Below are 46,977 nucleotides of genomic sequence, written 5' to 3' on the forward strand. Positions count from 1 at the left end.
ATCACACTAAGTAACAGATCTATTTTACTTGTTAAAAGAACTTATTTCTTTGTTGTAATTTTTGCAAATAGAATAACTATTAAAGAATTAACATCTTTTGGTTAATTCTCCGATAGACTATTAACGAAGTTAATCGTCGAAAGGCTTAAATTACGCCTTGAACTAAGTCATTTTCTTTCGAAAAATTTAGAACACTTATTTAATGCAATCGGTATAACCCTTATCAAAATAACGGAAATAGTACGTTTTGTTATGGTGCAAAATTTATTTTTATGTACTTTTTTAGTGCATGCATTTTTATTGAGAGAGTCATTATGCAGAGCAAAATAAATCGCTTAGAGATAAATAAAAATATCCTTAATGCGGCGATAACTGAGTTTAGTCAACATGGCTATATTGGCGCATCAACTCAGGCTATAGCCCGTCGTGCGGGGCTTGCTAAGTCACAATTACATTATTATATCGGTAGTAAAGAAGCGCTTTATCAACGAGTGTTAGGGACTTTATTTGAAGCTTGGGGAGAGATATTTGAGTTTGATAGCCAAAAATCGTCATCGCCTGCAGATATCATTTCTCATTACATTGATTTGAAGCTTAATTTTGCTCTTCAGAATAAAGAATTATCTCGTATTTTTACTGTTGAAATTATTAGTGGTGGTAAAAGTTTGTCGCAATTTTGGCCCGATGCCATGGTTCGTATGTCGAGTAATATAGAAGTGATTAATGGTTGGATTAAAGAGGAAAAAATTCGCGCTTTAGATGGTCGCCTGTTAATGATGAATATATGGGCATTAACCCAGTACTACGCTGATTATGCGCTACAAGCTGAAGTGATACTAGAGGGATCTTTAGAGGATCCTGTGTTACAAGAAAAAGTAAGAAAAGAGCTTAATGATCTCATTTTATTAGGCTGCGGTTTAACACCTCCATAACATTATTTTTCGATATTAAAATCCCTTTTTATTGGCTTATTTGTTAAGCCAAGACTTGCTGCTGTTTGTCTGTTTATTTCCTTCATTATTTTATTGTTAATACACTGTTATTCAATTGTTGGCATTAAACATGCAATTAATTTGTCCAATCGGACAAATTAATTGGTTGGTGTATGACTGAAGATAAAAAGATACAAGTGCGCATATCAGAAGTGGAAGTATTAACAGGCTCAATATGCCGTTATCGCTTTGTGTCACTTCACGGAGATGCTTTACCAAGCTTTTCAGCTGGCGCACACATTGAAGTTGTTATAAACGATGATTTCACTCGCGCCTACTCTTTATGCAGTGACCCAAGTGATGCAGCAGCGTATTACGATATTGCGGTTAAAAGAGAAGATCATGGACGTGGTGGTTCGAAAGCATTTCATCAACTAGCTGAAATTGGCTCTGTTTTTACTATTAGCTCGCTTAATAATTATTTCCCATTATCAGAAACGGCGGAACACCATCTATTAATCGGAGCTGGTATTGGCTTAACCCCTATGCTCGCGATGGCACATACTTTAACTGCTCAGCATAAAGCCTTTACCTTGGTTGCTTGTGCCAGTGGAGAAGCTAATTTGCCTTTTTCAGCACAGTTATCGTCTCAACCTTGGTCTGTTCAACTGTGCCTATCTGGCCGAGCTGAATTTAATTTTGCTGCTTTGTTAGCTAATTTGCCGAAAAAGGTTGATGTGTATTGTTGTGGTCCAAATGGATTTATTGAATTAGTAAAAGATCAGTGTGTAGTTTCATCTCATGATCCATTACCACTTGAACAGTGGCATGAAGAGCGATTTACACCGATTAGCACGCCTGCTGATAGCGATAGTTTTGAATTATATCTACGTCAAAGTGAACAGCGTATTTCTGTTGTTACGGGAGAAAGCATGGTTGATGCATTACATAAAGCTGGAATAAAAGTGGATACCGTATGTGAGCAGGGTATTTGTGGAAGTTGCTTAGTAGAGTGGAGTGATGGGGAGCCTATTCACCGAGATCAATGCTTAGAAGATACCGAACGAGATGAGTATATCGCCTTATGCTGTGGGGGTTGCCACTCTCAAAGCCTAACCTTGGAGCTGTAATGATGTCTTCTTCTATAACAACGCCTGTGCCTCAATGGTTAACTAATTTACGTTTACCTGAATGGCTATTACCAACAGATTGGCCATTGTTAAATGGGTTACCGCAGCTCGCTCATGTTGAAGTGAGTGCTGGAGCTGTTGCTAAACTAACGCCAATACTGCCAAGTGATGTGATTGAGTCTATCAATATTGATGGCGCTTTATGCTTGCCAAGTTTAGTAGAGGCGCATGCTCATCTCGATAAAACTTTTACCCGTCATCGTATAGGTGATGTCACCCCGGGTTTATTAGGTGCTATTGAAGCAATGCAGCAAGATAAATCTAAATGGAGTCATGATGATCTATGGCAACGTGTTGAGCAGGCATTGCAACAAGCCTATGCAAATGGGGTAGCGTACCTGCGCACACATGTTGATTGGGATAATGAGCAAGCACCTGCGGCTTGGCATGTATTGCAAGCATTAGCGAAAAGTTGGCAACATAAAATTCACCTTGAGCAGGTTGCATTAGTTCCCTTAACACTGCTCGCTGATAGCAACAATACTGACACTATACTTCAGCAAGTAAGCGCTACAGGTAATGGCATTATGGGCTGTTTTATACATAGCGTTAACTTTGATGCAGATGCCTTTGAATATTTAATTAAACAAGCTGCAAAGTTACATATAGATTTAGATTTACATATTGATGAAGAGCTTGCTGACCAGCCTCAGGGGCTAATTTGCTTATTGGATTGTTTAGAAACAGTTTCTTTCCGTGGACGTATCGTGTGTGGGCATGTCTGCGCACTGAGTTCATGTGAAACCTCATTAGCAACCTCATTATTAGATCGTATTCAGCAACAACCTATTACCTTGATCTCTTTACCAACAACCAATCTATTGCTGCAGGACGCAGAAGTTGATCGTACCCCTAAATTACTTGGTTTAACGCTCCTTAAGGAAGCAAAAAGTCGAGATATTCCAACCATGATAGCCACAGATAATGTACAAGATGCCTTTTGTAGTTTTGGAGAATATGACCCGATTGAAGCATTGCGTTTAGCAACTTATGGCGCGCAATTAAGCCATGTGTTTGACCGTTGGTCTCAGTCTATTTGTAATGCTAACTACTTATCTAGCGAACTTAACGCCTTTAACTTAATAGGTAAAAGTGCTGATTTTGTGGTGTTTGATAATAAAGATGTTTGGAGCTGGCCAAGTGGTGAAGAGCGTTTACTTATTCGCGGTGGTTATGTGATCAAACCAAATAAACAAGCTGTGGTTCCACTTTTTAATGACCATAAGGATATCTCATGAAACAACCTATAGTAGATCAACAAAGCACCGGGAAAGGTGCGCCATTAGCGCGCTATGCAGCAACTAAACGTGTAGGTGATTTTATCTTTTTCTCTGGAGTGATCGCCGTTGATCCGAAGAAAAGAATAATAGTGCAAGGGTTTGATGATATTCCAGTGGAAGCAGCCAATGCAATAGGTCGTACTGGGCAGTTCTCAGCTGACTTTAAACAGCAGGCTATCTTGTCTCAAAGCTGGTATGTGCTAGATAGCATTCGCCAACACATTGAACAACAGGGTGGGCAAATGAGCGATGTATTTAAGCTCGTTCAATATTTTAAAAACCTGGATCATTTTCCACTTTTTAGTCAGGTCAGAGATCAATTTTTCCCTGATCAGCCACCTATCTCAACCATAGTGGAAGTGAGTGCCATGCTACCAAGTGAAGATATTTTAATTGAAGTGGAAGCAACTGCTTACTTACCTTTAACATCATTATAGAGAGATTATTATGCTACATGCTTATACGCCATCAGAACGTTTTCTTCCTTACCTGACATGGCCTGAAATTGATCAAATGGAAGACAAAGACAATGTGGTTATCGTATTGCCAGTTGGGGCAATAGAACAACATGGTCCTCACCTTCCTTGCTCGGTTGATGCCACTGTTTCAGCGGGTGTTGTTGGTCATGCCTTAGCTTTATTGCCCGACGATATTTCTGCTTACGGTATTCCTGCTATTAGTTATGGTAAGTCCGATGAACATTTGCACTTTCCTGGCACCCTAACGCTGACCGGAGAGTTGCTGCTACATACGATTCAGGAACTGGGGGAGTCATTATATCGCTCAGGGTTTAGAAAGTTGTTGATGGTTAATGCTCATGGTGGTCAACCACAGCCCTTAGAGATGGCGGCACGCGAACTACGTTTACGTCATGGAGACTTTATGGTGATTGCGCGTGACGTGTGGAGTTTACCGCATAACGATGACTTTATTTCTGAGAAAGAGAAGCAATTATCAATGCATGCCGGACACGGTGAAACATCAATCATGATGGCGCTATTACCTGATTCAGTGCATATGGATCGCACTGAAGCACATTACCCTGAACCTTTTCCCTGCCCAACATTAACCAGTGGCCGTCCGGCTGCAGCCTGGGCAAGTATCGATTTTGGGCCATCTGGTGTCATTGGTGACCCGAGTGCCGCAACTTTAGCACAAGGTGAACAGTTATTAAGTGATCTAGCAACGCAATGGGCGACAGCGATAACTGAAATCCATAATGCGCAATGGGTAAAACGAGAGTATCAATCTTGGGGTAAAAGCCAATTCAACGGTTATGTCCATAGTCAAAAATAGCTTTCATTGAGAACCGGCTATTCAAATATTACTTAAACATTATTTTAGTCAATAAAGAGGGAACGATATGAACCAAAGTAAGCAACAGTCAGTACGTAATCGAGTTATTGGACTCACTGCGTTAGCCGCGTCAATGGCTTTATCAACCAATGCAACGGCTGATCAAACTCCATTTAACTTTGTCACCAATTGGTACGCACAGGCGGAACACGGCGGTTTCTATCAAGCTTTAGGGGCTGATTTATATAAAGATAATGGATTAGATGTCAGCATAAAAATGGGTGGACCACAGGTTAATACCGTGCAGTTACTGGCCGCAGGGCGAGCTCAATGTGCCTTAGTGGATGATATCGGGGCGATCAACGCAGTGAAAAAAGGTGTACCGATTAAAATAGTAGCGACTAGCTTCCAATTTGATCCTACTGTGATCATTACCCATAGCAATATCGAACAACTATCTGATTTAAAAGATAACACCATCTTAATTTCTAGTAGTGCTTATGCCAGCTGGTGGCCTTGGGCTAAAAAACAATATGGTTTCACGGATGCCATGACTCGTCCTTATACCTTTAATATTCAACCTTTTGTGTTGGATAACAAGATTGCTCAGCAAGGTTTTTTAACCTCTGAACCGTTTGCCATGACGCAAGCAGGTGCTGACCATAAAGTATTTATGATTGGTCAAGATGGTTTTCCGCCATATGGTAATTCGATCGCTTGTCGTAATGATGCTATTGCTAATAATGGTGAACAAATCACTGCATTCTTAGCTGCAACGATGGAAGGTTGGAAGCAATACCTAACGGATCCAATCGAAGGCAATAAATTAATTGTTAAAAACAACCCTAACATGAGCGCAGAGCAGCTTAGCTATTCAGTGAAAGAGTTAAACAGTTCAGGCATCGTGAGTGGTGGAGATGCAAAGACAAAAGGCATCGGTATTATCACTGATGAGAGAATGGGTAAAACATGGCAGATGGGTGTTGATAATGGCTTATTTAACGCATCGGAAGTGAGTTTAGAGAGTATTTATACCACGCAATTTATCGATAAGATTAAGGTGACTCTATGAGCCAATCGAACCTAAAAGTGGTTGATACTGAGCCTGTATCAACCCTTGATGCACCGACGGCAGTTGAATTACTGTCCACGGAGAAAACTTATCCCAATGGTACTCAAGCTCTATTGCCTGTTGATTTAAAAATTAAACAGGGAGAGTTTGTAACCTTATTGGGACCATCGGGTTGCGGTAAAAGTACCTTATTAAAAATGGTTGCTGGGTTGGAATCCCCGTCCGATGGTCGTTTATTGTTATGGCGAAAACCAGTAGATAAACTGCAGGACGGTAAGCGAACTTTATCTTTTGTATTCCAAGAAGCTTCTTTAATGGTTTGGCATTCAGTGCGTAAAAATATCAGCTTAGCCTTGGAGCTAGAGGGCATTAAAGGTAAAGAAGCGCAGCAACGAGTTGACCAAGTGTTAAAGTTAGTGGGACTTGAAAAGTTTGCCGATTCACTACCGAAAGAGTTATCAGGTGGCATGCAAATGCGCGTTTCTATTGCACGTGGATTGGTCATTAAACCTGACCTGTTACTCATGGATGAACCCTTTGGCGCATTGGATGAAATCACTCGCTTTAAGCTGGATAGTGATTTGTTACAACTTTGGCAGGAAAACGGTTTAACGGTTATTTTTGTTACGCATTCCATCCATGAAGCAGTATTCCTATCCCAAAGAGTGATAGTGATGGCCGCACGTCCAGGAAGGGTGATTGCCAATATTGAAATTGATGAACCTTTCCCCCGTACTCAACAGTTCCGTTTACAACCTAAGTTTTCTCAATACGCGATGGAATTACATCAGTATTTAGAAAATGCATCTGTTGAGGAGATTAGCTCATGAATAGTAAAACAGAAAAGCAGCCTTTATTAGCGAACCCAAAATATAAAAAGGTCATTATTCCTAGCTTGATTGCTATGTTAATTCTCTTTATTTGGCAATTTATTGTGGTCACTGCGGATATACCTGAGTATATTTTTCCTTCTCCTTTTGTCACGGCTAAAACCTTATATGCCGATTGGGGGTTATTAGGGCCTGCATTACTTTATACTTTAAAAGTCACCTTGTTCTCTTTTTTATTGGCGATTGTTGTTGGTGTGTGTGTGGCTTTTGTATTTGTTCAGAATAGAAGCATTGAAACCGCCTTATTTCCTTATGCTGTGCTTTTACAAGTTACACCTATTGTTGCGATTGCACCGTTAATTATTATTTGGATTCAAAATACAACGTTAGCTTTAGTGGTGTGCTCTACATTGGTTGCATTGTTTCCAATTATCTCTAATACCACGCTTGGTTTACGTAGTGTTTCTCCTAATTTATTGGCTTATTTTAAGTTACGCCGTGCAAGTCGTTTGCAAATCCTTTTTCGCTTACGTGTTCCCTCTGCAATGCCTTATTTCTTTGCTGCATTACAAATCGCCAGCGGTTTGTCATTAGTGGGTGCCGTTGTGGCTGAGTTTGTGGCAGGTACTGGTGGCGCAAACACAGGTTTAGCATATCAAATTTTGCAATCAGGTTATCAGTTGAATATTCCTCGTATGTTTGCCGCACTTACCTTGATATCTCTAACCGGTGTGGTGCTGTTTGCCGCGATGTCCATGATATCTAAGTTAGTGATAGGGCATTGGCATGAAAGCGAAGTGTAGTGAAAAATTTAGTCAGTAGTAAGGAAAAATTATGGCAGTAAGTGAAGCAACTCAAACATTACAAACAAGGTTACCTTTATTAGATTGGGTAACATCGCCGATTCAAGTAAAGCGGTTATCAAAGGATTTTCATTGGTTTAGCCCTATCTTGTTTGCACAATTAAGCACCAAAAAATCCGATATAGTGGTTCGTCCTAAAAATGAGAAAGAATTAAAAGAGGTTGTTGCTCAATGTGCCGCACTGAAATTACCTATGACGGTAAGAGGTGGTGGGACAGGGAATTATGGTCAGTCAGTGCCTTTACAGGGGGGAGTGACGATTGATACTTCTCATTATAACCAGATAAATTGGTTATCGCCGGATGATGGCATTATTTCTGTACAATCTGGTATCAAGTTAGGGGTAATAGAAGAAGCTGCAAGAGAACAAGGCTGGGAGCTTCGTTGTATGCCTTCTACCTATAAAATGGCGTCGATAGGTGGGCTATTCTCTGGCGGTTTTGGAGGCGTTGGTTCGATAAACTATGGGCCGGTTGCTACTGAAGGAACTATTTTATCTGTCAGAGTGATGACCATTTCTGAAACGCCGGAAGTGTTTGAGGTGAGCGGAGATGATTTAGTGAGTTTCCATCACACTTATGGCACCAATGGTGTGATTTTAGATATCGAATTAGCGTTAGCGCCTGCAAGAGTATGGGATGAGTATTTACTCTCTTTCAAACAGCTTAATCAGGCGATTCAGTTTTCAAAGCAAGTTGCTAATAGTACGGGGATAGATAAACGTAATATTGCTGTTTTTGATGCATATAGTGCGAGTCATTTTGAGCAAACACCACAAGATTTAGCGGCCTCTGACTATGTTGTTATAGCGGTGATTGCATCGAATGCAAAACAACCTATGCTGAAATTAATGGAAAGGGCACAGGGTAAGATCGAATGGAGCCAAACCTTTGCTGAAGCACAGCAAAGTAAGACAACATTAGTAGAGTGCTGCTGGAATCATTCAACTTTACATGCATTAAAAAATAATAAAGCCCTCACTTACCTACAAACTAATTATGATGTTGATAATGTTATTGAACAATTAATGCAAATTGAAAAAAACAGTCATGGTCAAGTTCAGGTACATCTCGAAGTGATCAGAATGGCTGAAAGTGAATTGGCCATTGTTGGGTTACCGCTTATTCATTTCAAGAGTGCAGAGCAATTACAAAACATTGTGGATATACATACACAATTTGGGGTGAGCATTAATGACCCGCATGTCTATACACTTGAAGATGGTAAGCATAAAGGTTGTTTTAGCCATTCTATTTTAGATAGTAAGCGTAAGAATGACCCATTAAATCTGCTTAATGTAGGTAAGTTAAGAAGTCTTTAATAGGTTGTTAGTGCATAAAGCCAATCTATTTATAGGCTGTTTTGGTTGGGGGGCCATATCGAAGCGCTGAGCGAAATAGGTTTATTGTTGGCGAATATTCTGACTATTTAGACACTGTATCCAATATGCTAAGTGAAGGATTGTCTATTTAAAATTGATAATCTTTCAATAAAGCGTGTGTTTATCTTTTATTTATTGACGATTACTATTACTGCATTAAATAATTTACCCTCTCTTATTAGGAAGATACCATGTCTGAATTAACTATTATTGCGAATATTGTTGTAAAACCTGAGCACCTAGCATTTGTTACGTCTGAGCTATTAAAGTTAGTTGAAATCACCAAAAAAGAAGCGGGGTGTATTAACTACGATTTACATCAAGATAAAGAAAAACCTACCCATTTCATGATGTTTGAAAAGTGGGCAAGTCGAGAGTTATGGTCGCAACATGGTGCTGCTGCTCACCTCTCTGATTATGTGCAGGCAACGGAAGGTAAAGTTGAGCGTTTTTCGGTTAGTGAAATGAATTTTTTAACTGCTTAATTTTATTAGTAATTATCAAACTATTAAAGCCTCATATTATGAGGCTTTATATTACACATTTAATGTGTTTTGATTATTTTATATATCCACGGACCAATCTGTTCGGCAGCTTCTAAAATAATCGAAAAGTGATTTGCTTGTTGCATTATTTCGATTGTATTTTGTTGTGACTGCTTAGCATATAGCTTTGCAAACTCGGTGACTTTTATTGGGTCAAATGCTTCATCTTGGCTGCCTATCCATAAACCAAAGGGGCTGGCGTGAATTAATTGCTTATTGGGCTGAGAAGGGGTGATTGCTTTAGACATGTTGACAGTATTGAAAGGGACTATTTTCGGATTATCAGTTAACACTGTATTTGGGTAATTAAACGTGACTGCCTTTGAGTGACCAAATAATAAACCTCCACTGACACTATTCGCTATAAACTTACTAACTTTTACCTGTGCAAATTGAAAAGCCTGTTGATCTTCTTGGTAATTAGTATCAGATCGATATCCAAAGTAGGGCGCGATAAAAGTATAGCCGGCTATTGCTAAAGGGGCTGTTTGTTGGGTAGCCCATTCTGCATAATTAAGTAATAAACCCGCACCGGCAGAATGCCCACCTAAAAAAATAGGGCTGTTAGGAAATTGCTGTTGGGCTAGACTGATCAAAGTATTAATGTCTTGCCATACTTGCTGTTCATTAGGTGTATCTCCACGGGTTCCTTGTGAATAACCGTGACCTCTTAAATCTGGTGTATAAACAGCAATATTAAACTTATCACGTAGTGTGACGCCTATGTGAGAGTAACTTAAGCCACTGTGCGCGCCCGCCCCATGGTAAAAGATAAGCACCGCATGTGGGCTCATAGGAAGGTAGGCGCGGTAAGCGAGTAGGGTTTGATCACTGGCTGCTATATATTGTAAATCCGCGGTAGCTTGTTTATCGGCGGCTTGAAGTTCAGTGAGTGAGAAGAAAGCTTGCTCTTTATGATGTGGTAGGCCATGAGAAGATTGTTGAGCATGAGAAAAGAGAACAGATGTGCTAAACAGTGTGAGCAATACTTTTATCAGTTTCATTTTTCATCCTTACAGCCAGTATATATGCCCTGAGGTGGTATGTTTACTGCCAAAAAAAGTGCGTTGTGACTCTTGAACCAAGCCATGCTAATTCATCCAATGACTTGTTCCATTTTACTAATCACAAGCACTTACTTCTGTGTGGTAAGTTTCATTAAAGAAATAAATATACTTCCACACTGATATATTCTGTATGTCAGTGTGGAAAGGCGTTAACTTACAGTGCCCAAGCAAGACCAATCCTCATGTCTCGACCAGGTGCCATATCGCCAGATGCACCATAGATGGTCGGACCAAAAGTTGATTGATCTCGGTATTGCTTATCAAATAGGTTACTAACCGTTAATGTTAGCTTTAATGAGTCGTTTTTCAGTGGTTGCCACTGCCCATAAAGATCGTGAACACCGTAACCTGCTTTTTCTAATACATCGTCATGTGTATCAGTAAGGCGTGCAACAAACTGTCCTGACCAACCAAACTCTAACGAATCTGAAAATTGGTAACTGATGCTAGTGTTGACATGATCACCAGTGGAGATACCAAGGTCAGTATCATAATAACCGCCTATGGGTTCACCGTTTAACTCTGAGACACTGTGGTTGTACGCCACACTAGCCTGTAATGCAGACCAATTATAACTTACACCCAGTGTAACCCCTTTATTGACTAATTCTCCGTCATTATTAAATTCTGTATAGTTAGTTTCTCCCCATTCGCCGTAGGTAATAACATCATCAATGGTGGCGTAATAGACATTAGCAGATAGCGCTACCCCTGCGAGATTATAATCAATGGAGAAACTTAGGTTTTCAGCCCTCTCTTCTTTCAAATCAGCGGCATTAGTATAACCACCTGTATAGATGAGGTAACTTTCTCTCACTTCAACACCACGCATCGCCTGTGCAAAGCCAAGCTCTAATTGCAGGTCATCATTTGGAGAAAACAATACACTGACATTAGGGCTAAAACCTTTGCTTTCAAACTTTTGTTGGTCTGCATCGGTTGTTTTATAAATATCGTAGCGACTTCCTAAGTTTAACAATAATGCTTGTGCTAGCTGAAACTCTGCTTGCAAGTAGATACCATAAACATCGCCTTTTTCGTCACGTGCATCTTCGCTGGTGGATTGATAAGATGATTTATCACGACGGTAATCTAATCCATAAGTAATTGAACCGTCTGAGAAGTGATTGGAGTTACGTATATCAACACCATAAGTGCTAATTTTACCCTCTGCGTCATCGTCTACACGAGTAATATTGTTTTCTGTATAATAAGCATTTGTGTCTAACGCTAGCCATTGATTGTTTTCAGGAGCGATTGAGTACTCTAGCTTACTCGTTGTACGGTGAGCTTCCATTTCTACACTAGGGTTGTTACCTGCTAAAGCCCAGTTCGGTCTAAGCAATTTTTCACCATCATCAATGCGATGATCGAAGCTGATACCCACCCGTTGATTATTGTCAAATCGACCAACAACCTTCACTAACCCATTTTGTTGTTCATATTCTGTATATGCAATTTCGTTTCCATTGCCATCTTCATAATTATCAGATTCAGTTTGAACCACAGTGGCCATTGCACTCCAATGATTATTTATTTTTCCATATAAACTAAGGCTGGTTTTATATGCACTAGCATTGGTGTTATAACTGCCTTTGATTAACGCACCAAAACGCTCATCTTCTTTTAATAAGTCTTCAGGATCTTTTGTTGTAAAGTTAATTGCACCGCCTAGTGCACCAGCACCACTTAGCGCATCACCAGCTCCTGCTTGTACTTCAACTTGTTTAAGTAATTCGGGTTCAATAGAGATACTGCCTTGGTGGTGAAATGTACTGGCAGATTGTTTCGCACCATCTATGGTGACGTTGAGCATATTACTCTCTAGATCACGTACATATACTTTTTGCGATACTGTTGAGGTACCACCTACCGAAATATCAGCCTCATTTTTCAAGACATCTTTAAGGTCAGAGGCTTGAGACTTTTCTAAATGTTCTTGGTTGATATTGGTTTCAGATAAGGAGATGCGTTCACCTGTTACTGTGATCGTGTCAAACTGTTGGTCTGCGCTTAATTTTGGACTAATAAGCGCAGATGTAACAGCTAGTGCTAGAACACTATGTTTTAGCTTTATATTCTTATTCATTTAAAAACTCCATTTAATAATGATAATTATTACTAAATGAAATTATAAAGATTTAGACTCGTTTAAAAAGCATTGTTACAAATATTACAAATGATATTTAATATCAACTAAGTGGAATGTCTATTTGCATTTGTAGTCCAGGGTACAAGTTTTGTGCATTTAATTTTCCTGAATTAGCCTCAATATGACGTCTTGCTAATGCTAATCCTAAACCAACCCCATCAGTATTTTTATCTCGAGACTGATCCACTCGAAAGAAGGGCTGAAATATACTTTCTATAAGGTGATCTGGTACGCCATTTCCTTGGTCACTAATCGAGATGGCAACATTTTTATGGTGCTCTGTGACAGTAACTACCACTGCTTTATTGTTTGGGCTGTATTTTAAGGCGTTGCGAATCAAGTTTTCCAGTGCTTGGCTAAGTGAACGTTGACTGCATTTAATAAGTTGTAAACACTGCGGAGATGTTAATGTTATCTTTGCATTAGGAAATTCAAATTTAGCATCTTCAACAATGACCTCCAATAATTCAATTAGGTCGAAAGGTTCCCCTGTTAAAATGGGTTTTTCATTTTCAAGCCAAGCGAGTGTTAAGGTATCCTCTATTAAAGAGCGAATTTCTGATGTTTCTTTTTCTAATCGAGGTAATAGGTCTAATTGTGATATACCTTGTTTAGCACTACCTATCACTAGTTCCATGCGCGTGATAGGTGTCCTTAATTCATGTGATAAATCAGCGATGAGCTGTCTTTGTTGAATAATAAGCGCACCGGTATTTTCTGCCATTTGATCAAAAGCATCGGCCAAGTCTGTCAGTTCATCATTACGCTTGCCTAAGTTAGGTCTGACTCGAACATTAAAGTTGCCTTTACTAAATTTTTTGGTCGCGACTCTTAAGCGTTGCAATGGCGACATTAGGTACCGATAGAGTAATGACGTCAGTAATAATAAAGGCAATAAAGGCAGCGCGACTTGTTGAAATAGGTGTATTTGTTTTAGGTAAGTACCTGGCCTCATTCGCTCTGGTAGGCGTATTAAAAAATGTGTTCGCTTATCTAAGAATGGTAATTCGATTACTGGGTTTTGATCAAAATAAAGGTGCACTTTCCAGTCAACACCACGACCTAATCTAAATTCTTCATTAAACTTTTTATCTACATAACTGCCGAATTCAGGTGTCAATTGTGAGGTTATAATAGCAACCCATGTTTTTTCTGTTTGTTGTAGAGAGGTTATCCAATCTTGTAAAGCCTGTTGATCACCTTGTAAATATAGTTTTTCTGCTTGTTTGGCATAGTTTATTAATTGTTGTTGGTCTTCTGTTTTAATAAAACTCATTTCTAGCTGTGTTTTGTCTGTAAGGTAATTAATAAATGCAAACAGCCCCACAGTAACAAAAAATATAGAAGCTAATAAACGCCAAAATAGAGTATTCTTCATGATAAGCGATAGCCTTTTCCGTGTACGGTTTTTAGACCATCAGAGAACATACCTGTGCCTATTAATTTTCGACGAATACGGCTTATATGCATATCGAGACTACGATCATAAGCACTAAATTCACGCTCTAATACGATTTGATAAAGGTAAGGTTTACTAAGTATTTCATTTTTATTTTCTAATAAAACCCAAAGTAAATTAAATTCAATATTAGTCAATGTGAGCGGTTTCTTGTTATAACTGGCTTGTAATAAATGTTTATTCAAAGAAAATAAACCAATATTTAATTCTGCTCTGTTAATGCTATTTTTCTTGTTATTCATCGTACGCCTTAATAAGGCATTAATACGTAACATTAACTCTTCAATATTAAATGGTTTTGGCAGGTAATCATCTGCACCACGACTGAAGCCTTTAATACGCTCTTCTTCCGCACCGCAAGCAGTTATCATTATGACAGGAGTATCACGACACGAGCGTAAACGCTTTAAGACAGAAAAACCATCAAGTTTGGGTAATAAAACATCGAGTAAGATGAGGTCGTATTTGTTGTTAATTGCTTTTTCTAGTCCTGCTTCTCCATCAAAACATTGTTCCACTAAAAAGTTATTATTGATTAGTATTTCGCTAACCTGATCATTTAATAACTGGTCATCTTCAATGATGAGTACGTTAGCTGTTTTAAACAAGGTTCATCACTCCATCGATGATAATTAATCTCATTTAGAATGATACTGTTTTTCGTCATGAATAACAAATCACGGCTTGAGAGTGTTGCTGTGAGGGCATATTTAATTGAAAACGACATCATTATCATTGATGGTGGCAGGTAACTTTATTGAAGGGAAACCCAAATAAAGGTAATGGAGTATGCACTGATATATACTCCATGAAATAAGTTAGTCACTGAACGTGACTTGTTGAGTGAGAATACTTGGTTGACGGCAAGTCAATACCTTACCTTCACGAATCGACCACAGCACTTCACCTTGGCGTTGTATTACATTGGCGTCATCGTAACCTTCAAGAATGATAAAGTTAGCCGGTTTATCTACTTCAATACCATAGCGATCGGTGATATTAAGTGTCTTGGCGCCATTATCGGTAATAAGGTCTAAGGCAGTTGATAAGTCTTCATAACCCATCATATGACAAGCATGAATCCCTGCATCTAATACGCGTAATAGTTTACCGTTACCTAATGTGTACCAAGGATCTTGTATTGAATCTTCGGCAAAACAAATATTCATGCCGGCATCGCGAATTTCCTTAACACGGGTAATGCCACGAATTTTGGGATAAGAATCAAACCTTCCATTAAGGTGTAGGCTTTCAGTAGGGCATGAGACAAAGTTTATTTTGGACTTTTTAAGTAACCGGAACAGCTTACTACAGTAAGCATTATTATAAGAGTGCATTGCTGTAGTATGACTCGCAGTCACTCGTGAACCAATATCCTTCTCTAGAGCTTCTGTTGCTAATACTTCTAAAAACCTTGATGCGCCGTCATCAATTTCATCACAGTGAACATCGACTAATTTATTATGTTTTTCTGCAAGTTCGATAACCCATTTCATCGATTCTACACCATATTCTCGGGTATATTCGAAGTGAGGGATTCCACCAATAACATCAGCGTATTGCATAGATTTTTCCATTAATGCTTTTCCATTTGGAAAAGACATTATCCCTTCTTGCGGGAAAGCGACAATTTGGAGTTCGAGGTAAGGTGATAATTTTTCGCGTAAATCATGGATAGCTTTTAAAGCCACTAAATCTGGGTCGGTTACATCGACATGAGTACGAATATATTGCACGCCATTAGCCAGTAATAATTCGACTGCTTTTAAAACACGAGTTTGAACATCTTCATGGCTCAACATAGATTTACGCTCACCCCAACGTTCAATGCCTTCGAATAATGTACCACTCATATTCCAATTGGGTTGACCAGCAGTTAATACGGCATCTAGGTGAATATGAGGCTCAACGAAGGGTGCACATAACAGGTTACCTTGGGCATTAATATCTGCATTATCTGTATCTAGTGTCTGATCTTGGGCTTTAATTTCTGAAAAAAAACCATTTTCACAAATAATGGTATGAAGTGCCGGTTGTCCTCTTAAACGCGCGTTAATTATTTTCATATTGTTTCCTAATCTCTTTTATTTAGGTTAGTTAGGCTTGATCAAAATCAGCCGTTCCATTGCTAAGGCATTTTGTAAGCATAGACGTTGTTGTGAGTCACTTAAGTTGTTCTTGGTGAGCAACTCAATACGTTTTAATCTGTGAGTTAACGTGTTGCGGTGAATATTGAGTGCAGAGGCTGTTTGTCTTGCGGATCCTAAGTGTTTAAAGTAGCAACTGAGTGTACTTTTTAAGAGTTCTGATTGTTTATCAAAACGATTATAGAGTTCGCCTAAATTATTTCGGCAAAAAAGGTTTAATTGGGCATAGTCTTCTATCCCTGAAAAGAGTTGAAGAATGCCTAGATATTGATAATGAAAAACATGATTAGTTTCTTGGTAGCGAGCAAAATCCACTGTTTGTATTGCTTGTTGTGTTGCTCTGCGTAATTGCTGTATCCCTTGGCCTTCACTTACTCCTATATTACAACTGACCCCGTGTTGATTAAGCGTTTTGTATAATGTGTTCCACTTCGAGAGGCTTTGCTCTTGCTGGTCTAGCTGTAACGGAAATGATAATAACCAACCTTGATGGTATTCTAATAATGGAAATTCACTTTGGTGGTCGGATAAAAATTGATTTAATAAAAACTGACAGTGGCTGAGATCTCCTTTTTCAAGGCGTTTAGGCACCACCATTGCAATAGAGAAAGCACCAGTAGTATTAATACCAAACTCACCGGCTTTTATGAGCGTCATTTCAGCAGGGCTAGAGCTAGTTAATAGGTGCTCCATTAAAGCGCGGGTAGATTGATGTGCTAAATCTGACTTAATGATTGAGTTTGATAGCAATTCAGTTACTTTAACCATAGGTAATGAGTACGGTTGCTCAAAGATAGGAAAACCTATTTCTTCTGCGACTGTTAATACTTGTGCTGGTATATTTTTTATATAAGGTGAATTGGTTAAAATGACTAATCCACTAGCTTGTTTTTGTTTACCAAGGTGAATTAACTTAATAAAGTCTTCAGTTTGCCATTGCCAGTTTAAACCGGTTACAAAAATCAGTTCACCACCACTTATCCAGTCTCCGATATCGTTATTTTCAGCAACGTAAGGCCAACGAATGACATTCTCAGCGCCTTGCTGTCCTGCTCGTAACGTTATCTCTTCAAGTCCTGGTATAAGTGAAAGTGACTGAACTTTGATCATCTATTAGGCGCCTTGTACTGTTTTTGATTTTGTAGAGTTTATATACAATAAAATACAGTAGGCTAATGAAGCAACAACGATACCGACTAATGGTGCAATCCATGGAGAGAAATAAGCTGCAGCTGAACCAATAATATAGGCAAAGATACCTTGCATATTATATTGCGGTAAGTCGATTTCTGAGAGGGCTGGCATATTTCCACGAAAGCGAACCCAAAAGTCGGTCATGATGATAGCGCCGATAGGTGGAATAAAGGTGCCTAATAAGATAAGGAATGGGATCAGCATATTATACATTCCCATAATCGCCATCACTGTACCTATAGCCGCACCAACAATGGTAATTAGTTTACGCTTCTCTGTTCGTAATAAATTACAACCAGCCGCTGCAAAGTTATAAATAGTGTTATCTTGAGTAGTCCATATATTAGTAAATAACATAATAACTGCGGCTATCATGAAACCTTGTGAGACAAGCACATCTACGATATCTGATTGTTGGTAAACTAATGCGCCAAATGCACCAACAAATACCATTAAACCATTACCAATGAAGAAAGCGGCTAATGTAGCAGTGATGGCAATCTTTCCTGATTTAGCAAAACGACTCCAGTTTGTGGCTTGTGTCCCACCACTAACAAAGGTACCAAATACAACAGTGATTGCAGCGCCTATTGACATACTTTCTGTGGGTTGTTTGGCCACTAACTCTCCAATCCCACCTACGTCAATTAAACCTTTGTAGAAGCATAAGCCAATTAGAAATAGCATCAGAGGAACTGAAATTTTAGATAGTATTTCAAGTGCCTTATAGCCAATTGATGCACTAATGCAGAAACCAAAACCAAATAGAATCATTAAAGGTGTTGACCATGCACTAGGTAAATCCAGTAGTTTAACTAAAATAATAGCGATGGTTGCTGTACCCCATGCATACCAACCAATTTGTGTAAATCCGAGTACAAAATCAGATAATTTACTGCCCTGAAGCCCAAAGCTATATCGTCCTAACAAAACGGTATTTAAACCCGTTTTAAAGGCTACATATGCCAAACCAGCAGCGTAACTGCCTAATAAAAGATTACCAATGAAAACAATGCCTAAAATTTCATTAAAATTAAATGCCGTACCTAGGCTACCTCCCGCCCACATTGTTGCGGTAAAAAAAGTGAAACCAAGTAATACTGACATCATTGACCATAATCCTTTGCGTTGGTCAGCTGGCACAGCACTGAGTGGGAAGTCGTTTTTACTATCCATAGTCTTGTTCCTTTCGTTGAAGTAGATTAATTCAGATGTTTACAACATTTGTGCCAATCTAAAAAAGGAATTGTTGGAATAAATTAACTGTGCGGAAAGTGCACAAATTAACCTTTTAATTGTACCAGGTGCACTTTTTTGATTTCTGTGATGTTATTGATAAAAAGGTGCAACAACTGCAATTGCACCAAGCAAGCGCTTAATGCAATGTTATTGTGCATTATTGGAAGTACTAAAGATGGATTGTAGTTGTTTTTTATGGCGTTAATCCACAAGCATATTCGCACCAACTGTGTCGCAAATGGTTGTAAAGTTTTCGCGATTATTATTAATGGTTTCTCTTACTATATTTTGTTCTTGTTCAGATAAATTAGTGCGCCATTTATCGGCTGAAGATTTATTTAACTGCTCTGGTAAGCTCTCTAATCCTGGGGCATCGTACCCCGCAAAGGTTAGCATCTTACTCACCACCCCTTTGGTGTCATCAACTAAGTGATTATAAGCGATGGTCATCCAACGAGAATTATCTAACTCTTTAAGCTGGTTGATTGCATTAATGTTTAGGGTTATCCAAGATTCAGGTAATCTCTTAAAACCTTCACCTGGGTAATACCGTGTTTTATCGGGGTGAGAATGATAAAAATCACTGAGTTTTTGATGAGGTAGCGCTTTGCCTGGTTCATTAAATGATCTATTTTTTAAATTAACCATCACTCGTTTAATCATTGCCTTGATGGTAACTAGAAGGCTTGGTTTGGCAGCTGGCTCTTGTTGATTATCACATTGTACATAACTCCAACAAGGTAACTTAGTATCTGGCCAGTAGTGTACATATGGAGGAGAGTCTTCATCTCCTTTATAGGCATCATTAAAGCCTACTTTTTCACTGGCAATAACGCCCATAATGTCACGTACAATTAAGATAAATTTTGCATCAGGTAACACATTGGCGACATAACTAATTTTATTTAATAGATGCGGGTTTTTAGTGATTATTCCGCCTTTCGCGTGGCGAGAAGAAACATAGTTATTAATAGCTTCTTTTGAAGCAGGGTCAATATTCTCTTTAGTGGCACACTCACATAAAGTTCCCGTTCTTCGTGAACCTATGGTTAAACCGAAAGCCTGCCAAAACTTACGACATTCAAAATCATCATCTGAGGTTAAATCTACCGCTTCAGGGCATGCTTTCATCACCATGTCATGTGATATTGTGGTCCCTGAGCGAGTAATGCCGATAATAAATAATGGTGACTTTTTACTTTCCATATAAAGATGAAACCTCTTTTTTAGTGAAGTGATTACACTAGAGTAAACCTTGAATTGTCTGGATTATAAACTTGCGTTTCTTTGAATGATACCCGATTAAAAATGCATAATTAAATAATAATAAAAAATCAAAATTTATGTTTGTCCTAGGCATCTGATTTATGACGTTCATCACCAATAACAGGTAAGCCATTATTAATCGCAGTTAGGTGTTTAAAAAAATAAGGGAGTGAGCGAGCTCAGTGAGTTTCAAGCTTTATGGTTTCATTACCTTAATGATCGGTCATGTTAGAGGCCTTAGTTGTTTAGCTTGATTTGTGGTGGTATGGCACTCGCTTTTTAGGGGCCCATCCTCTCAATGCTAGTGGAACTTACACGCGATCACTTCTGTTATCGCTTGCTAGTTGCATTTTATGACCTTGCTGCTGATTACCTGTGATAGCGTATTTTATTATGGTTATGTTTTGTATTAAAAGAAGCATACTTGACCCAGTCTTATCTGTGACACACCTCGAAAAACGTTTGAAAATCACACAAAAATAGTCCTAATTAGCAATAAAAAGAACTTAATCACAAAAATGTAACCGCTTTCTGTAACCGGTTACACAAAGGTATTACATTAAGATATGAACACAAGGATCCAATGGATTTTTAATTGATCAACCCAATAAGAGGTAAATGTTATGACTAAAATTCTACTTTGCTGTGCTGCTGGTATGTCAACCAGCATGGTTGTTAAAAAGATGCGTGAATCTTCTATCAATAAAGGTATTCAAGTACAGATTGATGCTGTCGGACTGGAAGAGTTTGATTCACATCTTGCGGAATACGATTGTTTTTTACTGGGTCCTCAAATCAAATATAAATTAAATGATTTTAAGGTTAAGGCTGATCAAGCAGGTAAGCCGATCGCGGTCATCAATCAAATGGATTACGGCATGATGAAAGGCGAGAAAATCTTAGCTGACGCATTGGCGATGATTAATTAAAGAGGGCTATACAATGTCTAACAAATTTTTTGAATTTTTAGAAAATACGTTAACGCCGATTGCCGGTAAGTTCGCTGCTCAAAGGCATATTTGTGCTATCCGTGACGGGTTTATTGGTGCGATGCCTTTTATGATTGTAGGTTCATTTCTCCTTGTATTTGCTTTTCCGCCATTTTCTCCGGAAACCACTTTTAGCTTTGGCCAATGGTGGTTAGGGATATCAAAGCAATACTTCGGCGAGATCATGACGCCTTTCCATATGACGATGGGTATTATGTCTTGTTATATCTGTACCTGTATCGCCTATAACTTAGCAAAAACATACAAATTAGATGGGTTATCCATAGGTATGTTAGCGTTAATGACGTTTTTATTAATTTCTGCACCGATGGAAGAAGGGGCACTACCAGCCTCATATCTAGGAGGAACAGGGATATTTACAGCGATTATCATCTCTATTTTAGTGACCGAATTAGCTTACTTTCTTAACCGAAAAAATATTGGTTTTAAAATGCCAGAACAGGTGCCGGATAAGATTCGTGAATCATTTAATTTATTGATTCCTGCACTCGTTATTATTTTAACTATCTACCCAATTAATTTATTAGTGCAGCATGAATTCAACTTGATTATCCCAGGCGCAATCATGGCATTATTCCAGCCTTTAATATCAGCGTCTGACACACTTCCTGCTATTTTATTAGCGGTATTAGTCGCACACGTGCTTTGGTTTGCTGGTATTCACGGTGCCGCGATTGTTGGCGGTATTATGGCGCCTTTCTTCCTATCTAACCTAGGGGTGAATCAAGAAGCATTAGCTGCTGGCGTAGAGTTGCCGCATATCTTTATTGAATCATTTTGGTCTTTCTTTGTGACATTGGGAGGGTCTGGTGCAACATTTGCTTTGGTATTAATGTATTTACGCAGTAAATCTGCTCATCTCAAAGCAATTGGTAAATTAAGCTTAGTGCCTTCTATATTCAACATTAATGAGCCGATTATATTTGGTACGCCTTTTGTCATGAATCCAACCATGTTTATTCCCTTTGTATGTATTCCTATGGTGAATGCGACTATCGCTTATTGCGCAGCAAGTTGGGATTTAATTGGTAAATCAATTTCATTAGTGCCTTGGACGGCCCCTGCGCCAATTGGTGCAGCATGGGGAGCAGGTTGGCAAATCAATAATGCGATACTGGTGTTCATTCTTATCGGTATCAATATGGTCCTTTACTACCCATTCTTCAAAATTTACGAGAAACAGCTTGTGGCTGAAGAAATCAAAGAAAGTGAAGTCAACGCATAAGTATTAATCGTACATCTCAATTTTACATTTATTAGGCGCTTTTGCTGTAGCGCCCAATAAGTCGCGGGGTTTTATTATGGATTTAGAAATGACGGTGATGGAGTTAATCATCAATGCTGGCGAAGCAAAAAGTTTGGCAATGCAGGCGCTGAGCTCAGCGAAAAAAGGCGAATGGGCTGAAGTTGATAGTTTACTAGCGGAATCAACAGAAGCATCAAAGCGCGCACATAAAGTACAAACAGAGCTGATTGGTTTGGATGAAGGGGAAGGTAAAGTACCGGTTAATTTAATCATGGTACATGCTCAAGACCATATTATGACAGCGATGTTAGCACGAGAGTTAATTGAAGAAATTATAGATATTCATCGAAAATTAAAATGATTACCAATGTTGGCCTTAGCAGCATTGTAATGCATTAAATAATGAGGAGTGAACATGCAAAATAAATATTCTAACGGTTTTCCAAATGACTTTTTTTGGGGAGGCTCTACTTCAGCTTATCAGGTCGAAGGCGCATGGGACGAAGATGGAAAAGGCCCATCCGTGATCGATATGGGAAAAGTGGTGGAAGGGACAACTGACTTTAAAGTCGCCAGTGATCATTACCACCGTTATAAAGAAGATATTGCCCTGTTTGCAAAGTTAGGGTTGAAAGCGTATCGATTTTCTATCGCTTGGACGAGAATATTTCCGACAGGTGAGGGAGAAGTTAATCTAAAAGGGATTGAGTTTTATAATCACTTGATCGACGAGTTAATCGCTAAAGGTATAGAGCCTATTGCCACTATGTATCATTTTGATTTGCCACATGCGTTGCAAGAAAAAGGAGGATGGTCAAACCGAGCGACGGTAGAGGCCTTTACAACCTATAGTAAAACCTTGTTTGAAGCCTTTGGTGATCGCGTTAAATACTGGCTAACTATTAATGAACAAAACATGATGATTTTGCATGGTGATGCATTAGGAACCAAGCATGTTGATGCGAATAACCCGATGAAAGACCTATACCAACAAAATCATCACATGCTGGTGGCTCAAGCTAAAGCGATGTCGCTTTGTCATACGTTGTTACCTGAAGCCAAAATTGGACCTGCACCTAACATTTCGGTCATCTATCCAGCGTCATGTAAACCGGAAGACGTATTAGCAGCTAATACTTTTTCAGCACTTCGTAACTGGTTGTATTTAGATATGGCTGTGTATGGGCGTTACAACGTCACGGCATGGCACTTCCTCGAAGAACGTGACGCAACGCCCTCTATTGCTGCTGGTGACATGGAGATACTTGCAAAGGCAAAACCTGATTTTATTGCGTTTAATTTCTATAACTCGCAAACCGTTGCGCAAAGCGCTGGCGATAAAAGTGACATTAACTCTACCGGCGATCAACAAATTACGATCGGTGAGGTTGGCGCTTATAAAGGCGTGGAGAATCCAAATTTAGTTAAGAATGAGTTTGGGTGGGAAATCGACCCTGTAGGCTTTCGTACCACGATGCGTGAAATTTACGAACGTTACGCATTACCATTGATCGTCACTGAAAATGGTTTAGGTGCTTTCGATAAAGTAGAAGCAAATGGAGAAATTAATGACGATTATCGTATTGCTTATTTACAACAACATATTGAGCAAATGCAGTTAGCGATTAATGATGGGGTTGAGGTTTTTGGTTATAGCCCTTGGTCAGCCATTGATTTAATCAGCACCCATCAAGGCTGTTCAAAACGCTACGGTTTTATTCATGTTGACCGAGATGAATTCGATTTAAAAGCTTTAAAGCGCAGCAAGAAAAAGAGTTTTTATTGGTATCAATCGCTGATTACGAAAAATGGATTATAGATAAAAACGATAATTAAGCAGAGGCGTGCCTTTCATATACATAGCCTCTGAACATTTACTGAATAGTTAACTAGGAATACTCTATGAAATTTGCGCATGATTTTTTGTTTGGTGCAGCCACCGCCTCTTATCAGATTGAGGGAGCGTGGGATCAAGATGGTAAAGGCCCAACTAATTGGGACGAGTTTACTAAAATACCAGGTAAAACGTTTGAAGGCACGAATGGCGATGTCGCTATTGATCATTATAACCGCTATCAAGAAGATATCGCTTTAATGGCTGAAATGGGATTGGAATCATATCGATTTTCTATCTCTTGGGCACGTATTTTACCTACGGGTACTGGTGAGGTAAATCAAAAGGGCATTGATTTTTATAACAATATTATTGATGAATGTTTAAAATATGGAATCGTTCCTTTTGTGACGCTTTATCACTGGGACTTACCGTTGCCGCTAGAGAAAAAGGGCGCATGGTTAAACAGAGAGACCGGAGAAGCCTACCTTAATTTTGCTAACATTTGCTTTGACGCTTTTGGAGACCGTGTAAAACACTTTATTACTTTTAATGAAACCTTCGTATTTTGTAATTTAGGTTATTTAGCGGGGGCACACCCCCCTGGTATTCAGAATGATCCTAAAAAGTATTTTCAAGCTATACATAATGTATTTTATACCCATGCACAGACGGTGATTGCCTATAAAAATCTGAATCAGTTTGGTGAAATAGGGTTAAGTCATGTTTTCAGCCCTGCTTTTAGTGTGGATGATAGTGAAGAAAATCAATTTGCTACAGAGCATGCTAATCAATTTAATTTAAATTGGTTTTATGATCCGATTTTATTAGGTAAGTACCCTGAATATGTTGTTAAGCAACTGAAAGCGGAAGGTAATGAGCCTGATTGGACTGAAGCTGAATTGGCTGTAATAGCCGAAGCAGCACCACTCAATGATTTTATGGGACTAAATTATTATCAGCCAATGCGCGTTGAAAAAATCCAAGGTGAAGTTAAAAATCATGTAATGACGCGTGAGAACTCAACGGGATCGCCGGGGAACCCAAGTTATGATGGTGTGTATCGCACGGTAAAAATGGCAGACAAAAAATACACTAAATGGAATTGGGAAATCTCATCTCAGGGGTTCATTGATGGTTTAGTGACACTGAAAGCGCTTTATGGCGATGTTAAATTGTATATCACTGAAAATGGTTTAGGGGATGATGACCCGATTATTGAAGGTGAAGTCTGTGATATCGCACGTATTCACTACATCGAAGAGCATTTAAGTGCTGTGAAAGAAGCGATAAATCAAGGTATTCATATTAAAGGTTATTATGCCTGGTCAGCGATTGATTTATTAAGCTGGTTAAATGGATATAAAAAACAATATGGCTTTATTTATGTGGACCATAAAAATGATTTGAAACGTGAGAAAAAAGCGTCATTTCATTGGTATAAGAGCGTAATTGCTCATCGTGGTGAAAATCTATAAAAAATCAGTTTAATGTTATTTAACAGCCTATTCTCAAGAATGAGAGTAGGCTTTTTTGTTTAATCTCTTGTCGTAACATTCACAGGCATCACCGACTCTCTTTCAATGAGTAGGCCTTTATATTGGTAAGAATGCGTTGCTTTGGTTTCTTCACACAGCGTAATAGCGAGTTCGACAGCTTGTTTAGTCATATCTACAATCGGTAATTCAACCGTGGTTAACCTTGGCGTGAAAAACTCTGAGACGGGATCGTTGTCTATGCCAATAATAGAGACTTGTTCGGGTACTTTGATGCCTGATTCAGTTAAGGCTCGTAATGACCCTAGGGCCATACAATCATTAAAAGCAACAATGGCAGTGAATTTGATACCGTCACTGAGCAACTCTTTACAGGCTTGATAGCCGCTTTTCATATCATAAGCGCCGTGTTTAATTAATTTCTCATCCACGTTGATATCGAGTTGTTGCAATGAATGTTTGTAACCATTGAGCCGAGCTACCCCTGTTGGATTCATCATGTGGCCAGTAATACAGGCAATCTTGCGATGGCCATTGTCTAATAAGTGACTCATCATAAGCTTAACGGCATCTTCCTGTTGGAAGGAAACAGAATGAAATAGCTGTTCTGGTAAGTCTCGATTAATGACGACAATAGGGATGGTCAGTTGTTGATGTAAATGCTGAATATGGTCATCTGTTAAGGTTCGACTATAAAGTATGACCGCATCGCATTGCGCTTCTAGCTGCATAATCACTTCATATTCATAATCTGGATCATTATGGCCATCAGTAACTATTAATTGCTTATTAGCAAATTCAGCGCTTGCAGCAGCTTGCTTTAGTAACAAACCGAAATGAATACCGTCAAAATCAGACACAACGAGTCCAATGGTGTGGGTTTTATTAGTTGCTAAGGCTTGTGCTAAACGGTTAGGTCTATAGCCTAAAGATTGCATGGCAGAAAACACTTTTTCTCGAGTCGATTCTTTAACTTGTCCAGTGCCGTTAATCACTCTCGAGACTGTTGCTTTAGACACATTTGCTAATTTACATACGTCCAGAATAGTACTCATTCATTTTCCTACTTAAAGCCGTTAACAATAGTTATTTCCTAGGTTTCAATGAGAATAATACAGTATAAGTATTACCAATGTAACCGGTTACTTTTTTGTGATTGAAATATGATTTAATGTCACAAAGATACAAAAAAGAGGGGGGAAGGGGAGATAAAAGTAAACGTATGGAACCTATATTTACGGTTAGGCTAACGAGACTATAATTGACATAGTGTCATGTATTCTTAGCGTAAGAATTGACCGGTATCGTTTTGTATTAAATGAAATAAGCCCCATGATTGAGGCTTTATATTATGTTATCACTGAACGACAGATAAATTGAATGAGGGCTAGCGTAACCAATTGGTTTTACTGAGCTCTATGATTTCATTACCTTTACCATTAATTAAGGCTTTCATCATATATAAACTAAAGCCTTTGGCTTGCTCTAGCTTGATTTGTGGTGGCATAGCGAGCTCTTGTTTTGCGGTTTCTACTTCCAATACCACCGGGCCTTTGCATGCCATCATGTCTGCCATCGCTTGTGGTAGTTTTTCTGGATCGCTCACGTTAATACCTTTTAAGCCACAGGCTTCAGCTATATTTGCAAAGCTTGGGTTATCTAAATCCGTATCATCTGATAGGTAGCCACTGGCTTTCATTTCCATTGCAACAAAGCCTAATGAGCGGTTGTTATAAACAATGATTTTGATTGGTAAGTTGAGTTGTTTCAGTGAGAGTAAATCACCCATTAACATAGAGAAACCACCATCCCCACACATCGCAATGATTTGACGTTCTCGATCTAAGGATTGTGCGCCCATTGCTTGTGATAAAGCGTTAGCCATTGAGCCATGGTTAAACGACCCAATGATACGGCGCTTGCCATTCATGGTGAGATAACGAGCAGCCCAGACGGTAGGCGTACCAACATCACAGGTAAAGATTGTATCATCACTGGCTTGCTCATCGAGCAGGCGGGTTAAGTACTGTGGATGAATCAAACCGTGAGAGGTTTTGCCATTAGCGAGCAAGTCTAAGTCCGCACGGGATGTTTTATAATGTTTGACGCATTTTTCGAGATGCTGGCTACTTCGGCCACCTTTTAATTGTGTTAACAGAGCACTCATCGTATGTTTAGCATCGCCTAAAACACTATGGTCAACTTGCACATGCCTACCTAATGAAGCAGGCTGATTATCGATTTGTAAAATGGTACTGTTTTTAGGGTAAAAAGCTTTATAGGGAAAGCTGGTCCCAATCATTAATAATGTATCCGCTTCTTCCATGGCATGATAACCAGAGGAGAAACCGATTAAACCAGTCATGCCAACATCATAAGGGTTGTTGTACTCAAGAAATTCTTTACCGCGCATGGCATGCACTATTGGAGCTTGTAGTTTTTCAGCGAGTGCGACCACCTCATCATGCGCTCCTTTACAACCAGCGCCACATAATAATGTGATGTTTTTACTCTTATTTAGTTGGTCTGCCATCGTATCAATATCTGACTTTTCTGGCATATAAGTCGCAGGCTTTGGATGACTCCATTTAGCCGAGATGCCTTCAGGCATCGCTTTTAGGGCGACGTCACCAGGAAGCACTAATACGCTGACATCGTTATGTAAAATAGCTTGGCGCATGGCGGTTTCTAATAGATAGGGCATTTGCTCTGGATTAGAAACCATCTCACAAAATACACTACATTCTTTAAACAGTTCTTGCGGGTGTGTTTCTTGGAAGTATTGGCTGCCTATTTCTGAAGAGGGGATATGCGCGGCAATGGCTAATACTGGGACTTTGTTGCGATGACAGTCAAATAAGCCATTGATTAAATGAAGGTTTCCTGGGCCACAAGAACCTGCGCAAACGGCTAATTGTCCTGATATATGGGCTTCAGCGCCTGCTGCAAAAGCAGCGGCTTCTTCATGGCGAGTTCCTAACCATTCAATTTTACCCATTTTTCGTAAACTATCACTTATTCCATTGAGTGAATCGCCAGTTACTCCCCATATCCGTTCTATTCCTGCTTGGTCTAGGGTTTGAGTTATAAAACTTGCGATACTTTGGCTCATATTAAGATACTCCTCAGTATTAGATGTGAAGGTGTAAAACCTTTATTGATAGCCGTATCGTTTTTATAAAAAATGATACGTAAAATTATCATCCTCTTGATACATTGATTTTTCAAGACATAGATCACATTTTTATTTTTGTATCAGTTGCTTGTTTGATGAATCCATTGAGCTTTTTGATTAACGCTAGCGAGTTTGGTAGGTAGGGGGTTAAGAAGAAAATGATCACCATATTTTACTATGTTGCTTGGTCGAACAATGCTTTTGCATTTTATTTTAATTAATCGTACTACATGATGTAACGTTTACCTTTTTTATAATGGGCTTTTCCTTTATATTCAACCTTTCGCTTATTAAATACTGAATAGGCATTATGTATTACCCATCCTTGATGAGCTCTCTTTGTTTATTTAGGTTTTAACTACAACAGATAGAGAGTGGCTCTGTGATAACGACTATTAAACCTCTTTTTTTACTGCTAATGAGCTGTTTTTTATTAATGACAGGTTATGGGTTAAGTAATATTTTATTGCCTGTTCGTATGCAAAATGACGGCATTAGTATTGATAATATCGGTATGGTCTTGTCGATGTTATCTGTTGGTTTTTTGGTGGGGTCTTATTACAGCCGTAAACTACTTCAGCGCGTTGGCCATATTCGTATCTTTGCTATGTGTGGTAGTTTAACCTCTGTGGCTATCCTCCTATCGGGCCTTTTTCCTGACCCTATTTTATTAGCGATTATGCGAGTAGTGACTGGGTTCTGTATGGCTTGTACTAATGCGACTTTAGATAGCTGGTTGAGTTTTAGTGCCACCGAAAAAAATCGAGGAAGAATACTCTCCATCAATCAAATGGTGATCATGAGTGCACAATTTTTAGGCCAATTTTTATTAAATGTAGCGCCCATTGAAACCATGACGTTATTCGTCATTTCTGGCATTTTACTGAGCTTAGCTATAACGCCGATTGTCGTCAGTAAACAAAAAGGGCCTATTATCGAAGACAGTGAATCCATGTCGTTAATGATGATTATTAAATTGTCACCTCTTGGTGTTGTCAGTTGTTTTTACTGTGGTGTGTTTTATTCTGCGTTATTAAACATGCTACCTATTGTTGCCAATGATAATGGTATTAAAGGGTTTAACCTGTCTATCTTCATGGGCTCTGCGATTATTGGCGCGATTTTATTGCAATTTCCTGTTGCGTATTTATCTGATAATTTTGACCGCCGAAAAATCATGTTAGGTATGGTATTAACCATCATTACAGCAGCCGTCTTAATTCCTATTTTAATTTCGCTTAATCTGTTTTATTTAAGCTTGTTATCGATAGCCTTAATCACTGGGGTTGTCGCTTGCCTGTATCCAATGAGTATGTCTGAAACATTTGATAAAGTGGTAAAAGAACAAATTTTATCGGCAATGGCGTCGTTGTTATTTATCTATGCGTTAGGCAGTATTACAGGTCCTTTTTTAGCCTCCAAGGCGATGAAATGGTTTGGTAATGATGCCTTATTTAGCTTTATTGTTGTCTTTGCGATCAGTTTGTTAGCCTTTATTTTATTACGTATGAAACAACGCCCCGCACTGCCGCAAGAAGATCAAGACCATTTCGTCATGCAAACCCCTTCTGGTGTTATATCTGAACTTGATCCTCGAACGGATTACGTTGAACCTGCTTTTGAGCAAAGTGCAGAAGTGGATGTGGCTGTTAGCTTAGCGACTAAAAATCCTGGTATTGCGGTTAATATGGCAAAAGCAATTGCAGCGAAAGACCCACAAAATGCCACCCATTTGGCAGCAGCATTAAGTACCATTGAAGAGATTAATATTGCTAAGCTATATGCTGCTATTACCACTGCTGCCCCTGAAATGTCTGTACATATCGCGGAAGCGTTGACTACGGCATCTCCCGAGCAAGCTGAAGAGCTGGTGGATTGGATAACCAATGACCATCCCGATCAACTTGCAAATATCATTGTTGCTATCGCCAATGCAATGCCTGATAACGGTATTAGTGTGATGGAGCATGCTGCTGAAAATATGTTTGATGAAGACCCATCGGTGTTGTTAGAAATGACTGAACAATACATGACAGAGTTTTCTGACTCTTTAGATGAAATGCGCCCGGTTGATAGAAGTGCGGCTGCATCAGAACAAACGGCTGCGGATCTTTACACGCGTTTAAGTGATATCTCCCCGGAACATTCTGCTGAGCTTGCCCTAACAGTCTCAGAAGCATTACCTGAATCTTCGAATGCAGTGGCAGAAGCTTACATCAATAACTTGGTAGAATCTGATAATGAACAAGAAGTAGATGCAGAAGCGACTGAAAATATTGAGGAAGCCGTCAGTGACTACCTAACTCATGTTGTAGAGAATATGCCTGAATATGCGGTTGATGTAGCGAGTACTATTATTGACTCTGTACCTGATGTTGCCTCTGAGATGGTAGAACTACTGCAAGAGTCGGATGCGCTTGATAGCGATGAATTAACCGCCTCTATTGATGATAAACCAGAAGAAAATACCATCGAAGAACAGTTGTTCGATGCCGTTCAAACACAAACGACAGAGTCTACCAGTAATAAATAATCGTCTATTGTTGAAAGCTAAGTCGAGCAGGGCAAACTGATACAAAAAAGCCAACTTAATTAAGTTGGCTTTGCGTTAAAGGTATTAATGATCTGTTAACGTTTAAGCATCATTAATGCATGTTTTTATTGACCATTTAATTTAAGTGCAGAGAAGGTCACGCTATTGTAGTCACCATTCTTTTTATCGACAGCAAAGTCTCCTGTGCCCGCACAACCTGGACCCCAAACAGGGTGTGTATCATTCACGCTACATTGTCCGTATGCGCCTGCTTTAAAGTAGAAAGCATCTTGTGCATAACCCATTGGTGAATCCTTATCGTCGATACCTTTACTCAGGTCGATATCATAAGTCACTTCTTTATGGCGTGCTGTTGTAAAGGTCAGGTGCATAATGTCGCCCTTAACATCAACAACATAGCTGAATTCTTCACCCATTTTGATACCGGCTTCACCTGGCTCTTCTAAATTCTCCCATGTGTTACCCCATACTGGATAAGCAATATCAGCACGATTTGGATCTTTTTTAGCTAGATTACGTTCATAGTTCCAAAATACTGAACCGTACTCATGCCCAGGAAACTTTTTAAAGAATATTTTTAATGGTTCGTTACCATGTCCAAAGCCAGTTTTTGCTTTGATTTGATCGTCGTACTTTTTAGCATGAATTTGGCCAACCACCACTGAGTGTGCTGCTGGTCTTTCAGGAAATTTAGCATGTTCAGAAACATGATTTACTTTTAACGTTGCTTCTAGAGTCCCGCCTACCTTACTGTAATCTGCTGCATTTTTATTACTTTCAAGCGCGAAATTATTTAATGGTGCAGCAGTATCAATATGGAACATTGCTCCACGTGGCATTTGGCGTAATTCAGAACGCGCATTTTTAGAGTTCTTGGTGGTGACGGCTTTGTTTTGCACTTCAAACACCAAGTTGCCATCTTTATCTAAGAAGAAAAAATCTTCATGGGAGTAGCTCATCATAGCTACTCCTTCAATCTCATCAACTCGACCATCTTTATTGATATCGGCTGGAATGGTTATTTTCCAGTTTGTCATATCAAATTTATCAGCAGGAACTGGGTACGATACGCCATTACCAGCGACATCAGCGAGAGCTAACGTAGGTAAAGATAGTAACAGTGAGCCAGCAATCATTAGGTTGGTTTTCATTTTTATCACCTCATTATGTAATATTGTCACACATAATAGCGGGGTAAAAAGTGAACAAAAGCTCATTGCCTTGGATGTGTTTAGTTGATCACATAGCAATAAGCAGATCTTATGATGGGATCAAATATTTTAACCTAGACGGTCAATATTGTGAGAGTTTGATCTCATTCTAATGTTATACCAATCATGCTAATTAATAGATGTTAGTCATACATTAATTTCTGTGCTTTTTCTTGGTCGAACTCTTTTAGAGATTTTCTAGCGAGTTGTCTAAAAGGCAATGCTTTTACGATTTCTTCAAAAGGTTGTATTGCAAAGGCCCAAAATATAGAAGCATCTAATCCTAAAATAAGAAAAGCACACAAAGGGATTGATATAACCCATTGACCTGTAAAGTTTATTTTAAAAACAGCCGTGGTTTGTCCTACTGCACGTAGAATGTTGCCATGTACCGTATTGTAACCTCGTACTATCGGTAAAAAGATATAAAGCGGTGCAATAATCGTGAGAGCTTGGTAGGTTGCCTGGTCTAACTCTGGATAAATTTGATCTATAAATAAACTTAATATCGCAAACAACACGGCACATAATACTGAAATCACTACAGCGATATCGATACTGGTATCCACATTCTTGACTAAATCATCCATCTTTTTCGAACCAATTGCTTGGCTAACTGTGATTGCTGAAGAGTGTGACCAAGCTGCGATAAACTGAGTACCAGCACGGATCCATGGCATTACCAAGGTGATCGCTACATAGGCATTAATTGCCAATTGCGAGTACAGTAATTGATAGATCGTGGCGCCAATAAGCAGGATCGTCACATTGGCAGCAACAGGGAATATTTCGATAAAATGCGCACGTATATTTGCTAGCATATTGCTATCATTTGATGGGGGAGTAAAGGTGAAATCAGAGTCAAGGTGTATATATAAACCCAAATATATCATACGCACAGTGATAGCAATGACACTACCTATTGCAGCACCCTGAACTCCTAAACCCACGCTGTTTATTTCAGCTGATAGGTGATAACCATGTATTAATAAGTAAGAGAGAATGGCATTAATCGGTAGCTCAATGAGGTAACCTTTAAAGGGAACTTTGGTTTTACCTAAGCCATTAAACAGTGCAATCATCACCTGCGTAATTGCCGTGAACAGGATGATATATTTAGAGATATTAAGGTACTCTGCAATCTCTCGATGCAAGTTCATATCATCGGTTAACAAAGCAATTAAAGGGCGGTCAAACAGGGTTAATATTGCCCAAAAAATGACTGCGATAGCGCCATTAATGAAAAATCCAGAGCATAATCCTTTATTGAGCGATACTTGATTATTAGCACCCACAGCTCGACTTAATACTAACTGTGTACCATTTGCTAAGGCCATTTGAATCCCTAAAACAGCCGCTACAATGGTGGTGGCAATACCGATTGCAGCCAGTGGTATTTCACCTAAAGGCGATACAAGTAAGGTATCTATCATTAACATAGATTGCATTAATAGACCGTTTAGCGCGAGAGGCCAAGCAAGTGAAAAGTTCTTTTTTACATAGGATTGGGAAGACACTGATAAACCTTAACTTAACTCTTACATTGCTGACATGAGTTAATGTAATCGATGAAAATAGACGGTGAATGGCATATATTTCAATTATTACGGGTATGATTTTATGTTGATAAAGAAAGTGAGACAATCAAAATAGATGCTAATTAAGTAGTATTGTACTATTTTATATCTGGATCGATCAATTTCATTATCTGGAGATTGTGAAGCAAATGCTTATTTATCGATTAATTTGAACGATCGTTCTTAACTAGTTATAGTGTGTTAGTATAAACCATATACAGTCGTTGTATGTTCAGTTTATTGACTGCAAAAGAGGTAATGATGAGTAAGAAAATTCAATTAGATATCGTATCAGATGTTGTTTGTCCGTGGTGCATTATTGGCTACAAAAATTTACAAAAAGCAATTGATGAATTAGGTGTTGAAGAGCAAATTGAGTTGCAATGGCAACCTTTTGAATTAAACCCTAACATGCCAGCGGAAGGACAAAATTTACGAGAGCATGTTGCTGAAAAATACGGCTCGTCATTAGAAGAAAGTAATCAAGCTCGAATTAATATCGGTCAACGTGGTGCAGAAGTTGGTTTTAATTTTAACTTTTTTGAAGAGATGAAAATTGTTAATACCCGTGATGCGCATATTTTATTAGAGTATGCCTATGAAAAAGGTAAACAAACGGAATTGAAATTGGCGCTATTTAGTGCCGCGTTTACTGACCAAAAAGATGTCTCTAACAGAGAAACACTATTAGCTGAAGTCGTGAACATAGGTTTAGATGGTGAGGAAGCATCTGCTCGTTTAACAACACAAGCTTACCTGGATCAAGTCGTTGACAATGAAAGATATTGGCAAGGGTTAGGTATTTCAGCCGTGCCTACAGTTGTATTCAACCGTCAAAGTGCGTTATCTGGTGCACAACCTGTAGAAGCTTATAAACAGGTGATCACTGAGTTATTGGCGGAAGCTTAAATTGACTAGGTTAGGTTAAGTATTATCATCGCTTAACCTAACTTTTAGTCGTTTATTAAGGCTTGTAATGCAGTTTGGTTTTTTAATAAAGCTTCAAATTGTGCAGCCGGTAAGGGTTTACTGAACAAGTAACCTTGGGCAAACTCACAATCTATACTTTTAAGAAATTGCATTTGCTCCTTGTCTTCAACCCCTTCACCTACTACTTTCAAATTCAACGCTTTTGCCATTGCAACAATCGCCATTACCAGTGATTTATCTGATTCGTTTTCAGCTAAATTCATGATAAAACCACGATCTATTTTTAATTTAGAAAAGGCATATTTTTGTAGGTAACTTAAGGCAGAATAACCGGTACCAAAGTCATCAATACTGAGTTCGACTCCCATGTTACGTAATGTTTGCAACATTTCAAATAACTCTCCTTCTTGATTAATAATGAGGCTTTCAGTGACTTCGACATCTAAGCGTTCAGGTGGTAAATCAGCGGTTTTCAGTACATTTTTGATATCAGAAAGTAGTTGTTTGCAGTTTCTAAATTGCACACTAGAAAAGTTAACGGCAATTTGTAACGGTGTAATACTTTGCCATTGTGCCGCTTGGTTGACTGCTGTCTGTAAAGCAAAGTTGCCTAACTGATCTATTAAGTTATTTTTTTCTGCGACGGCAATAAATTCATCAGGTGGTACAAAGCCGAGTTCACTATCGGTCCAACGCATTAAGGCTTCAGCGCCTATTATCTTGTTGGTTGTAAGGTCAATCAGCGGCTGATAATACATTTCAAGGTTATTTTCCTTGAGCGCTGCGTGCAAGCGTAAGTTGATGGCTACTTTGCGGTTCACCTCGTCATTCATCTTAGGTTCAAAGAAATTAAAGTTATTACGGCCATTGCCTTTTACTTTATACAAAGCCATATCCGCACATTTTAATAGTGTTTCGGCATCGTCTGCGTCATCAGGGTAAATTGCTAATCCTATACTACTGGATGTATGGAAGAGATGTTTTTCTATTTGAAAAGGTTGTTCAAAAAGGTGGTGCATTTTAACCGCTATTTGAGTCGCTTCCTCGAGTCCTTCTAGGTCATTAATCACTACCATGAATTCATCGCCACTTAATCGCGCAACGGTATCTGTTTTGCGTAACGCTCCACGTAAACGTAGGCTGGTTTCTATTAATATTTTATCGCCGGCCGCATGTCCTAAGGTATCGTTAACTTGTTTAAAGTTATCGAGATCTATATACATGAGTAATACTTTTTTATGATTACGTTGTGAACGAGCGATAGCATAATTGAGTTTTTCTAAGCTGTAACTTCTATTTGGAATGCCCGTTAGCGAATCATGAGTGGCTTGATAGGCTAATTTTTTCTCAGAAAGCTCACGCTTTTTAATTTCATTTTCAAGCTCAGAGTTATGCTTTGATAGTTGTTGACGACGCTTTTTTGAGTCACTAATTTGATGGTGAAGTTGGGCATTTTTGTGCTCAATATAAAATAGGTAATATAAAGTTAAAAATACTGGGAAGCCTAATAAAGAGATCACCACCACAAACCATTTCGAAGTAAATAGGTCATTGTGACTAATATCTTCAAACCAGGCTTCAATAATAAAAGGTGCACCTATTATCTGTTCTTTTAAATGAAAGCTATGAATTAAGTCATTGTGATGATGTAGGTCTGTGTCTTCGGCATGTGAAGTGGCGGCTAAGGAATCCCATATAAAGAGATCGCCTTTAGTGCTTCGTAGTGTGATATGGCTGCCACTGCCTTCATATTCTAAGGTCGTAAGCAGGGATGTCATTTGCGCTTTATTAAATTCAGCCACTAGTAAAGCAATGGGATGATTATGAAAGTAAACAGTCGTTGATAAACGGATTATTAAGGTATCGTTGATTTCATTAACCAGTAATGTTTGTTTTGATTTCTGTAATTCAGAAATATTGAGGTCTTGATAGTTAAATGGGAGCGTACTGTTACTATCAGCGATGATATTTTTATTTAATTCAACTAGAGTCACGCGAGAGAACACTGGGGTGAGTTTGTCTTGTGGGGAAATTAATTGTCTTTCGATCATTTCTCGCAAGTTAAATAGGCTTGCACCTAATCCATAGGTCATCGACATACCCGCGCTTTTATTCGCGAAGAAAGTGATTACTACTTTATCTTCAGATGCAATTAATAGATTATGCTTGGCAAGTTTAAAATAATTACTTAGTAACTCCCCGTAATGACTGATTCGTAAGTGAAGCTCATTGTCTCTTGATTCTTCAAGTTTATTTTGACCTAGGTTGGTTACTGTTAAAATAAGTAATAGATATCCGGCAAGGGTTACACTTGCAATCACGAGAGTCTTTTTTTGAGTAAACCAACGAGGCATAGATGTCCTTACTGTGATTTTGTGTTAAAAAAATCAGGATAAAAATAGAACACAGAAGGGTAATATTTCTTAACTAATAAATTATATTCACCACTGTTTTGAATCTCTTTAAGATATAGATTAAATGCATTTCGTAGATTTGGCGAGTCTTTACGGAAGACAACGCCCATCTCTTGGTTTTCTGAAATCGGGCCAATCACCTTAGTTTTACCCGGCCACTTCTCTAATGCGATTAAAATGTCAGGCACATCCAGTAAGGTTAGTTCAGCATCATTGTTTAAGATAGCAGGGATCATCTCACTTAATTTTCGTTCTGTTACCGGCAGGATAATTTTAGCGTCTGTATTGTATAAGTTATATAGATCAGGGTCTAAACAGGTTTGTTTCATTGCTAAGACTTCACGGCCTTTTAATAAGCCTTTTACCGTTTTGATGTCTTGTTTAATTGAATCTGATGGCGTAATAGGCTTAAGTGTTGAGTCTGCTCTTGCCATTAACCAAACGGCAGAAGGGAAATAAGGGGTAGAAAAATCAACGACTTCTTTTCTCCAAGGCAATATAGTTGCCCCTGTGGCCAGTATATCTCCTTTTATCTCATGCTGAATGTGTCCTTTGACGACGACATCATTGACATAGCTTGCATTACGTCCGGTGAGTAGCGTGATTGAGTTATGCCAAGTTGCTTCAACAAATTGGTATCGTAAACCTAAATGTTCAGCAAATCTTTGCATTAATTCAACATCCAAACCACTTACTAGCGTCTTGTCACTCTCTTTATAAATATTAATGAAGTTTGCATAGGGAATGCCAATATGTCGTAACACACCGTCTGCTTTGATTTCTGCTAAGTCGCGAGCATGACTCACTTGACTATAAAAGCCTAAAGTGAGCAGAAACATTGCCAGCCACTTAAATTTAGTATTTACCATAAAAAGGACCTTGGAAGAGAGAGAATTATTTTACGTTTTCTTTATTATACCTCTTAAGGGTAGGTTGTAAAAGCCACGATTGTGAAGTGGCTTAATGATTTAGACCATGCTGTTAAATACATTTTTCATGGCTGTTATTAAGTTATCTACATCATCTTCGTCATGGAAAAGGTGAGTGGATATCCTTAAGGCATGAGTATCCAAGGTATCACTCTGTTGCACCTTAAAATCAGTGGTGCGGATAATAAAACCAGTTTGTTCACGCAATGCATCTCTAAATGCAGTGAGCGTATCTGAATCATTCACATCTGCAAATGGATTAAAGCTGGTGATGGCACTAGCTAGTTCATCAATATCTGGAGAGTAGATGACAGCATCCGGAAAAGCAGACTTAATCTGTTGTTTACAACGTTTACTAAGCGCAAGTACACGCTCTTCAATTACATCTCGCCCAATCTCATCCCACATTGCACAAGCATCAGCCAATGCTTGTTTAGCTGGATAGTTATCATTACCTATATATTGTAATTGTAATTGCGCACCAAGGTAGTCTGCATGGCCTAAGGAGGAGTTAATAAACCATAATGAGGTATCACGGTCAGACCAATATTGATCTAGGCGTTGTGCACCGTTTAAGACAAATAAAATGCCTGTTGCGCCTGGTCCACATTGCCATTTATGTCCTGAACCAGCATAAAAATCACAGCCAATATCATGCAGATCAAGGTCCAACATACCAATTGCATGCGCACCATCAATTAAGGTGGGGATTTCGTTCGGTATGGCGACTTCTTGGCAAATTCGCTTAGCAGGTAAACGAGTCCCAGTTTTGTAAGTAATATGTGAGAAAGTAATTAAGCGGACTCGACCTGAATACTCGCTTACGGCATGGGTAAAGAGATCAACAAATTCTTGCTCAGTAATGTTTTCATCTCCAGTATCTACTGGAATATCTAAATAGATAACCTCTACACCATAGCGTTCGGAAACAACATGTAATGGCGATTCTGCAGCAACATGCTCATGGTGAGTTGTTAATATTATATCGCCTGATTCAAATTGCAGACCGTTTAAAATAGAACACATGCCATCCGTTGTATTGCGACTAAGAATGATTTCATCTGCATTTGCACCTAAACCAGCCGCGATACTCGTACTCATTTCTGTGGTATAAGGCCACTCTCCAAATTTGTCTTGCATATCCCATGGATTTTCAGCCACACTGAGGTTATTGGCATAATAATTCTTTAACACACTACTTGGCATCGAGCCGGTGGTACCCACATTCATGTAGGTGGTGTTTTTGTCCAATACAAACTGTTTTTTTACTTTATTCCAGATCGATTTATTGTGGCGAGCGTTGTAAGACTGGTGGTTATTTTTGGCGTTTGCTGTGCTGGGTAATAAGCCTGCAGTGATACCTGCTGCGGCGATGCCTGAGGTTACTTTTAAGAAATGTCGTCGTTCGTTAGACACTGCTTTATCTTCAATCATATAAAATCCCTTCAGTTAGATGAAAATATAAGCATAAAGGAATTAATAAGAAAAGCGATGATGCTTTTATGAATTTGACTGTAACATACTGAAAGTTATGGTTAGACCTCAGCTCTTTACCTTGGTCATCATTAACGGACAACTGCTGATTTAGTGGCTTCTGTTTGCGAGATTTAATTTAAATGATTTGTAAAATATCGAAATCATGAACTTTATTATTTATGGTCATGCTGACTTCTGCATCAATTTTTTGACCGAGTAACATTGCCCCAATCGGTGATTCTGGTGTGACGACTAACACAGTATGTTGTTGCCATTTGAGTTTTACACCGCCTGCTACAGGACAAATAAACAAGTACTTAGCTTGAGCATCTTGATCAACTAAAACCACTAAGGAGCCTAATGCTCCTTTTAATGAACTTCCTAATGGCAAGCTAATACAAGCATCGATATCTGCTTGGCATTTTAACGCTCTTTGAGATTGTCCATGGGCGAGATAAGCTGCTTCAAGGGCTAATGTATCATATTGGTTTTCAGCAATATTTTCTTCATTAGTGGCCGTTTCATGTGCGCTTTTTGCTGCAGCTTGTGCGTTATTTAGTTGCTGCTGCAAATGGGTCATGAGTTGCTGGTGTAGCTGAATTTTGTTCATTTTAAAATCATTAAATAGGGCTAGGTTTACAATGCTCGGATTATACCTAGCCTATTTAAGAATTGATTGTGAAAATCTTATTTTCCAGCTTTATTTAGTCTTTATCTTTCAAGTATTGCTCAATATTGACGCTATCGATTTGCGATGCATGCAAATATTGTTGAGCATATTGTAAGTAGGTACCGCTGCTTAAGAATAACCTAAATATCGCTAAATTGAGATGTTTATCCATGGTGATTTGATATAACACATCGATAGCTTGGCTTAATGATAAGGTCGCTTTAACGGGTGACTTAATGGTTGTTAAAGCGATAAAAATATCACTGAGAAACATAATATGCTCAGCTATACTCAAATCAACCTGTGTAGAACTTTTAGGGTAAGCAATGGCCGTCAATCGACTATGATACATAGATAAGTCAATAACAGTGCTTTGACTTTCTGCATTAGACAGTGCATTCAGCATGTTTTTAATTGAGCTAAGTTGTTGTTTTGCTTCCTGAGCTTGCTCTACTGTTGCAGTGCCTTGTTGAATCGATAGTTGATAAAATTCATTACCATGAGTTAGTGCGTTGTTAGTCGTGCTAGGTTGCTCTAGTTGACTGGTTAATTCATGGTTTATTAAATACTCGGTCGCCGGTAACTTCTGCTTTTTCATGGCAAGGTTAATGGCTTCAACCGCTGATAGTCCGAGACTGTTATCAAAGTAACGTAACCATGTTTTTTCGCTCATCTGTTGTAAACGTTGGTGATCTTGGGGACTTAATGAGGTGTGTCCTTGGTTTAGTTTAGCCACAAACTCAAAGTCTCTCATCAGTTGCAGTTGTTGCTTAATGAGTTTTTCTTTTAGCGGTTTATTCTGCTCTGGATTCGCTCTACTTTCCTGATAATAATGTATTTCTGCATCTCTCCAAAGCACCTCAAAACGCATGCGGATCTCATGTATACGATTATAAGGAGTATCTAACTTCGTCCCTTTATTAACTAAGTCATCGGCATTTAAGTGTTGATATAAATGTGTCCAAGCCATTGCTTGAAAATGATTAAAAGCTGTTTCATTAGATAAAGTGAATGTTGAAAATTCAGGAGAGTGTGATTTACTCGCGGCGATTCCTAACAGGCCAGTTAATGTAGGATAACGATTAATTTGGTTATTGTTATTAAGTGCTTTGTTATCAATAATTTTAGCATTGAGCGAAGCAAATAATGACGCTCTTTCTTGGTGTTTTATATTTTGCTCTGCAATTATCTCACTCATCTCTGCGATTGTTATATTTAACGAATTTAACTCACGGAAACGGCTTGTTTTAGGCGTAAATTTCTTGTAATTATTTGACTTAGCAGCCTCTAACGAATGTATTAAACGCGTTAATGCTTTACTGATAGGTACAGTAAATAACCAGGATAAAAGGATTGATAAGGCTAAACAGGCTAACAATATCTCAAGAGATGTTTTTATACTAGGTAATAATAAAGCTTGTTTAGGTGTCAAAAATGCTAGGTAACTAGGGGCGTTTGTTTCTCCCTCTAGAGGCGTTAAATAAGCATAATAGTGCTGCTTCTCGATTTCGATTTGAGTTAATTGGTCAGTTGTTTTTGAATCAATTAAATCCATTAATAATGGGTAAGGGGAGTACAGTGGACTTTGCCATTTTTCTGCGTTTGAGGTGGCTAAGAGATGCCCTTTATTAGTGAATAGGTAAAGTTCATTATGTAAGTCAGGTGAGCTTATATCTTTTAACGCTTCACTGTAGTCAGCTAGTTTAGTTTCAATAGCAATAACCGCATTTATCTTGTTGACTTTTTTAGAGTAGGTTAGGGTTTTTTCTGTCTGCGAGGTAATTGCTAGTGGCACTTGCTGCGCAGCCTTGTACCATTCACTGGTCGTGATGTCGCCGGTAGTTATCTCTTGAAACTTGCTGAGGAAATGGAACTTGTTATCGAAATACAGCTCTTCACGAATCGTTTCTGTTGCGTTTTTCTGAATCGAGACAAGCAACCACTTTGCCTGTTTTACTTGATGAATATATTGTGCACTTTGTGGTTTGTCTAAAGCCACCAGTTTTTGCAAATTGCCGTTTTTAAAGCCTACAGAAAGTGATTGATAACGTGTTTGTTGGTTCAGTATTTGTGCAAAACGGGTAATGGCACTAGGTGTGAGTCGATTATTAACACTGATCATCTGTGAATTAGATAAAGCGGTGAGTTGCTCATCCATTTGCAGTTTATTTTGTTCTGTACGCTGAGCTATTTGAGCCGCGGTATATTGATAACTTCGTAAACTGCTGTCTTTAGCTAACTTTTGACTATGATAAAAGTGTAAACCCACTGCAACGACGCTAATTAATAAACAGGAAAATAAAAAGGCACTAAATAACCGAACACCGATCGACAGAGTTGCTTTTGTAGCAGATTTAGACATGACTTTTCCTGATATTAATACGATTATTCCTAACAAAAGTTCAAGGTGCTAGGTACTGGTTAATAGGTGAAATACACCCAAATAAGGTGGTTCGATTTAACTCTGTATCAGACCATTAATATCTATTTTTGTTCGCATTGTTTTTACTAATTTTTGCTATTAGTAATCACCTTAGGAACGGGGGAATATAAGGGAGGAGAAGTGTATGGAAGTTGGCAAATAAAGAAAACACTATTACCCAGTAGCAGATGGATAATAGTGCTTATAGATCAGTTATTTATTCTTGTTTACTTTGCCACTCTTTGGCTTTGTTAATCAGTGGCACGATACTAGAGCCTTGAATTAAGATTGAAAACAGTACAACACCGTAAGTCATTACTAGGATAATCTCACGAACATCGATATTCTTTTCAGGGATCACCCAAATACCAGCAGGCACAGCCATTGCCATAGCTAGGGCTAAACCACCACGTAACCCACCCCAAGTTAAAATACGCACAGAGTAGGGGTTATAATGACGGAAACGGTTAAAGCCAACATAAGATAAGCGAATACTCAGATAGCGTGCCAACAATACAACCGGAATAGCGATTAACATGATGATCCAGTCTTCTTGATAGAAGCTGAATTGCAGCATGCTTAAACCGATTAACAGGAAGAGTAGACCATTTAAAAATTCATCCACCAGTTCCCAGAAATGATCTAGTTGCGCCTTGCTCTCCTCTGAGAATCCGGTTTTTCTGGTCCAGTTACCAATCATGATACCTGCTACAACCATTGCTAAAGGAGCTGAAACGCCAATTAATTCACCGAATACATAACCAGCTGTTGGTACGCCAATAGTAAATAATAGTTCCATTGCATGGTCGTTGGTTGCACTTATTAAGTAGTGGAACAATAGCCCTAATGCAAAGCCATATACAATACCGCCAATCGCTTCATGCAAGAACAACATAGAGACATTGCCTACCGTCAATGGCTCACCAGAGAAAGCGATATTGAATATAGTGACAAAAATGACCAGACCAAAACCATCATTAAACAGTGACTCGCCCTCTATTTGAGTAGAAATACGTTTAGGAGCATTTAACTTTTTAACAATAGCAAGTACGGCGATGGGATCTGTAGGTGAAATCAGGGCGCCAAACAATAAACAGTATATAAGGTCAAGAGGTAGTCCAATTAACTGGCAAATATAGTAGAGCACAAAACCTACAAAGAAAGTGGAGAATAGTGTAGCGCCTAAAGCGAGCACAGTAATCTCCCATTTTTGATCTTTTAAGCTTTCTAATTTAATGCCTAAACCGCCAGCAAATAATAGAAAACCTAATAAACCATTTAATAGAAAGTGTTCAAAATCTATCTCTGTTAATTGAGTAACGGCAACTTCTCTTAATTGAGTAAAACCATTTTTACCCGCGATGATAATAATCAGAGATAACAACAAGGATCCTGCTGTAATGGCAATGGTACTTTGCCATTTTCCTAACTTACTATTAATTAGAGTGATCAGCATTGCAGCTGCAGCGAGGAAGCATAAAGTGGCGTAAACGGACATAGTGATAACCTGAGGTGTAAAGGAAATGTAAATATAATGCTAATTAGTCGTAAATACTATGGCTTGTTGATTATTACACTGCTTGTTTGACTGTTTTTTAAACAAAAAGAGTGTGAATAATGAATATAAATCATTTCATTATTAATTGTAGATAGAGAGTTAAATGTGATCATGGTCACTAAATATATTGAACTTATCTTGAAACGATCCTATGTGCCGTTTTTTGCTTGTGAGAGATCGACCATTGCCTACGTGCTAGATCCTTACTTTAAATAAAGATTTTTAGGTGTTACATAAATGTAATTTAAGTATAACTGATTGAAAATAAAGTATTAGTTTTTTTTCGTTCAATGAGTTATGTATTTATTTTATTTCGGATTGGTCTTATTCACTCAATGCATCGTACTATTTCTCCCGCAAACAAGGACGTAGACGATTAACAGGATGTTAATCAGCAACGGAAAGCAGGAAACAACAGGATGTTGTTACTTAGGTAAATAAGGATTATTTATCTAGTCAGGATGACCAAAGGACACTTCAGGATGAAGTTAGATAAGCAGGAAGTTTATCGTTAAGGAAAAGCAAGGACGAATTACAGGATGTAAAAGGACACCTTCCAAGGATAGGGAGCAGTTAATAAGCAGGATGTTTATTAAATAAGGATGTGTCACGGAAGAAACCAGCAGGATGTTGGCTTGATAAGCAGGATGTTTATCGTATAAGGATGTAAACAGGGAAGACGCCCAAAGGATTTGGGAAGAGGATGCCTAGTATGGCAATAGTCAAAAGGATGTTTTGCATGGAGCAACTTCTATCACGGACTTGATAGTGAGACTAAATTAGGGCAGCTTCGGCTGCCCTTTCCTGTTTCTGGGCTTAAATATTTTAAATACCTACCATTTCAATAATACCAATTGCTACTTTCAACATTGATTATTGTTCAGTCAAAACGTACCCTAAACTCTTTTTTATAGGTGTATCAATATGGCTACTTTCTATGCAGTCGAAATTCCTTTCAATTATCGTAGCACCTGTTGGTTTTGTGGTGAACCTAGTGATAAGAAAATAAAATTTCCTCAGTATGATTACGAAATCAATATTTTAGATCATTTACCCCTCACTATACCTAGCTGTAAAGAGTGCTCAAGTATTGTTAACCGCTCAGCGTTTACGTCTATTTATCATTACCGTGATGCGATTAAAAAAGCATTAACCAAAAAGCATCAAAAAGTATTAAGTATCGGATCTAATTGGACTAAAAAAGAGTTAGAAGAGTCTGAGTTAGAGGGAAGTGCTTTTGAAGGATTTAAACGCAGTGCTTGGCCTATGTTCGAAATGATGCAAGGTCGTATCAATTATCAAGGGTGGCCTTTAGTGGTTAACAATCAGTTATTGGTTGTTGATAGTGATAATGATAGTTTTGAGTTTGATGGTGTTATCTATGTTTCATTGGATGATGCTGTTACGCATGCGGTAAAAACCTTTTTCCTAGATGAAGCCTTATTTACTAGGGTGTTGAGTGTGTTAGGTAAAAATAAATTTAGCCAGGCGATACGTTTATGTCGTTTATACCCTAACTTAACAGCAAGCAACCGAGAAGATGTGTTTTTAGAGATTCTAGATAGTATTGGATTGTAATCTCAATTATTCTTATTAAGAGCTCTATTTTTACGAAAAGTCGGATCCGTTATTTAATATACTTGGCATAAGCTGGTTGGTAGATATTAAGGAAATTACATGAGTACAACTAAAGATAAACAAGATCCAACGAAAAAAGAGTCCGAAGAAGAGTTACAGGCTTGGTTAGATGCTGTGCATTTTGGTAGTTGTTGTAGTGACCCTTTACCAAGTAATGAAGAGTCTAAGCAAACTAAGACCTGTTCTACAAATGCTAAGAAAAATGAACAAGATAATGATTAAATTTTATTGTATTAAAAAGCCTAATAATGCGGTGATTATTAGGCTTTAACTGACTTTTTAATCGAATTATTATTTAACTTGCTTATTACGACGAGCCAACCCAAAACCTAACAGACATAAGCCTAATAACGCGGCTCCTGCTGGTGCTGGAACTGATGATAATGCTGTTGAAGAGAACGAAACATATGTCTCTGATCCATTTGCAGTGATTATCCATTCAGCAGCTGTATCATCAAACCCTACTGCACTAATAATACCCGTTCCCATCAATGTTACATCGATGAATGTACCAGCAAGGTCTACAGTATTGAGTAGAACACTTGTAATTTCAAAGGTAAAGTCACCAACTGTCCATAAAACTGTAGGCAAAGCATCAGAAATGTCGAAGTCTGTAAATGCTGCTGTTGTGCCATCTAAACCAGAAAAATCTCCGGTTTGAAGGAACGAATCGTCGCTAACTGTAATCGTATTAAACGTCACGGTTTCAACTGCTAGACCAGAACTGTCTACAGTAACAACACCTCCACCAGTAAAGTTAATTGTACCGTCGATTGATATCGCTGATGCAGTGCTTGTCGCTAATAAAAGTAAAAACAAGCTAGTTATTCGTATTATTATTTTCTTCATGTCTCCCTTCCTTATTTAATGGATTATTCCATGTATACAAATAAAGCATAATTAGTACCAAAAAGATCAAATTTA

At 38.5% G+C, this 46,977-nt stretch carries 38 protein-coding genes; 19 read left to right on the top strand and 19 right to left on the bottom strand.

Features of this window, described 5'->3' with window-relative positions:
* Window positions 1–314 precede the first annotated feature (314 nt).
* The 10 genes from DS885_RS13110 (at window position 315) to DS885_RS13155 (ending at window position 9,329) form a co-directional block, all read left to right on the top strand.
* The gene (locus DS885_RS13110) at window positions 315–932 is read left to right on the top strand and encodes a TetR family transcriptional regulator C-terminal domain-containing protein (RefSeq protein WP_113819877.1); all 618 of its coding nucleotides are present in this window, start codon (window positions 315–317) and stop codon (window positions 930–932) included.
* Between the two features lie 173 nt (window positions 933–1,105).
* Window positions 1,106–2,062: a PDR/VanB family oxidoreductase gene (locus tag DS885_RS13115; protein ID WP_113819878.1), complete on the top strand. Its 957-nt coding sequence runs from the start codon at window positions 1,106–1,108 to the stop codon at window positions 2,060–2,062.
* 2 nt (window positions 2,063–2,064) lie between these two features.
* The gene (locus tag DS885_RS13120; protein WP_147232359.1) at window positions 2,065–3,360 is read left to right on the top strand and encodes an amidohydrolase; all 1,296 of its coding nucleotides are present in this window, start codon (window positions 2,065–2,067) and stop codon (window positions 3,358–3,360) included.
* Entirely contained in the window at window positions 3,357–3,839 is a 483-nt protein-coding gene (locus tag DS885_RS13125) for a RidA family protein (RefSeq protein WP_113819880.1), read from the top strand. Before DS885_RS13120 ends, DS885_RS13125 begins: the two co-directional genes overlap by 4 nt.
* A gap of 10 nt (window positions 3,840–3,849) precedes the next feature.
* Window positions 3,850–4,698, top strand: coding sequence for a creatininase family protein (locus DS885_RS13130; RefSeq protein ID WP_113819881.1), 849 nt, complete (start codon window positions 3,850–3,852; stop codon window positions 4,696–4,698).
* Between the two features lie 67 nt (window positions 4,699–4,765).
* Window positions 4,766–5,770: an ABC transporter substrate-binding protein gene (locus DS885_RS13135; RefSeq protein WP_113819882.1), complete on the top strand. Its 1,005-nt coding sequence runs from the start codon at window positions 4,766–4,768 to the stop codon at window positions 5,768–5,770.
* On the top strand, window positions 5,767–6,600 hold the full coding sequence (locus tag DS885_RS13140) for an ABC transporter ATP-binding protein (protein ID WP_113819883.1): 834 nt from the start codon (window positions 5,767–5,769) through the stop codon (window positions 6,598–6,600). The genes DS885_RS13135 and DS885_RS13140 overlap by 4 nt, the downstream gene beginning before the upstream one ends.
* Window positions 6,597–7,403, top strand: a complete 807-nt coding sequence (locus DS885_RS13145; protein ID WP_113819884.1) for an ABC transporter permease — start codon at window positions 6,597–6,599, stop codon at window positions 7,401–7,403. The genes DS885_RS13140 and DS885_RS13145 overlap by 4 nt, the downstream gene beginning before the upstream one ends.
* A gap of 31 nt (window positions 7,404–7,434) precedes the next feature.
* Complete coding sequence (locus DS885_RS13150; RefSeq protein ID WP_113819885.1) at window positions 7,435–8,784, top strand: FAD-binding oxidoreductase; 1,350 nt, start codon at window positions 7,435–7,437, stop codon at window positions 8,782–8,784.
* Window positions 8,785–9,035: 251 nt separating this feature from the next.
* Window positions 9,036–9,329 (top strand): putative quinol monooxygenase, encoded by a 294-nt coding sequence (locus DS885_RS13155; RefSeq protein WP_113819886.1) that lies wholly within the window; start codon window positions 9,036–9,038, stop codon window positions 9,327–9,329.
* A 59-nt stretch (window positions 9,330–9,388) separates the two neighbouring features.
* Here DS885_RS13155 and DS885_RS13160 read toward each other — a convergent pair whose 3' ends face one another.
* The 8 genes from DS885_RS13160 to DS885_RS13195 form a co-directional block, all read right to left on the bottom strand.
* Complete coding sequence (locus DS885_RS13160; RefSeq protein ID WP_113819887.1) at window positions 9,389–10,393, bottom strand: alpha/beta hydrolase; 1,005 nt, start codon at window positions 10,391–10,393, stop codon at window positions 9,389–9,391.
* 217 nt (window positions 10,394–10,610) lie between these two features.
* Window positions 10,611–12,545 carry a TonB-dependent receptor domain-containing protein gene (locus DS885_RS13165; RefSeq protein WP_113819888.1) on the bottom strand — a complete coding sequence of 645 codons (1,935 nt, stop codon included), beginning with the start codon at window positions 12,543–12,545 and terminating at the stop codon, window positions 10,611–10,613.
* A 103-nt stretch (window positions 12,546–12,648) separates the two neighbouring features.
* A complete protein-coding gene (locus DS885_RS13170; RefSeq protein ID WP_113819889.1) occupies window positions 12,649–13,986 on the bottom strand; it encodes a histidine kinase sensor domain-containing protein in 1,338 nt (445 codons plus the stop codon).
* Window positions 13,983–14,675, bottom strand: a complete 693-nt coding sequence (locus DS885_RS13175; RefSeq protein ID WP_113819890.1) for a response regulator transcription factor — start codon at window positions 14,673–14,675, stop codon at window positions 13,983–13,985. Before DS885_RS13175 ends, DS885_RS13170 begins: the two co-directional genes overlap by 4 nt.
* Window positions 14,676–14,885: 210 nt before the next feature.
* Window positions 14,886–16,133: a cytosine deaminase gene (gene codA / locus DS885_RS13180; RefSeq protein ID WP_113819891.1), complete on the bottom strand. Its 1,248-nt coding sequence runs from the start codon at window positions 16,131–16,133 to the stop codon at window positions 14,886–14,888.
* A gap of 27 nt (window positions 16,134–16,160) precedes the next feature.
* The gene (locus DS885_RS13185) at window positions 16,161–17,324 is read right to left on the bottom strand and encodes a PucR family transcriptional regulator (protein WP_113819892.1); all 1,164 of its coding nucleotides are present in this window, start codon (window positions 17,322–17,324) and stop codon (window positions 16,161–16,163) included.
* A 3-nt stretch (window positions 17,325–17,327) separates the two neighbouring features.
* Window positions 17,328–18,584, bottom strand: a complete 1,257-nt coding sequence (gene codB, locus DS885_RS13190) for a cytosine permease (protein WP_113819893.1) — start codon at window positions 18,582–18,584, stop codon at window positions 17,328–17,330.
* Between the two features lie 264 nt (window positions 18,585–18,848).
* Window positions 18,849–19,853 (bottom strand): sulfotransferase, encoded by a 1,005-nt coding sequence (locus DS885_RS13195; protein WP_113819894.1) that lies wholly within the window; start codon window positions 19,851–19,853, stop codon window positions 18,849–18,851.
* A gap of 683 nt (window positions 19,854–20,536) precedes the next feature.
* On the opposite strand from DS885_RS13195, the gene DS885_RS13200 reads away from it, so the two are divergent.
* The 5 genes from DS885_RS13200 (at window position 20,537) to DS885_RS13220 (ending at window position 25,481) form a co-directional block, all read left to right on the top strand.
* Complete coding sequence (locus DS885_RS13200; protein ID WP_113819895.1) at window positions 20,537–20,842, top strand: PTS sugar transporter subunit IIB; 306 nt, start codon at window positions 20,537–20,539, stop codon at window positions 20,840–20,842.
* Window positions 20,843–20,855: 13 nt separating this feature from the next.
* A complete protein-coding gene (locus DS885_RS13205; protein ID WP_113819896.1) occupies window positions 20,856–22,148 on the top strand; it encodes a PTS sugar transporter subunit IIC in 1,293 nt (430 codons plus the stop codon).
* 76 nt (window positions 22,149–22,224) lie between these two features.
* Entirely contained in the window at window positions 22,225–22,530 is a 306-nt protein-coding gene (locus tag DS885_RS13210) for a PTS lactose/cellobiose transporter subunit IIA (RefSeq protein WP_113819897.1), read from the top strand.
* 54 nt (window positions 22,531–22,584) lie between these two features.
* Window positions 22,585–23,988: a glycoside hydrolase family 1 protein gene (locus tag DS885_RS13215; protein ID WP_113819898.1), complete on the top strand. Its 1,404-nt coding sequence runs from the start codon at window positions 22,585–22,587 to the stop codon at window positions 23,986–23,988.
* Window positions 23,989–24,071: 83 nt separating this feature from the next.
* On the top strand, window positions 24,072–25,481 hold the full coding sequence (locus tag DS885_RS13220) for a glycoside hydrolase family 1 protein (RefSeq protein ID WP_113819899.1): 1,410 nt from the start codon (window positions 24,072–24,074) through the stop codon (window positions 25,479–25,481).
* 59 nt (window positions 25,482–25,540) lie between these two features.
* Here DS885_RS13220 and DS885_RS13225 read toward each other — a convergent pair whose 3' ends face one another.
* Together DS885_RS13225 and poxB are read right to left on the bottom strand one after the other, a co-directional pair.
* Window positions 25,541–26,554 (bottom strand): LacI family DNA-binding transcriptional regulator, encoded by a 1,014-nt coding sequence (locus DS885_RS13225; RefSeq protein WP_113819900.1) that lies wholly within the window; start codon window positions 26,552–26,554, stop codon window positions 25,541–25,543.
* Between the two features lie 332 nt (window positions 26,555–26,886).
* Window positions 26,887–28,611 carry a ubiquinone-dependent pyruvate dehydrogenase gene (poxB, locus tag DS885_RS13230; protein WP_113819901.1) on the bottom strand — a complete coding sequence of 575 codons (1,725 nt, stop codon included), beginning with the start codon at window positions 28,609–28,611 and terminating at the stop codon, window positions 26,887–26,889.
* Window positions 28,612–29,056: 445 nt separating this feature from the next.
* Between poxB and DS885_RS13235 the strand changes: the two genes are divergently transcribed.
* A complete protein-coding gene (locus DS885_RS13235) occupies window positions 29,057–31,207 on the top strand; it encodes an MFS transporter (protein WP_258546911.1) in 2,151 nt (716 codons plus the stop codon).
* A gap of 125 nt (window positions 31,208–31,332) precedes the next feature.
* On the opposite strand, the gene DS885_RS13240 is transcribed toward DS885_RS13235, so the two are convergent.
* Complete coding sequence (locus tag DS885_RS13240; protein WP_113819902.1) at window positions 31,333–32,379, bottom strand: polysaccharide lyase family 7 protein; 1,047 nt, start codon at window positions 32,377–32,379, stop codon at window positions 31,333–31,335.
* 203 nt (window positions 32,380–32,582) lie between these two features.
* The gene (locus DS885_RS13245; RefSeq protein ID WP_113819903.1) at window positions 32,583–33,956 is read right to left on the bottom strand and encodes an MATE family efflux transporter; all 1,374 of its coding nucleotides are present in this window, start codon (window positions 33,954–33,956) and stop codon (window positions 32,583–32,585) included.
* Between the two features lie 321 nt (window positions 33,957–34,277).
* Here DS885_RS13245 and DS885_RS13250 point away from each other — a divergent pair, with 321 nt between their 5' ends.
* On the top strand, window positions 34,278–34,925 hold the full coding sequence (locus tag DS885_RS13250; RefSeq protein WP_113819904.1) for a DsbA family oxidoreductase: 648 nt from the start codon (window positions 34,278–34,280) through the stop codon (window positions 34,923–34,925).
* Between the two features lie 44 nt (window positions 34,926–34,969).
* Here the strand turns inward: DS885_RS13250 and DS885_RS13255 are convergent, their stop codons facing one another.
* The 6 genes from DS885_RS13255 to DS885_RS13280 form a co-directional block, all read right to left on the bottom strand.
* Window positions 34,970–37,300 (bottom strand): putative bifunctional diguanylate cyclase/phosphodiesterase, encoded by a 2,331-nt coding sequence (locus DS885_RS13255; protein ID WP_113819905.1) that lies wholly within the window; start codon window positions 37,298–37,300, stop codon window positions 34,970–34,972.
* 8 nt (window positions 37,301–37,308) lie between these two features.
* The gene (locus DS885_RS13260) at window positions 37,309–38,229 is read right to left on the bottom strand and encodes a transporter substrate-binding domain-containing protein (protein ID WP_113819906.1); all 921 of its coding nucleotides are present in this window, start codon (window positions 38,227–38,229) and stop codon (window positions 37,309–37,311) included.
* A 99-nt stretch (window positions 38,230–38,328) separates the two neighbouring features.
* On the bottom strand, window positions 38,329–39,723 hold the full coding sequence (locus DS885_RS13265; protein ID WP_113819907.1) for an aminotransferase class V-fold PLP-dependent enzyme: 1,395 nt from the start codon (window positions 39,721–39,723) through the stop codon (window positions 38,329–38,331).
* Window positions 39,724–39,901: 178 nt separating this feature from the next.
* Complete coding sequence (locus DS885_RS13270) at window positions 39,902–40,375, bottom strand: transcription elongation factor (protein WP_113819908.1); 474 nt, start codon at window positions 40,373–40,375, stop codon at window positions 39,902–39,904.
* Between the two features lie 94 nt (window positions 40,376–40,469).
* Window positions 40,470–42,797, bottom strand: a complete 2,328-nt coding sequence (locus tag DS885_RS13275) for a hypothetical protein (RefSeq protein WP_113819909.1) — start codon at window positions 42,795–42,797, stop codon at window positions 40,470–40,472.
* A gap of 277 nt (window positions 42,798–43,074) precedes the next feature.
* Window positions 43,075–44,355 carry a cation:proton antiporter gene (locus DS885_RS13280; protein WP_113819910.1) on the bottom strand — a complete coding sequence of 427 codons (1,281 nt, stop codon included), beginning with the start codon at window positions 44,353–44,355 and terminating at the stop codon, window positions 43,075–43,077.
* Between the two features lie 984 nt (window positions 44,356–45,339).
* Between DS885_RS13280 and DS885_RS13285 the strand changes: the two genes are divergently transcribed.
* Entirely contained in the window at window positions 45,340–45,993 is a 654-nt protein-coding gene (locus tag DS885_RS13285; protein WP_113819911.1) for a hypothetical protein, read from the top strand.
* A 99-nt stretch (window positions 45,994–46,092) separates the two neighbouring features.
* A complete protein-coding gene (locus tag DS885_RS13290) occupies window positions 46,093–46,275 on the top strand; it encodes a hypothetical protein (RefSeq protein ID WP_113819912.1) in 183 nt (60 codons plus the stop codon).
* A gap of 69 nt (window positions 46,276–46,344) precedes the next feature.
* Here DS885_RS13290 and DS885_RS13295 read toward each other — a convergent pair whose 3' ends face one another.
* Window positions 46,345–46,902 carry a hypothetical protein gene (locus DS885_RS13295; protein ID WP_113819913.1) on the bottom strand — a complete coding sequence of 186 codons (558 nt, stop codon included), beginning with the start codon at window positions 46,900–46,902 and terminating at the stop codon, window positions 46,345–46,347.
* Window positions 46,903–46,977: the final 75 nt, after the last annotated feature.

It is taken from the genome of Psychromonas sp. B3M02, from assembly GCF_003318165.1.
Taxonomy (GTDB): domain Bacteria; phylum Pseudomonadota; class Gammaproteobacteria; order Enterobacterales; family Psychromonadaceae; genus Psychromonas.

Bases quoted from the DNA above. Each gene is read 5' to 3' on its own strand.
- DS885_RS13260 (WP_113819906.1), bottom strand. From the start codon at position 38,229: ATGGTAAATACTAAATTTAAGTGGCTGGCAATGTTTCTGCTCACTTTA.
- DS885_RS13120 (WP_147232359.1), top strand. From the start codon at position 2,065: ATGTCTTCTTCTATAACAACGCCTGTGCCTCAATGGTTAACTAATTTA.
- DS885_RS13215 (WP_113819898.1), top strand. From the start codon at position 22,585: ATGCAAAATAAATATTCTAACGGTTTTCCAAATGACTTTTTTTGGGGA.
- DS885_RS13250 (WP_113819904.1), top strand. From the start codon at position 34,278: ATGAGTAAGAAAATTCAATTAGATATCGTATCAGATGTTGTTTGTCCG.
- DS885_RS13255 (WP_113819905.1), bottom strand. From the start codon at position 37,300: ATGCCTCGTTGGTTTACTCAAAAAAAGACTCTCGTGATTGCAAGTGTA.
- DS885_RS13185 (WP_113819892.1), bottom strand. From the start codon at position 17,324: ATGATCAAAGTTCAGTCACTTTCACTTATACCAGGACTTGAAGAGATA.
- DS885_RS13140 (WP_113819883.1), top strand. From the start codon at position 5,767: ATGAGCCAATCGAACCTAAAAGTGGTTGATACTGAGCCTGTATCAACC.
- DS885_RS13195 (WP_113819894.1), bottom strand. From the start codon at position 19,853: ATGGAAAGTAAAAAGTCACCATTATTTATTATCGGCATTACTCGCTCA.
- DS885_RS13220 (WP_113819899.1), top strand. From the start codon at position 24,072: ATGAAATTTGCGCATGATTTTTTGTTTGGTGCAGCCACCGCCTCTTAT.
- DS885_RS13200 (WP_113819895.1), top strand. From the start codon at position 20,537: ATGACTAAAATTCTACTTTGCTGTGCTGCTGGTATGTCAACCAGCATG.
- poxB (WP_113819901.1), bottom strand. From the start codon at position 28,611: ATGAGCCAAAGTATCGCAAGTTTTATAACTCAAACCCTAGACCAAGCA.
- DS885_RS13125 (WP_113819880.1), top strand. From the start codon at position 3,357: ATGAAACAACCTATAGTAGATCAACAAAGCACCGGGAAAGGTGCGCCA.
- codA (WP_113819891.1), bottom strand. From the start codon at position 16,133: ATGAAAATAATTAACGCGCGTTTAAGAGGACAACCGGCACTTCATACC.
- DS885_RS13145 (WP_113819884.1), top strand. From the start codon at position 6,597: ATGAATAGTAAAACAGAAAAGCAGCCTTTATTAGCGAACCCAAAATAT.
- DS885_RS13205 (WP_113819896.1), top strand. From the start codon at position 20,856: ATGTCTAACAAATTTTTTGAATTTTTAGAAAATACGTTAACGCCGATT.
- DS885_RS13170 (WP_113819889.1), bottom strand. From the start codon at position 13,986: ATGAAGAATACTCTATTTTGGCGTTTATTAGCTTCTATATTTTTTGTT.
- DS885_RS13275 (WP_113819909.1), bottom strand. From the start codon at position 42,797: ATGTCTAAATCTGCTACAAAAGCAACTCTGTCGATCGGTGTTCGGTTA.
- DS885_RS13225 (WP_113819900.1), bottom strand. From the start codon at position 26,554: ATGAGTACTATTCTGGACGTATGTAAATTAGCAAATGTGTCTAAAGCA.
- DS885_RS13280 (WP_113819910.1), bottom strand. From the start codon at position 44,355: ATGTCCGTTTACGCCACTTTATGCTTCCTCGCTGCAGCTGCAATGCTG.
- DS885_RS13115 (WP_113819878.1), top strand. From the start codon at position 1,106: ATGACTGAAGATAAAAAGATACAAGTGCGCATATCAGAAGTGGAAGTA.
- DS885_RS13155 (WP_113819886.1), top strand. From the start codon at position 9,036: ATGTCTGAATTAACTATTATTGCGAATATTGTTGTAAAACCTGAGCAC.
- DS885_RS13210 (WP_113819897.1), top strand. From the start codon at position 22,225: ATGGATTTAGAAATGACGGTGATGGAGTTAATCATCAATGCTGGCGAA.
- DS885_RS13150 (WP_113819885.1), top strand. From the start codon at position 7,435: ATGGCAGTAAGTGAAGCAACTCAAACATTACAAACAAGGTTACCTTTA.
- DS885_RS13240 (WP_113819902.1), bottom strand. From the start codon at position 32,379: ATGAAAACCAACCTAATGATTGCTGGCTCACTGTTACTATCTTTACCT.
- DS885_RS13290 (WP_113819912.1), top strand. From the start codon at position 46,093: ATGAGTACAACTAAAGATAAACAAGATCCAACGAAAAAAGAGTCCGAA.
- DS885_RS13160 (WP_113819887.1), bottom strand. From the start codon at position 10,393: ATGAAACTGATAAAAGTATTGCTCACACTGTTTAGCACATCTGTTCTC.
- codB (WP_113819893.1), bottom strand. From the start codon at position 18,584: ATGGATAGTAAAAACGACTTCCCACTCAGTGCTGTGCCAGCTGACCAA.
- DS885_RS13295 (WP_113819913.1), bottom strand. From the start codon at position 46,902: ATGAAGAAAATAATAATACGAATAACTAGCTTGTTTTTACTTTTATTA.
- DS885_RS13110 (WP_113819877.1), top strand. From the start codon at position 315: ATGCAGAGCAAAATAAATCGCTTAGAGATAAATAAAAATATCCTTAAT.
- DS885_RS13270 (WP_113819908.1), bottom strand. From the start codon at position 40,375: ATGAACAAAATTCAGCTACACCAGCAACTCATGACCCATTTGCAGCAG.
- DS885_RS13285 (WP_113819911.1), top strand. From the start codon at position 45,340: ATGGCTACTTTCTATGCAGTCGAAATTCCTTTCAATTATCGTAGCACC.
- DS885_RS13265 (WP_113819907.1), bottom strand. From the start codon at position 39,723: ATGATTGAAGATAAAGCAGTGTCTAACGAACGACGACATTTCTTAAAA.
- DS885_RS13165 (WP_113819888.1), bottom strand. From the start codon at position 12,545: ATGAATAAGAATATAAAGCTAAAACATAGTGTTCTAGCACTAGCTGTT.
- DS885_RS13130 (WP_113819881.1), top strand. From the start codon at position 3,850: ATGCTACATGCTTATACGCCATCAGAACGTTTTCTTCCTTACCTGACA.
- DS885_RS13135 (WP_113819882.1), top strand. From the start codon at position 4,766: ATGAACCAAAGTAAGCAACAGTCAGTACGTAATCGAGTTATTGGACTC.